Below are 50,050 nucleotides of genomic sequence, written 5' to 3' on the forward strand. Positions count from 1 at the left end.
CTATAGCTAAAACTTCATTAAAATTAAAAGGCTTAGTAATATATTTATCACATGAAACATCAAACCCTCTACTTTTATCCTCCGCTTGACCCTTTGCAGTTAACAAGACTATATACGTATCTGTAAGCTTTAATTCCTTTTTCACTATATTACACACCTCATACCCATTTATCGCAGGCATCATAATATCTAAGAAAACTAAATTAGGGCTCTCAATAGTAATTATCTCCAGCGCTTGCTTTCCATTTTCAGCAATAAGTATTTCTACCCCTTGTTCCATAAACTCTTCAAGTATTTCCATAAGTAATAGTCGATTATTAACTTCATCATCTACTATTAGTATTTTTTTCATTTAACAATCACTACCTTTATCTTTAATATTCAATTAAACAATTTAAAAAAACCATGACTTACATATCAATTATTCTTTTAAATTCCTTAACATAATGCCTACTTACAGGTACTTCCTCTTTCCACCCCTCTATTTTTAGCACAAAAGTACTATTAAACCAAGGTACTATTTTATGAATTTTATCTAAATTAACCAAATAACTTTTATGGCATCTAAAAAAATTATGATTCATTAATTTATTTCCCAATTGATTTAAAGTGCACTGTGTAGTAAATTTATCATCCATGGTTAACACAAACACCTCTTTATCCATAACCGTACAATATAATATATCTTGTGGGTGCACAAGATATATGCATTCATTCTTCCAAAGTGGTAACTTTTTCATACCTATAATTTCTTGTTTTTCTGGAATTATATTATTATAGCTACAAGAGGTTATCTTTTCATTACAATTATATCTTTCATTTATTTTATCCATAGTAATTTGTAGTCTTTTTTCCGAAAATGGTTTCAACACATAATCAATAGCATTAATTTCAAAAGCTTTTACTGCATACTTATCAAATACCGTTGCAAATACAATATTCACTGGGAAACCCATCTTACTTATCTCATCAGCTAAAGTAACCCCATCAATCTCTGGCATTTCAATATCTAGAAAAACAATTTCCGGTTTAAATTTTCTTATGAATTCTAATGCTATTAAGGGATCATAATACTTACCTATAATTTCTATTTCACTGTTTTTACTCAAAATAAAACTTAGTTCATCCAAAGACAATTTTTCATCATCAACTAAAACTGCTCTTAACATATAACCCCCACCTATATTAAAATTTTACAATCTACTCGCATTTTATATTTTCTATCGGTATATATAAATTTATGTATGTTCCAATATCTAATTTACTAATCACCTCTAACTTAGCATCATATAAATCAGTATATTGAGAATTAAAGTTTGAAATAGACCCACATTTTTCATTACTAAATATCTGCCTTATTTGCTCTTTCTCCATACCAACACCATCATCTTTTACTCTTATTACTATATTTTCACTATCTCGTTTAACGACAAGAGTTATAGTTCCTCCAAGATTTTTTTTTAAAATTCCATGGGTAATGGCATTATCTATTAAATTGTACAATGAATTTTTAGGAATCAAAAAATTTACATCTTCTTGAATATCATACACAATATTTAACCTATCACCAAATCTAACCTTTTGAATATACAAATAAGATTTTATACACTCTATTTCCTCATACAAAAGAACCGTCCCATCTGTTACATCAAAGTTAAACCTTAAATAACTACTAAGTTCTAAAACAACTTTCCTAGCCTCTTCAGAATTTTCCCTACAGAGTGATAGTATGCTATTTAAAGTATTAAAAAGAAAATGTTGATTTATATAAGATACCACTTGCTTACTTTGTTCCCTACCTTTAATATTATTTAACGTCATTAACTTATTTTTTTTAATTTCTGTCAAAGTTTTTTCTCCTTCTAACCATCTATGCTACATATTATTATTCATCATAAGTTATATTTATTTTATGTCTAGTAAGTATATCGTTACATTTTCTATATACCTTAGTAAAAAAAACAATGTTGTAAACTATAGATAAATAACATGAGATATTTATGAATTTTTTGTAAATAGTAGGTTATATCAGTATATTATTATGTGAATTTTAATCTTTACCCATTAACTACTGGACATTTCCAGGTTATTAACCTACTATTAATTAAGAGAATTCAATTAGTAACAGGAAAATATAGAGGAGGTTTTTAATTATGGCAGCTGCACATTCGTTTGACATAGTATCAGATGTAGATATGCAAGAAGTAGACAATGCAATAAATCAAGCATTAAAGGAAATCAAACAAAGGTATGATTTTAAAAATACTATTACTGAAATCAATCTAGGAAAAGAAGATATTAAAATAATATCTGATGATAACTATAAATTGAAATCAGTTATAGAAGTTCTCGTAAGTAAATTAATTAAAAGAGGTATATCCGGAAAGGCATTAGACCTTGGAAAGCAAGATGAAGCTACTTTAGGCTCTGCAAGACAAACTGCTAAAATTATAAAAGGTATTTCTACGGAAAAGGCTAAAAAAATAATTGCAGAAATTAAAGCTACTAAAATTAAAGTTCAAGCACAAATTATGGATAACCAATTAAGAATTACTGGCAAAGACCTAGATGATCTGCAACAAGTAATGGCACTTGTAAAATCAAAAGATTTTGGCATTGCACTTCAGTTTACTAATTATAGATAGTTACAATTTTAAAGGTTAGTGCCATTGGTACTAACCTTTTTTTATTTTCTACCTTTTTATTTCCAAATTATTTTATATATCTAATATTTTACACTAATTACAATGCATTATAATTATTGTATTTTTATAAAAAATTATGTATAATGTAGAAGGCATTATAAAACTGTTTAAAATGACAGGCTATTATAGTTTTTTTGCATAATACGTAAAAGTTTATTAATTTTAATTATTATTATTAAATATTTTCATAAATCTATTGACGTTTTATGTTAGTTTTGCTATAATTTAAATATAAATAAGTCGAAAGATGTTTGAGGAGGAAATTATATGAAATCAACAGGTATTGTAAGAAAAGTGGACGAACTTGGAAGAATTGTTATTCCTATAGAATTGAGAAGAACTTTGGATATAGATATCAAAGATGCTTTAGAAATTTATGTGGATGGTGAGCAAATTATTCTTAAAAAATACGAACCAGCTTGTATTTTCTGTCAAAATGCAAGAGACGTTGTAAACTACAAAGGCAAAAATATTTGTAAAGACTGTCTTGCTGAATTAGGTTCAGGTAAATAATTCAAGAAATTTTTCATTAAATATTTCATAGCTTATTTATAAACTATGAAATATCTATAATTTATTGAATAAACAAAAAAGCCAAAAGAAATATCCTATTTTAGGAATATCTCTTTCGGCTTTTTTTATGTTTTTATCCTAAACACACTAGAACATTTTGAGCAAGTTACAATGATCTTACCCTTTCCCTTTGGTAATCTTAATTTTTGTTGGCATTTAGGGCAACTAGTTATTATATACTTTCTTCTTTGTTTTAATGATTCCATAGGTTTGTATCTCTTAACTTTATTACTAATTAATTCCATATCATTTTTAATTTTTTTGTTGATTAATTTAATGTTTTTTTTAAAATTATCCATGTTATGATGGACCCCTCTTTTCGTATTTTCAAAAACAATTTTTTTATTATTTCTACCCCATACCGTATATAATTTAATTGTTATAACCCTTATTATTCTTATAATACAATTCTAGCACTATAACTCCTAAATCATTATTAATTTTCTGTAAAAATTATCCCAAAATAGTTCATAACATTGTACTAATACATAATTTTTCCTTTTGTTCTTTTGAAAATAAATAATTTACCAGTAAATAAATTGTTGAAATATATTGCATTTTTTTGATTTTCGCAGTCTAATTTCCAATTTTTATACTTTTTGTCGAATCTATTTAGTATTTTTCATTTTTATTCTTCGTCATATTAAATTTTAAGAAATTCTATTGACTATTTGTGTTAATCGTGTTATTATTTAAATAAGAAATAAGTCGAAATACAACAATAGTGTATCCACATAAGATAAATCTTATTTTGACATAAATCTACAAAGATTAGAATTCCCCAAAACAAAAGATAAAAAGGAAACTGTTTACTTTATAAATATTTAACAATGATGCTGATTATTTGTACTAATATTAGTGCTAACAAACAGAGAACAATTATCGTATTCATAGATGTAAATATCTTATTTTAATGTAGATATATTTGTAGCAATTATGAGTAAGTAGTTTCCTTTTCTTTATCCCCCCTAAATATATAATTTTAATTATTTATATAAAAAAACTTGAGCAGATGCTCAAGTTTTTTCTTTATTCCCAAAATTCACAAATCTCTTTTCTTGCAACAGTGTTATTAGTTATTTTAAGATAATACTCCCACTGCTTTGGAAATAGCTTTCTATATCTTTGATGAAGAAATCTATCATCTATTAAAAGTACAATTCCTCTATCTTCCTCTGTTCTAATAACTCGTCCCGCTGCTTGAAGCACTTTATTCATACCTGGATACATGTAGGCATACTCATAACCACAATCACTTTTATTATCAAAATACTCCGCAATAATTTCTCTTTCAAAGCAAATCATTGGAAGTCCAACACCGATTATTATTACACCGATTAATCTATCACCTTTCAAATCAATACCTTCAGAAAAAATACCACCTAAAACTCCAAATCCTAAAACATTTTCAGAATCAATATCAGTAAAATTTTGGAGAAAAGTTTCTCTGGCATCTTCATTCATAAAACTACTTTGAACCCTTATATTAATATCAGGATATTTTTCAGCAAACAAATTACTCACAGCATTCATATACTTATATGATGGAAAAAACACCATATAATTTCCACTTTTAGCACTCACCACAGCATATATGTATTCTACTATTTTAGAGTAACTATTTTCTCTGTTTTTATATTTAGTAGAAATATCCTTAGCTATCATTAATTTAAGTTTATTTTTATTGAAGGGAGAATCTAAAGTTAGATGATAATCTTCACTTTCTCCGCCCAAAATTTCTTTAAAATATAATAGTGGTAGCAGTGTTGCAGAGAAATAAACCACAGATTTGCCTCTTTTAGATGCTTCTCTTAAAAGTTTAGAAGGATCCAAACAAAACATCTTTAATACCACATCATCCCCACTACACTCCACATATGTTATATATTTATCATCATAAAGTTCAGCTATTCGAATAAAACTCAAAGAATTAAAGTATAATTCTAAAAAATTGTCATACATCTTAGATTTTTCATTTTTTGTAAGCCATACTTCTAATATTTTGGTAAGATTGTTAAGGAGGTTGTATATACCTGCTGGTTCCGCATTTTGCTTATAATATCCCTCGTCATTACACATCTTCTTCATACCTCGCATAAATGCATTTAACTTATTTAAAGCTTTATACAAACTGCCATCTACACCTTTTACTTCTCTTTTTAATACTAAAAGTGGTTTTTTATGAAACTGCGCCGAAAACATTTCACGTGCTCTATCCACTAAATTATGAGCCTCATCAACCAAAATAGTGTAATCTCCATTGTTATCCATAAAAAATCTCTTTAGGTAAACTCTAGGATCAAAAAAATAATTATAATCACATATAATACAATCAGACCATAGGGTTAAATCCAATGAAAATTCAAAGGGACAAATGTTATACTTGTTTGAATAGTTCTCAATTATCTCTCGGCTATATGTACTTTCATTTTTTAGAATATCTAGTAGAGCCTCATTAACCCTATCGAAATGTCCCTTTGCAAATTTACATTGCTCAGGATTACAAGCGCTACCCTTGCTAAAGCATATTTTATCCTTGGCAGTTATTATAATGGTTTTAAATTTAAGTCCATGCTCTTTCATTTTATCGAAAGCAATTTCCGCTACCTGCCTTGTTATGGTTTTAGCAGTCAAGTAAAAAATTTTAGAAGTATGCCCTTCTCCCATGGCTTTCACTGCTGGAAACAATGTAGATATTGTTTTGCCTACCCCAGTTGGGGCTTGAAGAAACATTTTTTTGCCCTCTACCACTGTTTTGTATACCGAAACGGCTAATTCTCTTTGGCCATCCCTATAACTATCAAAAGGAAATTTCAAATCTTTTATTGTATTATCTCTTGTTTCATTCCAATCACTGGTTATGTTTGCCCATTTAAAATAGCTAGAAATAATTTCATTAAAAAACTCCTGTAGTTCTTCAATAGAAAGGATTTTTAAAAATCTTCTAATCTTTTCATTATCAATTTGGTAATAAGTTAATTGAACGTTAACAAATTGAAGATTATTTTGCATTCCATATATATATGCATAACACTTTGCTTGAGCCCAGTGAAGGCTATTATAATCTTCCTTAAGCGATTCTAAATCTTTAGTAACTGTTTTAATCTCATCTATGGTAACAACCTTATCTTTTATTAGAATACCATCAGCACGACCATCAATTATGATTTTACCACCATCATACGATACAATGTGCTTTAAACTAACCTCCGACAAATATTCTTCTCCAAGAAGAACAGAATATTTTTCTCTGTTTTCCTTTTGTATTTTCTGATGTGCTTTGATACCCTCAACAGCTCTACTACTCCCCATAAACCTGGTATCTAAATCTCCTGCCCTTAGTACAAATTCCACTAAATTACGCACAGATATTTTTATATCTTTATTTTTACCCATAATTTTACCTTCTTAGCGATTAAAGTTGTTGATATTTTAAACCTTTGATGATTTAATTATCCTTTTGCGCCTCTATTTTCTCATCTAATTCATTTAAATATGTCCATCTTGTAATGTAGTGTTCAAGTTCTCTTGCTACATCCTTTTGCTGCTTAACTAATTTCTGTAAATATTCAAAATCACTACTACCACCATTGATTTTTTTATTAATCTCTTCTAGTTCAGTTTCTTTCTCCTCAATTTCACCATCAATTTCATCAAATTCCTTTTGCTCTTTAAATGTAAACTTTAATGGCTTATCTTTTTTAGCTTCGCAGCTTTTATTTTCTTCATTTTCACCTTGCTTATCCTTTTTAATTACCACGTCATTACCTTCAAGTAAATTTGAGTTTTTTTCTATATACTCTTGATATTCCGAATAATTTCCTACAAATTGAATTATTTTTTCATTTCCTTCAAAACTGAATATTTTTTCTGCAACTCTATCTAAAAAATATCTATCGTGGGATACAGTTATAACCACTCCAGCAAATCCATCTAAATAATCTTCTAATACTGCTAGGGTCTGAATATCGAAGTCATTAGTAGGCTCATCTAAAAACAATACATTTGGAGCTTCCATGAGAATTCTTGACAAGTATAATCTTCTTTTTTCCCCGCCGGATAAATTAGAAATAAAAGAATACTGGGTAGTTCCATCAAATAAAAATCTCTCAAGCATTTGTGAAGCTGTAATCTTTTCTCCATCCGCTGTAGATATATATTCTGCTGCTTGGCGAATATAATCAATTGCCCTCATATTTTCATCCATAGCACCATTTTCTTGATGAAAATAACCAATTTTAACAGTTTCACCCCATTCTATTAGGCCACTATCTTGTTTTATCATTCCACTTAAAATATTCATAAGTGTAGACTTCCCTATACCATTAGGTCCTATAATTCCCACTTTATCTCTCTTTGTAAATATATGACTAAAATCTGCAATTAATTTATTTTCACCGTAAGCTTTATAAATGCTCTCTACATTAATAATCTTTTTACCAAGCCTAGTTGATGCTGAAGATAATTCTAACTTATCATTTGAAATGTCGATTTTAGCATCTTGAAGATCCTCAAAACGTTCTATTCTAGCCTTTTGCTTTGTAGTTCTAGCTTTTGCTCCACGCCTTATCCAAGCTAGTTCCTTTTTAAATAAACCTTGTCTTTTTCTCTCCTGCGCATCCATTAAAGCCATTCTTTCAACTTTTTTTTCTAGAAAAACACTATAATTACCCTGATAACTATATAAAACGCCTCTATCAAGTTCCAAAATCTTATTTGTTATCCTATCTAAAAAGTATCTATCATGTGTAATCATGAGTAGCGCGCCTTTTTTATTGTTCAAATAATTCTCTAACCAATCTATTATAATATTGTCCATATGGTTTGTAGGCTCATCTAAGATCAATAAATCAGATGGAGTAATTAGTGCACTACACAGGGCAACTCGCTTTCTTTGTCCACCTGAAAGGTTTCCTATATGCTCCTTAAAATTAGTTATGCCAAGCTTTGTTAAGATAATCTTAGCTTCGTTTTGGACTTGCCATCCATTGCAGGCATCCATTTTATTGTTGTAGCTCATCAATGACTTTTGAAGTATTTCATCTTCTGGATTCATTTGTAATTTTTCTATAGCAGTTTCATACTCTCTTATAACCTTCATTACATCGGTATCGCTTTTAAAAATCTGTTCTAGCACCGTAGCTTCTGAATCAAATTCAAGATCCTGTGGTAAATATTCTATATTGACCATACTGCCCTTTAAAATTCTTCCGGTATCCGGAACTTCAAGTCCAGCTATTATTTTTAAAAAAGTAGATTTCCCCGTACCATTAACTCCGATTAATCCAATTTTATCGCCATCACTTATACCAAGAGATGCTTTATTAATGAGTATTCTCTCACTATAACTTTTACTCACTTCTTCTATTGTTAATAAATTCATATAAGTACCACCCTTTTCATGTTATAACATTATACTTTAATTATAACCAAATAAACACCCCAGTGATAGTGTAAATTTGCAGAAGGCAAATTCTTCACTATCACTGGGGTCTATTGTTTAAGTTTAAACTCCACTTTTACTGGGTTATGAGCTTTTAATCCGTACTTACAATAAGATGAATAAAATCAGGCTCATTATTAATGCAACCCCAATCATTACAGGTATCAACATTTGAAATTGGGCTATAACAATAGCTACAATATCCTTTAAGCCTACACCATCATCATATTTCACTTTTTTACATAGCAAATCGCCAGCTATTATCCCTTTAAGTTCTCTTTCCAATTTCATAGCAATCTCCTTCCTTTATTTTTGCACCTGAAATAAATTGCAAAGTATAATAAGCCTTATAGGCTTAAAAATAATTTAATATCATGCTCTACCATTTTATGTAAATTATAATATATTTTCTATATATTGGCAATATATTTCTTTCGACTTCTGTTTCCCATTATTATCTACATGCTTTTGGATAATAGTAAATGTTTATACAAAATTCAACCTAATAAAAGGTTTTCCTACTTATAACAACATAAAAAGGCCCACATTTTTTATATATTGTGAACCTTTTAAGCTGTATGCAAGTTTTTAAAAAAATACTACTTTAAGGTACTATATATCTAATTACAGTAGCTTGTTTTATATTTTTCCCAAATACATCTAATACACTATCATTGACTATCAAATAATATGTTTGTCCTTTTTCTAATTGTTTAAGTGGTGTTGCTAATACAGTATTCTTATTAGCCTCTAATTTTATTGGAATCCTTTTTCCAGTAGTCTCAGCCATTAGTTCAATCCCATTTGACTTTATACTGTCAAAATCTATAGGCATATTAAAATTAACGGTAAAATATTTATCTACATTTATATCTTTTTTTAAATCACTTAATATTTTATAATTAGAAAATCCCTGAAGAATATTATTACCTAACTCATCACTGGTTATTTTTTTCCAACCTACATTAGTTCCGCGGTAAGTATTATTTAGTGAACACTTGCTTAGTATGTAAGTAAATGTGGTCCAACATTCCTCGCTTCTAGCCATTTTAAGGTCGATGTAAAACTCTTTGCCATCTAGATCAATTCTCATATATCCACTTTTATTTTCTGGCACACTTGTACCACTAAGAAGTAAATTTGCTACCTTCAATGAATCACCTACATCACTCACTACTTCAAAATCTGGAGATATTCCAATCTTATGAATTATATTACCCTTTGGAGAATAAAATTTTTCCACAGTAAGCTTAAGGTAACTACCGTCAGACAAGGGAAACATCTGTTGAGCAACTCCTTTTCCATAAGTCGTTGTACCTACAAACAAAGCCTTGTCATAATCCTTAACAGCTGCTGCTAATATCTCCGATGCACTAGCAGAATATTCATTTATCAAAAATATTATTGGCTTGTCTATAAGTTTATCATGGGCTACTGCTTTAAATTTATGCTGTACTGAATTTTTATCCTCTATAGTAATCGCCGGTTCATTCCCAATAAAATGACCTGCTATATCTAGTGCCGTGCCCATGTATCCCCCACCATTATATCTGAGGTCTATAATGTAACTGTTAGCTCCCAAACCATCCATTTTAGTTAAGGCTGCTGAAAACAAATCACCAGTATCCTCACCAAAAGACACAATAGTTATATGCGCTACCTTTCCTGCTAGCATTTCACTTTCTACTGTTGGCGACTTTATTTCTCTACGCTCAACATTAAAATTAAGTATCTCTGTGCCTCTGTGCACTACTATCTTCACATAAGTACCCGCTTCACCCTTTATATATTTTATTGCTTCCTCAGCAGATGTAATTCCAACTAAACTCTTGTCATCTGCTCCTACAATAATATCTCCCGCCACAAGTCCTACATCTATTGCTGGAGAATTTTCAATAACCCTAGACACCCTAATTCCTTCTGGAACCAGCTCAATCCCAATACCTATTCCACTAAATGTATTGTTTATGCTGCCTGTAAATTCTAAATACTCCTGTTTTGTAAAATAATCAGAATATGGATCATCAAGTCTCTTAACCATTTCAGTTAAATCTGGTGCATTTAATACGTAATCTGATACTGTATTTACATAATTGCTTTTTATAATATTTTTTCCTTCTTGGAGTACAGTACTCTGAGCTAATACTTTTGCATAAATGGGATTTAAAAATAATAGTATCAATAATATGCTTAATACCCTTTGAAACTTATTAATATTTATAAACGATTGCTTTTTCATAACCTATCCCCCATCAAATAATAATTTTACTTTGTTTTGTTGCAACTACATTAATTATGGTGTTGTAATATTAATTATAATCCAATAAACATTTATAAATCTATAATACTACAATTAATTACAGGTCGTAAACATAAAAAAACAAAAAAAGAACTATTTCTAGTTCTTTTTTTATTAAGCTGTTCCTATAAAATTTTTGCTAAAAACTCTTTCGTTCGCTGATTGGTAGGGTTGTTAAAAACTTCCTCAGGAGTTCCATCTTCAACAATATATCCATCGTCCATAAATAGCACTCTACTTCCTACTTCTTTGGCAAATCCCATTTCATGTGTTACAACTACCATAGTCATTCCATCCATGGCTAGTCCCTTCATAACTTCAAGCACTTCCCCCACCATTTCTGGATCTAAAGAAGAGGTCGGCTCATCAAACAGCATTACATCTGGTTTCATAGCAAGTGCTCTAACAATTGCTATTCTTTGTTTTTGCCCACCCGATAATTGGGATGGGTAACTACTAGCCTTATCTTGAAGCCCTACTTTTAAAAGCAAATCCAAAGCTAATTTTTCCGCGCTTTCTTTTGAAAGTTTCTTAACCTTAATTGGTGAAAAGGCTATATTGTCTAGTATTGTCATGTGAGGAAACAAATTGAACTCTTGAAAAACCATACCCATCTTTTGTCTTTGAAGATCAATATTATTATGTTTACTTATTATTGAAACCTCTTTAAAATATATTTCACCAGAAGTTGGCTGTTCAAGTAAATTTAAGCATCTTAAAAAAGTGCTTTTTCCCGAACCACTGGGCCCAATAACTACCACAACTTCTCCTTTTTCCACATGAATGTCAATGCCCTTAAGCACTTGCAGTTTCCCGAAATTTTTCTTTAAGTTACAAACCTTAATCACTAATCTTCATCCTCTCTTCCACACGGTTCATGAATTTAGAAAGCGTAAACGTCATAACAAAATACATAAAAGCTGAAACTAGTAACGGTTCAAAAGGCTTGAATATATTTCCTCTTACCGTATCTGCATTATAAGACAACTCATGAATTCCTATTATCGAAACTATAGAAGATTCCTTAATAATTGTTATAAATTCATTCCCTAATATAGGTATAATAGTCTTAATTGCTTGCGGAATTATAATATAAAACATAGCCCTGCTATAGGACATCCCAAGTGACCTAGCTGCTTCCATTTGTCCTTTATTAATTGAATTTATTCCACCACGAATAATTTCCGCTACATATGCAGAACTATTTACAGAAAGTGCAATAATACCCGCTACCATATCTGGTAATTGAACTCCAGCATATGGCAAGCCATAAAAAACAAGATATAACTGTACTAAAACTGGTGTCCCTCTAATAACCTCAACATATGCTGTTGCTATCATATTTAAAATCCTGCTTTTAGATAATTTCATTAGTGCAAAAATAGTTCCACCAATAACTCCAAGTAGCACAGAAAAAAATGCAATTATTAACGTAAACTTAGCACCATTTAGAAAAAACATGTAATATTCACTCATAAATGAAAAATTCATAGAAACCTCTTCTCCAATAAATTATATGATTTTTTTAATATTCTGTATTTTATTTTAATATTCTGCATTTTTATTAGCATCTTCAACTAATTTATCAATAGTTTTATCCTTAATTAATTTTGTAATAGTAGTATTTATTGAATCTACTAAATCTTTATTACCCTTTTTTAATGCTACAGCCGAACCCTCTTCTTTGGTTTTAAGCTCTACTTTAGATAATGCTAGAGCTTTATTTTGCTTCACGTAAGCCTGTGCAACTGGTAATTCAACAATTACAGCATCCACTTTTTTAGTATTTAAGGACAATATTAGGTCTGATACTTTACCAAGTGGTTTTATTTCGGAAGTTGATAATTGCTGCTTTGCTAATTGCTCTTGTATAGCTCCCTTTTGAACTCCTATTTTTTTACTTTTTAAATCTTTTAAAGATTTAATTATACCTTCATCTTCGCTTCTTATAACAATACATTGAACCGCTGTATAATAAGTCTTAGAAAAATCAACATTCTTTTTTCTAGCTTCTGTAGGGGTCATACCTGCCGCAACAAAATCTATATTTCCAGTTTCTAATGCAGCCAATAGTCCATCAAACTTCATATCCTTTATTTCAAGCTTTACACCTAAATCATTTGCTACTTCTTTAGCTATTTCTATATCAAACCCCACAATTGTATCCTTACCATCAATTGATTTATGAAATTCATAAGGCGGATAATCCGCACTTGTACCAATCACTATTTTACCCTTTTGTTTAATTTCATCCGTCTTTGAAATCCCCGCTGACGCATTTCCCTTTGAGCACCCAGCTAAACTAAAGGCTATTAAAGTTGTTATTATCATACTGATTATTTTTTTACTATTATTGTTCTTCATATGTTACTCCCCCTTATATATATATTACATACATAAGTATACATTACATTGCATAAATATTCAATATTTTTTTTAATGTTTATAAATTATTAAAACCCATAGATTAACATTTTCTAAAGTTTGTAAACGTTTTAAACCGTTTATACACATGATTAATAACTTTTTATACTTTCAATAATATTTAGCATGTATATTAATACATAAAAAAAAATCGTCTCTCGACGATAATTTAATTACAATATATAATAAATTTATTTTTTATCTCTAGTTAAAAGTGGATTACTAATTTTTTTTTGTTTAGCTATACTAATTTGATATTCTATCAATTTGTTTTGTAAGTCAATTATTTTGTATTTATAAGATTGAAGTTTAAATCTCATTTCTTTATTTTCTACTTTTACTTTTCTGTTTTCTTCAATATAAATTTTAGGAGAGGATTGCATAGTTTCTAACTCTTGCCGCATCTTTATATTTTCTTGCTCTAAGGTTTTTACATACTCACCATTTTCTAAGTTTTTACATTTATTAAGCAGTTCTTGGTTATATGCTTCCATATTATTTAGCTGTTTTTTATAATCTTCTAATTGCTCAATTGATTCCTTATCGTGTTTTTCTAGAAGTTCACTCTTACTCGTAATTTCCTTGCAAAGTGAATGGCTTTTAAACATATCATCGCCTAAATTTAAGGCAGTCAAAATTGCTGCTGAGGAAGTGCTAAGTTTTTCATTGTTTTCTATTATATTCTTTATTTTCTTATCAACATAACTAGCTACCATATGTAAATATTCTTCTTTTTCATTGCCTTTTAAATTATATTCATTACCATTTATCTTTATTGTTACAATGTTCATCTAAAACACCCTCTTAGACAGATTAGTTGTATTCATTGTACCACAATATATGTTTTTATAAAACCAATATCTTCAAATTAAGTATGAAAATAAAACAATTTACATATTGATCATTATTTTATGCTTTAATGCAGGAATAGAACCCCCTTATTTCTAAGGAGGTTCTAAATTAAATGTGTCTTATCTAAGTTCAGCGCTCAATTTATGCTCTAATGATCTTAATATTTTTTCATGCACCTTGTTTACTTCTTCGTCTGTTAAGGTCTTATCTTCTCTTCTATATACTATAGCATATGCTATACTTTTCTTTCCATCTGCTATCTGTTTGCCTTTATACACATCAAACAATTTAGCACTTTCTAAAATGTTATTACCTTGTTTTACAATAATATCTTCAATATCTTGAACTAAAACTTCCTCATCAACTATAAGCGCAATATCCCTTGTTACAGCTGGAAACTTTGGAAGTGCACTATATTTTTTATTTGAATCAACATATTTATATAGTACATCTAGGTTTAATTCTGCTATATAGCATCTTTGTTCCACTTCATAATTCTCTGAAACACTAGGATGAATTTCTCCAACGGTGCCTACAAGTTCTCTCTTTACATATAAATTAGAAGTTTTTCCAGGATGATAAGTTGGATTTTCACTTTCTCTCTTAAATGAGGTGTTTTTTATTCCCAAACTATCTAATACATTTTCCACTACACCTTTTAAATCCAAATAATCAACATTCCCATACATTCCTATAGTTAATATATTTCTCTCTTCTGGAAGCATTGACGGATCTTGATTTGGTATATAGACTTTACCTATTTCGAATAATTTAGCTTCTTCATTATTTCTTGAATAATTTCGTCCTAAGCATTCCATCATAGAAGCTACCATTGTAGTTCTCATTATACTAAAATCTTCACCTAGTGGGTTTCTTATAGTAACAGCTTTTCTAAGTTCACTAGCACCAGGCACTAAAATTTTATTGAATATCTTAGGACTTACAAAGGAATAGCTTATGGATTGATTAAGTGCACTACTGGTCAAAGCCACCAATACTTTCTCTTCAAATTTTTGCTTTTCACTTTTCCCACTTTTCGAAGCTGTACAATTAGGTATAGTAGATGGTATGTTATCATAACCATATATCCTAGCTATTTCTTCTGCTACATCTTCTCTGATGTTTATATCAGATCTATTTGTAGGTACCAATATAACTAGTGCATCACCCTGTATTTCTGTACAAAGTTCCAATCTATCAAGATACATTTTCATATTACCCTTAGATATATCAGTTCCTAAAAAAGTATTAATCCAATTTGAATCAACTTCTAAAGTATGAGGAGCAAGAAGTTTTGGATATACATCTATACATCCTTCCATTATTTCACCTGCACCCAGTTCTTGTATTAAATGACAAGCTCTATCTATTGCCATCTTAGCCATATTAGGATCTAAATCTTTTTCATATCTTGAAGATGCATCAGTTCTTAAGGATAATTTTTTAGAAGATAATCTTATATTAATACCCTCAAAGTTTGCACTCTCAAATATTATACTGCTGGTATCTTCTTTAATTTCAGAATTTAAGCCTCCCATTATGCCTGCGATAGCTATAGCTCTATCCCCATCTTTTATATTTAGAATGCACTCATCTAATTCTCTCTCTACTCCATCCAAGGTAATAAATTTTTCTAGCGGCTTAGATCTTTCAATAGTTATATTATTAGTCTTAATTTGCCTAGCATCAAAAGCATGCATTGGTTGACCAATCTCTATCATAACAAAGTTTGTAATATCAACTATGTTATTTATAGGTCTAATTTCTGCTTCTAAAAGTCTTTCCTGCATCCATTGTGGAGAAGGTTCTATTTTTATATTTTTTACACCCTTTAGCATGTATCTTCTGCAAAGTTCATCTTTAATATGAACCTTATAAATATCTTCCACATTTTCACCTGAGGTAGCTTTGTAATCTAGTGCTGGTTTTCTATACCTCGTACCTAGTGTTGCAGCTGTTTCTCTAGCTATTCCTAGGACACTTAAGCAATCTGGTCTATTGGAAGTTATCTCAAAGTCTATTACTGCGCTCTGAAGTTTTAGAACTTCTTTTATGTCTTTTCCAATGATGGTATCAGCAGGGAGTATCATTAGTCCGTGAACAGGTTTATCCCCCGCGATTCCAAGTTCTTCCTCAGAACAAAACATACCATTTGAAAGTATTCCACGAAGCTTGCCTTTTTTTATTTTTAATCCTCCATGTAAACTTGATCCATGAAGTGCTACTGGTATTATATCCTGCTCTTTCATGTTAGTAGCTGCTGTAACAATTTGTATTGGAACACCAGTCCCTATATCAACTTGACATACAACTAATTTATCAGCATCTGGATGTTTTACTATTTCTATTATCTTACCTGTAACAACATTCTCAATTTCAGCACCTGATATAATAACCTCTTCTACGTTTGAACCAGACATCGTTAATTTGTCCCCAAGCTCCTTTGGTGAAATATCTATATCTACATAATCTTTAAGCCATTTAACTGGAATTTTCATTTTATATCCTCCTAGCATACACGAAGTACAAAACAATTATCCATTGTTTGTCTCCTGTACTTCTTATAACAATCAATTGTTAATATTCATTTTAAAATTGTTTTAAAAATCTCATATCACTTTCATAAAGTGCTCTAATATCATCTATTCCGTATTTTAACATTGTGATTCTATCAAGGCCAAATCCAAAAGCAAACCCACTATACACCTCTGGGTCTATTCCACAATTTTCAAGAACTTTAGGATGAACCATTCCACAACCCAAAATTTCTATCCATCCACTACCTTTACAAACCTTACAGCCCTCTCCATTACACACAAAACAAGTAGCATCCATCTCAGCGGATGGTTCTGTAAATGGAAAATGATGTGGTCTAAATTTAGTTTTGATTTTATCTCCAAACATTTTTTGAGTAAATAACTCTAAGGTTCCTTTTAAATCAGCAAAAGTAATGCCTTTATCAACTATCAGTCCCTCAATTTGATAAAAAATTGGTGAATGAGTAGCATCCGCCGCGTCAGATCTATATACTTTACCAGGCGCAATCATTTTTATTGGAGGTTTCTGAATTTCCATAGTTCTTATTTGTATTCCTGAGGTTTGGGTTCTTAAAACTATACTATCATTTATATAAAAAGTATCTTGTTCCCCTCTTGCAGGATGATTTTTAGGTATGTTTAGTGCCTCAAAATTATAATAATCAGTCTCTACCTCAGGTCCTTCTTCAATAGCGAATCCCATAGATAAAAATATATCATTAATTTTTTCAAGTGTTAAGTCTAATGGATGTCTTTTTCCTACTGTTTGTTTTTTACCTGGCATAGATATATCTATAACCTCACTTTTTAGCTTTTGTTCACTTTCTTTGTTTTTTATTAAATCTGAGGCTTTAGTTATAAGTATTTCTATTTCCTCGCGAACTTCATTTGCTAACTTACCAACAATTGGCCTTTCTTCATTGGATAGCTGTCCCATCCCCCTTAATATTTGTGTAAGTTCTCCTTTTTTTCCTAAATACTTAACTCTTATATTTTCTATTTCTGTTTTAGTGGCAGACTCTTTTAATTCTTGTAGCGCTGCAGCTTTTATAGCTTCTAACTTTTCCTTCATAATTCATTCTCCCTTCATATTTATGTAATTTTAATATTTCTTTATAAAACAAAAAAAACCGTCCCCAACGAAGGGACGGAAAATCCGCGGTACCACCCTAATTGACTAAAATAACAGTCCTCTTAGATAAATTTATCGATTCTACCCGCTAACAGCTACTTTATTTCACTGTTAGAACTCTGGAGTGAACTTCGATATAAAAATTTCTTGTGAAGCTCTCAGTCTAAGGCTTCTTATCCCTGTAAGTATTTTTATATTTACTCTCTCCGTCATAGTTAATTGCTATTCATTAATTTATGAAAGTATAAGTATTAGTATAACCAAAATCACAAAAAAATTCAACTATAAGTTTTTAACGCCTATATTATTTTTTTGTCTTACTACTTCATACATCATAATTGATGCAGCAACTGCTGCATTTAAAGACTCTGCACCACCAGGCATAGGAATCTTAATTTTCAAATCACATAGTGCATAAACCTCTTCACTTATTCCATTGCCTTCATTTCCAACTGATATAATAACTTTTTCTTTTAAATCTACATCGTAGAAATTGTTTTCAGTATCCAGAGAGCTAGCAACTAGTTTGAATCCAGTATTCCTAAGTTTTTGCACTAAAGATAAATCACTATCACATATAACTGGTATTTTAAAAATAGAACCCATAGTGGCTCTTAAAGTTTTTTCATTATAAATATCCACAGTTCCTTTTGTAATTAAAACCCCTAATGCTCCTGCCGCATGAGCAGTTCTGATTATCGTTCCCATATTGCCCGGATCTTGAATCTTATCAACTAGTACATAGAACCCATAGTCATATTTAATCTCTACGAGTTTGCTTCTAACAACAGCCATAATACCTTGTGGACTTTCCGTATCACAAATACTTTTAAATAAACTATCACTAATACTATAAACCTTGGTACTTTTCTGAAGCTTGTCTTTCAAAGAGGAATTTTCATATTTTAATTCTCCTCTAGCACTTATTAATATATGTAGCACTTCAAAATCTGAATCTAAGGCTTCTTCTACAAACCTAAAACCCTCAACCAAAAACATATTACTACTTATTCTATATCTTTTTTCTTTCAACTTTCTAACATCTTTAATCAATAAATTATCTTTACTTAGAATATGTTCCAAATTAAATGCTCCTTATTTAACTAAACTTTCTAATTTATTTAATTCATCAATGCTGCCAATAGCAACAATAATATCACCAGATTCAATAATATTATCCGCTGATGGAGAAACATCAATATCGTTATTTCTTTTTATAGCCATTACATTTATGCCATATTGAGCTCTTATGTTTAATTCTCTCAGTGTCTTGTTATGCCATTCTTCTGGACTAACAACTTCCGCTATACTATAATCAGGTGATAATTCTATGTAATCTAATATATTTGATGATACTAAATTATGAGCAACACGCACACCCATATCTCTTTCCGGAAAAACTACTCTATTTGCACCTATTTTATATAACACTTTAGCATGTAACGCATTGGTAGCTTTTGTAATTACATATTTTACTCCCAGTTCCTTAACTAAGAGTGTTGCCAAAATACTAGATTGAATATTAGTTCCTATACTAATAACCGCACAATCAAAATTACGAATACCAAGGGCTCTTAAACTATTTTCATCATTAGCATCAACTTGAACCGCATGAGTAACTTTATCCGAAATGTTTTGAACTACTTCTTCATCGAAATCAACTGCTAATACATCATTTCCTAGCGAATATAATGTTTCTGCAACTGAAGTTCCAAATCTTCCAAGGCCTATAACAATAAACTGTCTTTTACTCATTAATCTCACCCCTATCCAATTAAAATTTTACCCTCTGGATATTTTATAGTTCCAGATCTAGAGTTCCTTCTTTTAGCTAATGCCAATATTATAGTAAATGGGCCTACTCTCCCGGCATACATTGTAATGCTTATTATTATCTTTCCTAAAAATGTTAATTTTGCAGTTAGCCCAAGTGTTAACCCAACTGTAGCAAATGCTGATGTGGCTTCATATAAAAAGTATTCAAAAGGAACACCCCCCTGCTCTGTAATTGATAATATCATTGTAACTGCTATAACAAGCGCTAATCCAAGGATAAATATTACTAAAGATTTATATACCGTTTCCTTGTTAATGCGCATTTGAAATATTTCAGTATCATCCCGTCCGCGAACCATAGACACTACAGTCATAAAAATTACTACCACAGTAGCTGTCTTTATTCCACCTGCCGTTGAACCAGGAGACCCACCAATAAACATTAAAATTATTGTAAGAAAATTCCCAGCAGGAGTCATTTTATCTACTGGAATAGAATTAAAACCAGCCGTTCTGGGAGTAACAGATGCAAAAATTGAAGACAAAACTTTACCCTTAATGGACATTCCTTTCATAGTATAAGGATTATTCATTTCAAAAAGGAACATAAGTATTGCACCACCAAAAATCAACACTATTGTTGTATAAATAATCACTCTAGAATGTACTGACAATCTTTTATTCCCTTTAGAATTATAGATTTCTACCCAAACATAAAAACCCAACCCACCTATTGCAACTAATGATGCAATAGTCAATATTACTACAGAATTATTAGCATAAGCAGTAATACTTTTAAAATCCCCCATTAAATCAAACCCAGCATTGCAAAAAGCAGAAACTGCATGGAATACACTATAATAGATTCCTTTGGCGATTCCAAATTGAGGAATAAATTGTGTTGATAATAAAACTGCACCTACTGCCTCCACAGAAAATGTAAATATCAATACATATTTGACCATTTTAACTAACCCCTGCAGTGAATTCACATTCATAGCTTCCTGCATTACCAGTCTTTCCTTTAATGTTATTCTCTTGCCTAAGAAGAAAAAAACAAGTGTGGCCACAGACATAAATCCAAGTCCGCCCGTTTCTATAAGTAACATAATTACTGTTTTACCAAAATATGTCCAATATGTTCCAGTATCCACAGTTACAAGTCCTGTAACGCACACAGCAGAAGTGGAAGTAAATATACAATCTATAAAAGGAGTAATTTTACCACTTTGAGAAGCTATAGGTAAACTTAGCAATATTGCTCCTATTATTATCAATATAGCAAACCCTAATGCAAGTACCTGAACAGGTGTATATATATATTTCCTTTTAATAGCTTTAATAGCTTTAATACCTGATTCCAAATTAATCACCTCAATATGTTACCAATAATGTTATATTACATTGCTATATTATACCACTTAAAATGTTATTTACTATATGTTTTCCAAAAATGCAATAAAAAATGTAGCCTAAAGGCTACATCCATAAATAATTTTAAGCTTTTAATTGTTTTTTTGCAACTTCTACTAAATCAGCAAAAGCTTTTGGATCATGTATAGCTATTTCTGAAAGCATTTTTCTGTTAATATCTATGCCTGCAAGTTTCATTCCATTCATAAATCTTGAATATGAAAGGTCACTCAATCTTGAAGCAGCATTGATTCTAGCAATCCAAAGTTTTCTAAAATCTCTCTTCTTTAATCTTCTGCCTATGTAACCATTTCTAAGGGCTCTTATTACTGATTCATTAGCTGTCTTAAATAACTTACTTTTTCCACCATAATAGCCTTTTGCAAGCTTTAATATCTTTTTATGTTTTTTACGTGAGTTAATTGCTCTCTTAATCCTTGCCATTTAATATACCTCCTAAGCACCATTCAATTATAAGTATGGTAACAATTTCTTCATTGATTTTATTTGAGATGCTGCACAATATGCAGTTTTTCTAAGATTTCTTTTTCTTTTTGGGCTTTTCTTTGTTAAAATATGGCTTGTGAAAGCTTTCGCTCTTTTTAACTTGCCTGTACCTGTTTTCTTAAATCTTTTTGCTGCGCCTCTATGTGTTTTCATTTTAGGCATAATAAAATTCCTCCTCTCGGTTATGCTCTTTTAGGAGCTAATATCATTATCATGTTTCTTCCCTCTTGCCTCGCTGGTTTTTCAATAATATAAACATCACCGATTTTTTCTACAAAAGACTTTAATATCTTATGTCCTACTTTAGAGTTTTCAATTTCTCTTCCTCTAAATCTTACAGTTATTTTAACCTTATCTTCATCTAACAAAAACTTTTTAGCATTACTTGCCTTAATTGCAATATCATGATCTTCTATAGTTGCACTTAATCGTATTTCTTTAAGATTTACAACTTTTTGTTTCTTTTTAGCTTCTTTTACTTTTTTCTGTTGTTCATAGATAAACTTACCGAAATCCATTATTCTACATACTGGTGGTTTTGCAGTAGGCGACATCATAACTAAATCCATGTCTTTTTCTTCTGCAAGCTTTAACGCATCTTTAGTATTCAAAATTCCTAATGGAGAACCATCAAATCCTATAACTCTTATTTCTGAATGTCTTATTTCTTCATTCATCATGAAATCTTTGTTTTTACTAATAACTTTCACCTCCTGGGCATATTTAGAAAAATATATTTTATTCAAATAATAAAAAGGACGGCAAATGCCGTCCTTAATAGTAACAAATTTAAATTACTAATTAACCTAACTAGCATAGCTGTAAGGTGAGAAACGGCTGTTTCTTCTTGTAAAACATACTTATATTATATTAAAACATATTAAATTAATACATTTTTTTATATTTTCATTCACAACAATTAAAAGTATACTATTTAAATCAATATTTGTCAATACTTTTTTGTTTTGTTTTTTAATGTTGTATTTTAATGTTTCTTTAATATTACAACTACAATACCTCTATCCCTTTTTTGATTTTTTCACAAGCTGAACACTCGTCACAATAATGAACCTTATTTTCAAATACTTTGCTTATAGTTTGTATCAATTCTTTATTTTTACAATTCTCCACGCAGTGTATAATTACTTTTTTAGGAGCGGTAGTTATCATGGTACTAATTATAAGTTCTTCTCTATTTTCTTTTAAGTCAAATTGAATTTCTGGTAACTCCATTTGCATATTTCCTACTAAATCATTTCCTTCTTCATCTTTCAAATAATAATCTCCATTTTTTTCAATGATAATATTAACCTCATCTAACTTACTCTCCTGAATTTCAACAAAATATTTCAATAATTTTATAAACTCATTATATTCTTTGTCTACCATATACTCTTCTATAACTTTATCAACTATACATTCTAAATCTGACTTTAGCTCTTTTGTCCTAAAAGTTAAAAATCCACTTATATTAATTTCATTATTTTCTTCGATACATTTAGTTATCTTATCCATAATAATATTTTTCCTATTTATACAATATACCATACTAGGACTCGATATTGCGCCTTCGCTAAGCAAGGATTCTTGTATCTTAGGTATAATTCGTTTTATTTCCTCATATGGGAGAAAAAAATAAGTTTCAGCTAAAAAACCATTCATTTCTTTTTTACAAAATTCCATTGTTACTATTTTATATAACATATTGGCAACATTCAAATTAAATGTTTTTATACTACTATAGCTTAAGTTATCATCATCGCAAAAAAATTTTATGAAGTGAGTATTATCTATTATACTCTCCGATATACCTAAAATCATTTTTTTATGTTCAAAACACTTTTTTATGTCTTTGATTTCATCAATAATGCATTCCATACTGCTATTATATACAACAGTTAATAAAAGCATTTAGCACACTCCCTTCTCATATAGTAGTATGTGTGTAAAATTAATGGATATGCAAAATACATTAAACAATTATCGACATATTGCAAAGTGTAATGGTTTTGTGTTATAAAATAGGCAATACGAATAAAAAAAAATATATATTAAATAGGAGTATTTAATGAAAAATCTTATTGTTGATTTTAGAATTCATAATGAAGAAAGTGAATATTTGGTCTCTCTAGGGTATAACTTGCTTATTTGCCCACATAGCAATGACTTATATGAGGTTGAATCCGGTCATCCTGATATGATGATGCATATTGCTGGCAATAGTATTATAGTCCATAAGGATATGAATAGCGAATTCATAAGCACCTTAGCTTCACTAAATTACAAAGTTTATAAATCAAGTTCCGCTTTGCAACCAAAATACCCAAATAATATATGTCTCAATGCATTGAGCCTAGGACGTCTCTTTGTTCACTCAATTAATTTCACTGACACTAATCTTTTGTCACTTACAAAAGACAAAAAATTAATTAATGTGAGACAGGGTTATACAAAGTGTTCTACTTGCATAGTAAATGATCATGCAATCATTACTAGTGATACTTCTATTGCCAAATCTTTAACTCTTGAAAAAATTGACGTTTTATTAATTCCTCCTGGGGATATTCTTCTTCCCGGCCTTGACTACGGTTTTATTGGTGGTACAACGGGCCTTATTGAAGATGGTGTCTTAGCTTTTTATGGTAGCTTAGATCATTATTTATATAGAAATGAAATATTGAAATTTTTAAATAAGCATAAGGTAGAGCCAGTGTTTTTACGAGATGGGAAACTAATTGATAGGGGTAGCATATTTAGAATTTAGGAATATTTTTTCTTATAAGATGCTATAACTAAAAGTATATGTTGCTGGAATGCTTTCACTGCGCCAAATAATTCTAAAATTTATTTTATTTATATCTGCTAAAAAATGCAAACTCGCTATCGCTCAAACATGAATTTTTCTTTACGCATATGCAAATATAATAAATTAAGAATTACTAAGGCTTGTTCAAATGCATTCTACGCAACATATACTTTTGTTAGCATCTTATAAGAAAAATTGTTAGTTTGAAAATAATTATTATTTTATAATGTTAATTAACCTTTAGATTTTAGTTTCTTAGTTTCTTAGTTTCTTAGTTTCTTAGTTTCTAGAGATAATAGGCTAAATGCAATTAAGTATTGTTTTTTATAACTCGTGTAGAGTTATATATATTGTCCTGAATTATTTGCTTTATATAATCCAGATCTTAACAGTATTGATTTCGAACTCAACAAAAGATTTCACAATTAAATACAATTTTACTTATCATAATTATTTTATTTAATGTGATAATTTTCTTTCTTTGCTACTTGTTATTAATTCACTATATACAAATATGGTAGTAAAAACAAAACTTAGTGCAACAAAACCAAAAGACAAAATTTTGTTTTCTATAAAGTCCGCTATAATAGGCAGTGCTAAGAGAAAATAAATTATAAGTAATGGGTATGCTAATTTTATCAATTTTCGAGTTTTCATGAATTCAGACATACTAGTAATAATTAAAAGTGTTGTACATATTGGAAACATCATTGTTGGTAATTCAATTTTCATAAATATCATTATACATCCAGTCAAACCAACAATAAATGAAAGCATTTCTAATATCCTTGTTATTGATTTCAATTTCATAGTAATCATCTCCATCCTAATTCATTATTAAATTCATATGATGGAATAACAAATTTTATGATTATGAAATAAAAAAGGAAAAACATTTGCTGTTTCCTATATAATAAAAAAGCAGCCTAAATACTGAAATATCAGCATTTAGACTGCTTTTTTTTGCTTTGGAGGCGCCACCCGGATTTGAACCGGGGAATAAAGGTTTTGCAGACCTTGACCTTACCGCTTGGCTATAGCGCCATTAGTTGTAACTGTAATTGGAGCGGAAGACGAGATTCGAACTCGCGACGTTCACCTTGGCAAGGTGACGCTCTACCACTGAGCCACTCCCGCAACATTGGTGGCTAGACCAGGAATCGAACCAGGGACACGAGGATTTTCAGTCCTCTGCTCTACCGACTGAGCTATCCAGCCTTACAAATTTTTTTAAATTTAATTTTTTTAAAAATCACCAAATTTAAATGGCGACCCAGAAGGGACTCGGACCCTCGACCTCCGCCGTGACAGGGCGGCACTCTAACCAACTGAGCCACTGGGCCATATGTGGTGGGAACAACAGGGTTCGAACCTGTGACCCTCTGCTTGTAAGGCAGATGCTCTCCCAGCTGAGCTATGCTCCCACATGTCTTCATCAACTATTATAGTCTACATCATTTCATAAAACTTGTCAACAACTTTATATATTAACTATTTTTTTACTTTAGTGTCTACTTTTTCGCCTCATAAGTACATTCCTATAATATATAATTTTGATGCAGTTGTCAACATAAATTATTGGGAGTATTCATAGTTATTTAACTTATGCTCAATAATTATCAAATTAACTCTATTTCCCTCCGTTTTTAAAAATATGGTATTTTCCTCTAATATTTCATTTATGAGTTAATACTTTTTATAAGCTCTCCAATATCTTCATGATTGAAATCATAATTCTTATTGCAAAAATGACATTTAAGTTCTTCTGTTTTACCATCATTATATATTTCTTCTAAATCTTTTTTACCTATACTTATTAATGCTCTCTCAACTCTTTCTCTAGAACAATCACATTTATATGTTGGTAGAATCTCTTCAAGTATTTTAAGATTCATATCTTCAAATATAAATTCTAAAATTTCTTCAATAGTCATACCCTTTGCTATAAATTCAGTTATAGATGGAATTTCTTCAAGCCTATATGTTATCATATCAGCCAAAAATTCATCTGCATCCGGCATCATTTGAATTATAAACCCTCCAGAAGCTTTTATAGTCATATCCGTGTCCACTAGAACTCCCAGGCCAACAGCTGAAGGTGTCTGCTCTGAAACTGTAAAGTAATAAGCTAAATCATCTCCAATTTCTCCAGTGCTAATTGGTACTTGGCCAACGTATGGTTCTTTTAGCCCTAAGTCTCTTATAATTCTTAAATAACCATCAATACCTATTACACCACTTACATCAAGCTTACCCTTACTATTAGCAGGTAAATCAGCATTAGGGTTGCCTATATATCCTTTAACACTCGAATCAGCATGTGCAGTCACCACTACACCTTTAGCCACTCCGCCTCCATCAATTTGCATAGTTAAACTATCTTCATTAGACTTTAGCATAGTACCCATAAGTGTACCAGCTGTTAGCATTCTACCTAGTGCTGCCGCTGCAGTAGGAGCACATAAATGCATAGCAACTCCCTCATTTACTAAATCCGTAGTTATTGCTGCAATTATTCTAACCTGACCATCCTTTGCAGTAGCTCTAACTAATTTATCCATATACTAAAACCCCCTATAAACTTTTATTTTCTTTTGCTTTTTTTAGCACATAACATATTCTTTCTGTATTTTCCCATACTATTTTATCTTCGTAGTTATCCATTTTTTTAATTATTTGAAATCCAACTTCCTTTATAACATTTTCTATATACTCTTCCTTATAAGCTCTTTCTGAATGCTGCTCGTCAAATCGCCTGTATACTTGTCCTTCTTTTGCAAAAAATGTTAAACTCATTTCTACTATATCATTTTCAAAATAGTTCTCCCAAATATAGACTAGATTATCAGAATCAAAATTATAAGTGTTATTGCCTAGTACCTTGGTAAGTTTATAATAAGAATTAACATCAAAAATAAACAAACCATCTTCTTTTAATAAATTACAAACACCCAATAAATACTTTTTAAAATTTTTCTCTTCTAATATATAGTTACTAGAATCTAAGCAACAAGTTATCAAATTAAACGTATTATTCAAATTCAATTCACAAATATTTTGACATAAAAATCTTGCTTTTATCCCTGCATCTCTTAATTTTTTTTCTGCTATGCATAGCATATCACAGGATAAATCAACTCCCCATGTATGCTTAAATCCACTTGCAATTTCTATAGTAAGATTTCCTGTACCACAGGCTAAATCTAAATAACTTTCCCTATTAATGTTATGCTGGTTACAAATGCTTAATATTTTCGAAGCCCATGTACTATAATCAATATCCGAGTTGATTAATTCATCATATATATGAGCAAACTCCTTATAACAATCCATTTTTAAATTTCTCCTTTTCAAAGATTTCTTATTTTGAAATTATAATGATATATAGTATTTTACCCTATACACCAAATATTGTCCAAAATAATTTGCATTTCATTTAAAAATCTTTGTTTTTAGGGAGATTAATATTCTTTTTCTTTTTAGTCATCAGTCCTCCAACTCTGCCAGTTTCTTCTGCTGTTAGCCCACTCCAGCCACAAGCTTCTATTTTTTCTGTTAGTCCTAATTCATCTGCTATTTCATATTTTAATGATTCTCTGAGCATTTCATTTTTAGTTAACACTTTGTTTGCTCTTAATTTAGCTTTAATAACTTTTTTCAAAGGTGTTTTTCCCATGATAACCTCCAAATTGTAATATCTAATATTTCTTAACATATTATATTTTTCACAATTTAGAGTTGTTTTATTCATAATAAAAAAAGAAAAAATAGTGCAGTAAAGTTTCTTACTGCACTATCCTTTTATTTATATACCATTTACTATTTTCTTCCGCTAGTAAATGTATATTTATAATCACTAGCACCAAATAGTGGCGCCATTACTCTGTTTACATATTTATATCTAAAAATATTTTTCATTCTATAAACAGTTGGAGCAATAACTGTCTCATCCACTAATAATATTTGCTCTGCTTGTTTAAAGAATTCTGTTCTCTTTACTGGATCAGTTGTATTAGATGCTTCTTTAATTAAATTATCATACTTTGCACTTGACCAACCTGTTCCAACTATATTAGCTCCCGTCATAAACATATCAAAGAAGGTATTTGGATCATTATAATCTCCTGACCATGTCATACCAGCCATTTGATAATCAAGAGCATCTGTTCTCTTTTGGAATATTGCCCACTCCATATATTCAGCTTTTATGTTTACACCCAAAATATTCTTGTACATAGCTTGATTGTACTCAGCAAATTCTTTAATTGTAGCATCAGTTCCAGATTGCACTGCAGTAACATCCATTTTTGCTGGATCTGGATCAGCTCCAATTTCTTTCAACCCTTCAATTAACAATTTTTTAGGATCAGGATTTGCTGCCTTAAATGCTTTTATTGGTTCTACACCAACTGTTTCCCTGAAGTCTTTTCCACCTATTTGAAGTGTTGGTGGGCACCAACCATATGCTGGTTGAGCTAATCCTTTATATAAAACTTTAACTATATCTTCTCTATTTGTAGCTAAACTAAATGCTTGACGTATTTTAAGGTTTTTAAAATATTTATCCTTTAAATTAAAGAACTCATAACTTGTTGAAGGATCATTCTTTTTTGTTACATTAAACTTATTTGTTGCAGTAAATTTATCAACCCATTCCGTTTTAGCAACTTCAGCAGCATCAATTTGACCACTTAAAAGTGAATTCATTCTTGCTGTTTCATCTTTTATAATATTAAGTGTTAACTTGTCAAGTTTAACTGAATCCTTATCCCAATAATTTGGATTCTTTTCAAGTTCTAGCTTACTTTGGTGTGCCCAACTCTTCAGTATAAATGGACCATCAAATACCAATGTACTTGCTTCTGTACCATATTTATCTCCATTCTTTTTAACTATATCTTCTCTTTGAGGATACATAACTTTAAAGTAAGTTAAATCCAAAAAGTATGGACATGGTTTATCTAATGTGAACTGTACTGTTTTTGCATCTATTGCTTTTACCCCTACATCTTCTGCTTTTGCTTTTTTAGTATTATATTGAAGAGCATTTTTTATAGGATATAAAATAAATGCATATGTTGAACCAACATTTGGATCAAGAGACCTTTTAATTGCATATTCAAAATCTTGAGCTGTTACCGCTTTTCCATCTGACCATTTAAAATCTCTTAAATGGAATGTCCATACAGTTTTGTCTGCATTAGTTTCCCATTTTTCTGCTCCAGCAGCTTTTATAACATCTTTACCATCTTCTGTTTGCTCTATTCTAGTTAAACCTTCCATACAGTTAACTAAAACTTCTGATGAATATAAATCAGTTGCAAGTGAAGCATCTAGTGATTTTGGCTCCGACTTTAGAATTCCATTTAGATATTGAGTAGCATCTGCTTTAGTTGCAGTTGCTGTGTCAGTTTTTGTTTCTGGTGTTTTAGTTTTATTTCCACAACCCACCAATGCTAATGAAGCTGTTAATGAAAGTGTTAATAATGTTGCCATTAATCTTTTTGTTTTCACGAAAAAATACCCCCTTTAATATGTTTAGACTATTAATAAGAATTTATAAAATCTCATTATTAAGTTTAAATAATAAGTATATATTTATTATCAATATAATTTATATTAAAATATATTGATAATACAACCTATTTAAATTTATTAGCACTAAATACAGCATTTTGATTATATTCTGCATATTCTATATATTCTATATACTGCCATTTTGCATACTACTTAAATTCATATCCTCATAATATACTATACTTTTTATAAAATCAAGTATAATTTTCTAAATAAAGAATTTATAACTTATTACTCTGTTATTCGATGAAATATTTCAAATTTTCGCTATATTTCGTACAACTACTTTTAATCAAATAAGTGACAAGCAACATAATGCTCTTTTTCTATCTCTTTAATAATCGGTGTTTCAATACTACAAATTGGTTTTGCATATCTACATCTAGGTGCAAATCTACAACCCGGTTTTGGATTTATTGGACTTGGCACTTCACCCTCTAGTTTAATTCTAGTCTTTTTCCTCTCAATTTCTGGATCCGGTACTGGTATTGCTGATAATAATGCTTGCGTATATGGATGAAGCGGTTTTTCATATAAATCATGGCTACTTGCAAGCTCAACCATCATTCCAAGATACATTACACCTACTCTATCAGATATATGTTTAACCATTGATAGGTCATGAGCTATAAACAAATAAGTTAGCCCTAACTCCTGTTGGAGTTGTATTAATAAGTTAACAATTTGTGCTTGAATTGAAACGTCAAGAGCTGAAATAGGCTCATCACATACTATAAATTCTGGTTCTATAGCAAGCGCTCTCGCTATTCCTATTCTTTGTCTTTGTCCACCTGAGAATTCATGTGGAAATCTTGAGCCATGCTCTTTATTAAGTCCCACTAATTGTAAGAGTTCATATACTCTATTAGTTCTCTCTTGACCAGTGTAAAGATTATGAATATCGATACCCTCACCAATTATATCTCCAACAGTCATTCTTGGATTTAATGAAGCATAAGGATCTTGAAAGATTATTTGTGCTCTTCTTGTAAACTTTTTTTTACCTTTCTTATCTAATTTATGAACATCAACCCCATCAAATAATACTTCACCACCAGTTGCACTATACATACCCATTACTGTTCTTCCACAAGTAGTCTTTCCACAACCTGATTCCCCAACAAGTCCTAGTGTTTCACCTTTTCTTATGAAAAAGCTAACATCATCCACGGCTTTTAAGGTGGCATCTTTACCCACTTGAAAGTATTTTTTAAGATTTTTTACTTCTATTAAAATTTCATTATTATTAGACATTATTTATCACCTCTTAATGCTTCAGGAATACCAACCTTTGGTGCCATAGAATGTTTTAACCAACAGCAAACTTCATGGTTTTCACTTAAAGTTGTAACTTCTGGCATTTCTTCTCTACATATTTGCATACAATACTCACATCTTGCTGCAAAAGGACATCCTATCGGTGGTTTAATTAAATCCGGTGGTGTTCCTTGCAGAGAATAAAGTTTACCTTTATTCTTTGTGTCAAGTCTTGGAACTGATTGAAGCAATGCCCATGTATATGGGTGTTGTGGATTTTTAAATATTTCATCTGTTGTTCCATGTTCTATTATTTGCCCTGCATACATTACTTGTATTCTGTCTGCAACATCTGCAACAATTCCTAAATCATGGGTTACAAGAATAACAGCTGTTCCAAGCTTTTCTTGAAGATCTGCAATAAGATCCATTATTTGAGCTTGTATTGTAACATCTAGGGCCGTGGTTGGTTCATCTGCTATAAGTATTTTAGGGTTACAAGCTAGTGCTATGGCTATCATTGCCCTTTGCCTCATACCACCTGAAAATTCATGTGGATATTGATGAGCACGTTTATCTGCATCAGGAATATTAACTAAATCCAACATTTTTATTGCTTCATTCATACCTTCATTTTTACTCATACCTCTGTGTATAATTAAGCTTTCTGCTATTTGTTTTCCAATAGTCATTGTTGGATTTAAAGATGTCATAGGGTCTTGAAATATCATAGAAATATCTGAACCTCTGAGCTCCCTAAGTTCTTTTTCTGACATAAGATTAACATCTCTGCCATCAAATAGTATCTCTGAACCTTTTTTTATTTCGCCTGGTGGCTCTGGAATTAATCTCATAAGGGATTTTGAAGTAACAGTTTTACCACATCCAGATTCCCCAACTACAGCTAAAGTCTCTCCTTTTTTTAAGTAAAAAGAAATGTCTCTTACCGCTTGTACCTCACCAGCATAAGTATGAAATGAAACTCTTAAATTATTTACTTCTAATATTTTTTCCATATTTTTCCTCCCTATTGGCGTAATCTTGGATCCAATGCATCTCTTAAACCATCACCCAGTAATGTAAATGATAACATAGTTAAACTGATAAATAGTGATGGGAAGAATAACTGTTCAGGATAAAACATTAAATTCCCTTGTGCTCCAGCTGCAAGAGCCCCCCAACTTGTTTTTGGTGATTGAATTCCTTTTCCTAAATAACTTAAGAAAGCTTCTCCAAATATAAAACCCGGAACATCGAAAGTAATAGCTACAATCATTATTCCCAAAGTATTAGGAAGTAAGTGTTTTGCAATAATTCTTGAAGGGTTAGCACCTAGTGCTGTAGCTGCTAGTACATATTCCTGTTCTTTTATTTGTAATAGCTGTCCACGTACAAGTCTTGCCATTGAAACCCATCCCGTTATAGTCATAGCAATAATAAGAGCCATTATACCTGGTTTTAATATTAATGAAACTAGTATAACAACTACCAGATAAGGAATACTTGAAAGTATCTCAACTATTCTCATCATAATATCATCTATAAATCCACCATAAAATCCAGATATTCCACCATAAATTCCACCTGCTACAGTATCAATAAAGGCTCCAACAATTCCTATAATTATAGAAACTCTACCGCCAGCCCAGACTCTTGAAAACGTATCGCGTCCAAGATTATCCGTTCCAAACCAATGTGTAAAATTAGGACCTTTATTTATTAAAGCACTATTTGTAAGATTAAATTTAAATCCATTAATATATTGTCCAAAAATAGTCATTAACGTTATAAGAATCAACATTATTAACGAGGCAGTAGCCACTTTATTTTGTTTTAATCTTCTCCATGCATCTTGCCAATAAGTTATACTAGGTCTTAATATTTCCTCAGCATTAACATTTTCACATCCAATTATTTCAAACTTTTCTTTTGATAACTGTGCCATACTTACCCCTCCTATCTCTTTTCTCCAGTTAATCTTATTCTTGGGTCAATCAATCCATATAATATATCCACTAAAACATATGCTACTATTACTAATGAACATAAGAAAACTGTTTGTCCCATAATCATAGTATAATCTCTATCCCCTATTGAAGTTATAAAGTTAAAACCAAATCCCGGTATTGAAAATATACTTTCTACAACAAAAGAACCTACGAATATACCTGCCATTTGTGGTCCAAGTATTGTTATAGCTGGAAGTATGGCATTTCTAATAACATGTTTCCATACTAAGCTAAGATTTGTAACACCTTTAGATTTTGCAGTTAATATATAATCTTGACCTATTATATCAAGAGTATTTGCTCTCATATATCTGGCATAAGTGGCTATAGATGCAAAACTTAAAGCTATACTTGGTAATACGGTGTACTCAAATCCGCCCCATCCCGTTGTTGGAAACCACATGAATTTAACAGTAAAGAAATATTGCAGTAAAGAAGCCATAACAAAACTTGGCACAGATACACCTAATATTGCTATAAACATAACCAGAAAATCTGGCCATTTCCCCCTATTGAAAGCTGCAACTACACCAAGGCTTACCCCTATAAAAAAGCCCATTGCAAGTGCTTGCATACCTAGCCTACCAGATACTGGAGCATGTAGTTTTATTACATCAGTAACTTTTCTTCCTTGATAAGCAAGTGATTCTCCTAAATCTCCATGAAGCACAATATTTTTCATAAACCTGCCATATTGAACTATAACTGGTTTATCCAAACCATATTTCGCATAGAAATTCATTCTTATTTGTTCTGGCAATTTTCTTGCCATACCTGCTAATGGATCTCCTGGAATAGCATGTATTAACATAAATGTTATGGTAGCTACTATCCAAAGAGTAACAACCATATATCCTAATCTCTTAAGTATAAATTTAAGCATTTTTTAAAATCCCCCCATCCTTAATTTTTAAAAAGTTGATTTTTGATTCATCACCAAATTATGTTATAAGTTCTAGTAAAATTTTACATTTCTACAGCTTTATTTAAAAATAAAATAAACCGCACACTTTTATATATTGCATTGATAAAATAAAGTCGTATAATCATTTGAATTTACTTGATTGCAAAAGTATTTACATTTTAAATATTCCAACAATTCGGAATTTTAACTTTAATTTGATTCTGAACTAGTAACCATTTAGTTATGATTAGTTTGAATCATCATCTTTAATATTTCTAAAAACTACTTTATGCTCGCGTTTGTATTTAATTTACATCATATAACATTTCATTTTGGAAATCAAGATAATTTACTTTTTAATAGTGGTGTTTAGTGGTTTTATAAGGCTTTTTACAATTTTCACAGTTTTAAAAAATTTTCTATAGCATAATTAAACATAAGCTGAAATTTTAACTTGTTCTACGACATTTTCCTACTTTATAAAGATGCACTTAAACAAATCATACTTTTGATATTTTTTTCATATTTTCTTTAAAATCCCCCCTGTTAAATTTAAAAAATGTATTTATATAGCAATAAGTAAGTTACTTATTAAACCCAAATTAAGATTTTTCAGAATAAAACAGTTTTCTTTTATAAATGCCTTTTCAAAATTCTTTTCTTAGTTAATTTTGAATTCTATATGCATAAAAACTTTCACTAAATATAACCAGTGGATAATTTTGTGACAGTTCAAACTATTTCTTAAAAAATTATTATTTGCTTTAGAAACTATTAAAATTATTTTTTCCGTCTTTAATATTCAGATAATTTTAAAATTAATTAAGGTGTGAATATACTGAACATACTGAACAATGTGAAATTTGAACTATTTTTTATGATTATTATCATTTTTCTGTTATCATACTAGCACGGCTTTTGTAAGTTGTCAAACTTACTTATATATTAGTTTTATTTTTTGTTATTTCTATTATAAAATGATGTTGCTTAAAATATCCATGTTATTATTTCATAATTATAATATTATGAATACTTTCTTGCAAGCTATATATTTCTAATTCTCATTTTTTTTTATAAAAGTATATATATTTTCACATATGGGCTATATAATATAATAAAGAGGTCTATATAATATAGTAAATGAAAATATTTTAGTGATAGTATAAGTATTATTGGAATTATTATTAATTAGCATAAAAAATACATCACTAAAAGCAATTTAAATTAATAAATATATAGTAATACAAATAATATAGCCATTGGAGAATAAATGCAAATAAATATTATTCTTAAATGAACTACGAGGAGGTAATCATATGAATATTTTTAAAGGTTCTGGTGTTGCAATAGTTACTCCATTTAATGAAAGAGGAGTAGATTTCAAAAAACTAGAAGACTTGATAGAATGGCAGATTAGCAGTAAGACAGATGCTATTATAGTATGTGGTACTACAGGTGAAGCTTCTACTATGACGCAGCAAGAAAGAAAAGAGACAATTAAGTTTGTAGTTGATGTAGTTAACAAGAGGATTCCAGTAATCGCTGGTACAGGAAGTAACGACACTGCTTCTGCCATAAGTATGAGTAAATGGGCAGAGAAAATAGGAATAGATGGTTTACTTGTAATTACACCTTACTATAATAAAACTACACAGAAAGGTTTATTTGAACATTTTAGCGCAATTGCAAATAGTGTAACTTCACCAATTATAATATACAACGTCCCTTCAAGAACAGGTCTTAATATTACCCCAGCAACTCTTCTAAAATTGTGTGTAATACCAAATATTGTAGCAATTAAAGAAGCAAGTGGTAATATAAGCCAAATAGCACAAATTAAATGTCTATGTGGAGATAACTTGGATATTTATTCAGGTAATGATGACCAAGTTATACCCATTCTTTCCCTAGGTGGTATTGGAGTTATATCTGTACTTGCAAATATAATTCCTACAGATGTCCATAACATGTGTGAATTATATTTAAATGGTGATCATGCAGAAGCACTAAAAATTCAATTAGGATTTCTTCCTCTTAATAATGCCGTATTTATAGAAACTAATCCTATACCTGTAAAAACAGCTATGAATCTTATGGGACTGAAAGTAGGTCATTTAAGATTACCCTTATGTGAAATGGAACAAAATACGTTGCTGCTTTTAAAAAAAGAATTGAAAGCATATAATATCCCTTTAAAGGAGGAAATTTAATGATTAGAATGCTTCTAAATGGTTGCAATGGAAAAATGGGCAAAGTAATTTCTGAAATGGCTAAAGCATCTAAAACTATTTCAATTGCCTCTGGTGTTGACAGAAATCCATCAAATATAGATTATCCATGTTATAACAGCATAAATGAATGTAAAGAGGAAATAGATGTAATTTTAGATTTTTCAAGACCGGATGCTTTAGATTCACTATGCACGTATGCCAAAGATAAGAATATTCCTATTGTGTTCTGTACTACTGGTTATTCCCAAGAACAATTAGGTAAAATTAATTCTCTTAGCACCGAAATAGCAGTATTTCACTCTGCAAATATGTCTATAGGCATAAATATTATTAATAATATTCTTAAAAGTATCAGTAATATGCTTTATAAGGATTTTGACATTGAGATAATTGAAAAGCATCACAATCAAAAGGTAGATGCTCCTAGTGGTACTGCACTGCTTCTTGCAAACACAATTAAGAATTCTATTAAAGAAGAAACCATCTTCGTCAAAGGTCGAGATGGCCTAAGTAAAAGACAGCCTAACGAAATAGGGATTCATTCTATAAGAGGTGGAAATATTGTAGGTGATCACGAAATCATATTTGCTGGAAAGGGAGAATGTATTGAAATTAAGCACACTGCAATCTCAAGAGAAGTTTTCGCAATAGGTGCATTAAAAGCCTGTGAATATATATACAAAAAAGAGAATGGTCTATACAGCATGGATGATGTAGTTAATATGTCAATATAGTTTTTTAAAGATGAATTATTGCCTTAGAATAACTAAAGCAGTGTGATAGTATGTTTTATACTTTATCACACTGCTTTAATGTTTCTAAGTTTTTTTAAACCGACTCAGTTTTGTTTAAATCATTAATCCATTTTTCCATTCTGTCTAAACCCTCTTTTAGTACTTCCAAACTATAGGAATAGGAAATCCGTACAAACCCTTCGCCACCCGTTCCAAAAGCCGACCCAGGAACAACAGCAACCTTCCCTTCATACAATAGTCTGTTACAAAATTCTTCGCTACTCATAGAGAATTTTATTATAGAAGGGAATATATAAAAAGCTCCCTTGGGAAGAGTTACATCCATTCCCATTTCACTCAATCTTTTATATACATATTCTTTTCTTTTTTCAAACTCAACTTTCATATTATTAACATCATTCTTACAAGAAAGTAATCCCTCGTAGGCACCCCATTGAGATATAGAAGCTGCGCAAGAAACATTATATTGATGAACTTTCATTATATTCTCCATAATATATTTGCTAGCACAAAGATACCCGATTCTAAGTCCAGTCATGGAAAACATTTTAGAAAACCCACTGACCAAAATTACCCTATCACTTAATTCATTGATTTGAGTTATTGAATAATATTTTTCATAACATAATGAGCTATAAATCTCATCACTTATTATGTAAATATCTTTTTCTTTTAAAAGTTGAAACAGTTTATCTCTTTCCTCCTTAGATAATACTGCCCCAGTAGGATTAGAAGGATATGACACCACTAAAAGCTTTGGATTTTCCTCATTAATAAGTTTACTTAAAGTCTCAAAATTAATAGTGAAATCCCTATTTAAATTATAATTAACTACTTCTCCTCCAAAAATTTTTACACAACTCTCATAAGCTGGGTAAGCTGTTGATGCCACAAGAACTTTATCTCCAGGGTTTAAAAATGCGGCAAATGCACACATTAGTGCCTCACTTCCGCCAACAGTAACAATTATTTCATCTGATAAATAATCAATGTCCATTCCACCTAAAAAATTAGAAATTTCCTGTCGTAGTTCCAAAATTCCAGCATTTGCTGTGTATTCAGTTTTATTTTCGTTTATAGCAGAAATCATAGCATTTTTAATGTTTTTAGGTACTGGAAAATCAGGTTGCCCAAGAGTAAGTGAAATTGCTCCTTGAACCTTTGTAACCTTATTAAAAAACTTCCTAATTCCAGATATCTCCACATTTTTTACATTATTTGAAAATACGTTATCCATAATATCATCCTTTACAAGTGTTTTTACTTTTCAAGTATTTGAATTATAAACATTTTACTATATATTCGCATAAAAAACAGGAGTTTTTGAATTTTTAAAGAATATTATTAATATTTTCCTTTAAATTATGTAAGATTTACTATATGCTTTATATGATACATAGTTTTATTTTAAAATATTGTTTTTGATTTAACTATATTTTCATTGTAATTATCCAAATAAGGTATAATTAAATGAAAATATATGCATAAGAACAACCAAATGGATTAATACTTATAATACGGAAGGAGAATTACTATGAACTATGATTTAACAGACCCTTATGAAATAGCTAGATACATAAAAGAAGCTAAAAAGGCTACGCCAATTAAACTCTATATAGATGGTGATTTATCACAATGCCAATTTGGAAATATAGAAAATTTCGGTAGCGGTAATTTTTATATGCTTTTTGGTGAAAGTGATGAGATATCTGATTTTCTAATAAAGTATAAAGACAAGATTAAAAAGTCTAAACTTGAAATAGACAGACGAAACTCTGCTATTCCTTTAATAGACCTAAAAAATATTGATGCAAGAATTGAACCAGGTGCAATTATAAGAGATAAGGTTAGCATAGGTAAAAATGCCGTTATAATGATGGGTGCTGTAATTAATATAGGCGCCGAAATTGGCGATGAAACTATGGTGGATATGAATGCTGTGGTTGGTGCAAGAGGAAAACTAGGTAAAAGAGTACATTTAGGTGCAGGTGCCGTAGTAGCTGGTGTTCTAGAACCACCAAGCAAAAGCCCTTGTGAAATTGGAGATAATGTTCTAATTGGGGCAAACGCTGTAATACTCGAGGGAGTAAAAATTGGTAAAAACTCTGTAGTAGCAGCTGGATCAGTAGTTGTAAATGATGTCCCTGAAAATGTTGTAGTTGCTGGAACACCAGCAAAAATAATAAAAAACGTGGATGAGAGCACTAAAGAAAAAACCAAACTACTTGATGATCTAAGAAAGTAAAAAGAAAAAGGGCATATATTACTACAGATGTATTTCACGTAATATATGCCCTTTTTTACCATAGAAAACTTGTTCAATTGAATTTTACTTAATATATGATTTTCAACTGATTAAAGTCCACAGTTGAAAGTTAAAAATTTATTCTATATATGCTAGATAACGTCTAGAGCTCCAAAATCTTGCTCTTCATCAATCATCGTATCTGCTTCTACTATGTTCTCACCATCTTTATTGACCTTTTCCATTTTAGATATGGAAACTTCATATGCTACTTTTTTTATAACTTCATCCTCTGATAATTTTTTTTGGTATTCTCTGCTCTGAAGCCTTCCCCAAATCCTTATATTATCTCCTACTTCAAGACTTTTGCAAAATCTTGAATTTCTTCCCCAGGCAATTGTAGGTATATAATCAGATTTATTATACAATCTGTTAACTGCTAAAAGCATATCCGCAATCTCTCTCCCAAAAGGTGTTGTCCTGTATACTGGACTTTTGCAAATATATCCATCTAAAAATATTTGGTTTGGATTTTTACTTCGTTCTTCACAAATTTTAATATCTCTAGCGAATACTGTTAAGATCAATCTATTAGATCCATCAACAAATTTATTGTAAGATCTAAGTTGTCCTTCAACTATAAACTCATTTCCTACGTGAATACTCATACCTGCAATTAATCTTTCAGAAATTGTTATAGTTAAAATATCTGTTGTTTCACTGAGTCTCCAAACCTCAAAATCAAATACATAAAATCCTTCCCCATACATTTCATGACTAAATTTTAATTCAGATACTACCTTTCCTTCTAAATAAATCTTGTTATTTAACATAACATTATCCATCATAACCCCTCTTTCCCTTAGTTTTTTTAATAAAATTTCCTTAGAATATAAGTATTCAGTTTTTTAATTTAATATACCTAATAATGATATAATTTTGTTTAGAACATTCAAATAAATGCCCCCTTATTTATTTGAACCAGCCTAATATATATTTTGTCAAAATTATAACTATTTGGTGTTTCCATTATAATACAAATGTTTACTAAAATTCAACACATTTTATTTTTATTTTTTTATTTGTTTTCCTTGTCCATTTATATAATAATTGCTTTTATATATAAGGTCTGATATTTTCACAAATTTGTACCCCTCAGCCTTTAGATATTTCAAAATTTTAGGCAAATTCTCAGGTGTATATTTTGCCTCATTGTGAAATAATAGAATTGACCCAGGCTTAGTTTTTTTTATTATTCTATCTAGTTCAATTTGTGCCCCTTGTGCTTTCCAATCAATACTATCAGCATCCCATTGAATACAGTAATGGTTTGTGGCTTCTACAGTTTCAATTACTAAATTGTTATACTCTCCAGATGGGCATCTAAAAAGTGTTGTTGCTTGCCTAGTTATAGACATTATTTTAGCATCGGTAATAGCTATTTCATTTATCATTCTATCTTTGGATATCGTAGTCATTATAGGATGCTTATTAGAATGATTTCCTATTTCATGACCTTTTTCGTAAATGGTCTTTAATTTGTCAGGATACTGGTCTATCCATGCTCCCACTACAAAAAATGTTGCTTTAACGTTGTACTCATCTAATATTTTCAATATATCATCTGTTTTGTCATCCCCCCAGCTTGCATCGAAAGATAGTGCAATCTTTTTCTCACTAGTATCTACAGAATATATTGGTAATTTACGTTGTTCCCTCAAAAACACACCCTTAGTTTTTAAGTTATACCCAGCTAGTATTGTTAGAGTCCCAAGAAAAATAGAACAAACTATTATCAACTTCTTTTTTATGTAACCCACCCTATCCCCTCCTTATATAACGCATAAGGGAATATTAATATTAATTGTTTATTCCCTTACATGCTTATTCTTTAAATTTATATTCTAAAAGCCAAAATATATGTATAAAATCACCAAAAATTAAAAGCACCGATTCATTCCGATGCTTTTTTATGTTATAATGTTTATAGTTAATTTTATATAAAATAAAACAATTCATAGTTGTTTTAATAAGCGGACTACAAGGAGGATGCGATATGTTTGAAGATGCTTTAGACTTAGCTGAAAATAAGCTTCTTTTACTTTATATATTTTATAAAATAAAGCTCCCTATTTCCAATATTCAAATAACACAAATTATTTTAGAAAATAATTTTATAAATTATTTTACTTTGCAACAATATATGTCAGAACTTATAGCATCTAACCTCCTTAAGCCTACTAAGCAAAAGGATAAACATAGATTGGTCATAACAAAAAAGGGTGACAATGTTCTATCTTTATTTAAAGGAAGAATTTCCGAAACTAAGATACAGCTTATAGATGATTACTTGAAAATCCATCTAGAAAACATCAAAAAAGAGCTCAGAATTAGTGCTGATTACACTATAGAAAACAATAACAACTATTTAGTAAATCTTACTGCTTCTGAAGATACATTTACACTTATAGATATAAAGCTTAGTGTTGCTTCTAACAAACAAGCACGCGATTTATGCAGCAAGTGGAAAGAAAATCCTTCTGAATATTATACTAAAATAATTAACCTTCTTATGAAGGATTAGCCTTCTAATAAATCATTGAACACTATAAAAATGTCATTCCTGTAGGCTCTCTGCCGATAGAAATGGCTTTTTTATTTTCAGTGATTTTATCAATTCTTAAAAGCAAATTGTTATAATTGTCACCTACATACAAATATCTTTCATCTTCTATTATTCCTCTAGGCATACCGCCAACTTTAATTTTTTTTATTTCTTTATAATTGTTTATGTCTAATATACTCACTGTACCTTCTCCAAAATTTGATACATAGCAATATCTTTCATTACAATACATATCCACAGGTGAATTGCCAACAGGTATTTTATACAATACATTGTAGTTTTTTAACGAAATGATGCTTATACTTCCCTTGCTATCCATACCTATATTGCTTTCACAAACTAAAATATAATTCCCATCCGATGTAATTACTGCTTTAGTAGGATATGCCCCCACCCTAAGATTTTTAACAATTCCATTCGGAGCACAATCTATTATTGATATACTATCACTATTCATATTTGCTACTATAATAAGGCTCTTTTTTTTGCAAATATAAATACTATGTGGTAAATTACCACAAGGAATTGCCTCCACAATGTGATTTTTCTGCAAATCAAAAACTATTATATCATCACAATCTCCACAAATAACATAAGCTTTATTTTCATAAACTGACAGATCATTACAGTGCATGCCTATAAAATGGCTTTCAGTTTCATTATTATCAATATTAACCATAGAAATACTATTGTCATAACTATTAGCTGTTAGAATTTTATTTTCATAAGCATATATACCATGAGGACCAATTCTTTTGAGATTTTTTTTATCCAAATATATTTTTTCTTCTTCTACAAACAAATCCAAATTAACTTTTGATATACTATCCGATGATGTACTGCAAACATATAACTTTCTCAAATGCCCCACCTCCTCATAACCATAATATGAAAATAGCAATAATATGCTAACACTGTTTTCACCAAAATAATTTATTTGATTTTGCTTCATATCTTGAAATAGTACCCCAAATTAGCATATGATAATTTTTGCTTTTAATATAATTACAGAATATGAAAGGCTACATAATGTATGCTTATGCAGTAAATCGCCTTTCAATATTTCCCAAAAAAGAATTTGTCCCAAAATAGAAATTAATTTCTACTTTGGGACAAATTCCTTCTTTATCTAATTAAAAAGTATTAATGACTGTCCATATTTCGTATTATTCTTCTCATATCTCCAACCATGTATAGTGACCCACACACTAATAGTAAATCATCTTGCTGGCAGTAACTCAACGCCTTTTTATATGCTTCTCCATAATTTTCAATTGACTCACAGTTAGTAGTATATTTTTCCACTTGAATTTTTAGCTTTTCTGAAAGCTCTGCTCTATCACTATGTGGAGTAACCGTAATAACTCTACTTGCCTTTGGAACTATAGTTTTTATCATATCCTCAACCTGTTTATCTGCTAGTATACCTAAAATTAATACGATTTTACTGTAGTTAAAATACATATCAATACTTTCAGTAAGGTTTCGTATGCCATCTATATTATGTGCTCCATCTATAACAACTAGTGGCTTTTCATTCATTACCTCAAGCCGAGCTGGCCACTTTACAGTTCGTAAACCCATTAAAATATTTTCCTTGCTAATTGTAATACCTTGCTCTATAAGCTGCTCTATAGCATGAACCGCGACGGAACAGTTTAGCAATTGATGTTTTCCCAGGAGTGACAAATCAATAATATAAGCATTATTCAAAGTTTTAACTTTCATTTTTTGAGTTATAGTAGTCATATTATTATATGTTGCCTCTTCCAATAAAGTTGTTGCAACTTGATTTAAATTTTCTTTTCCTAAGTATAGAGCTGAATTTTTTGCTACTTTTATTAATTTACATCTTTTTCCTCTGCATGTACTTTCTATTACTTCCTCGCTTTGTTTTTGCTGCGGGAACATAACTACAGGAATCCCTTCCTTAATAATGCCTGCTTTTTCATAAGCAATTTTTGGGATTGTGTCTCCAAGTATTAGTGTATGATCCAAACTAATAGATGTAATAACACTTAAAATAGGTGTAATCACATTTGTTGAATCAAGCCTGCCTCCTAGTCCTACTTCCACCACTGCAAAATCTATATTGTTTTCATAAAAATATAAAAACCCTGCACAAGTAATTATTTCAAATTCTGTTGGATTGCTATACCCTAGTTCCACCACTTTATCTACGGCTTTGGAAACCTCTGTTATAATATTACTTAAATCGCCTTTAGAAATATTTTTGTTGTTTATTTGAATTCGTTCCTCAAACTCTTCAATAAATGGTGATATATATGACCCCACCTTATATCCAGCCTGCACCAGTACATTTGTTATCATAGCTGTTGTAGAACCTTTCCCATTTGTTCCTGCAATATGTATACATTTTAACTTTTTATGTGGATTTCCTAAGATTTCCAATATTTTTTCGGTTCTCTCAAGACCAAGTTTGCTACCAAACTTTGCTGTGTCTTTTATATATGCTATAGCCTCATCATAATTCATATTTATCACTCCTTTCAAACTAGGTAGGGACATTTCATTCATCCTCATTTTCTACACTTCAGCCTTTTGGCTTTCTCTTAAATTCTATACCATCTTATGGACAGTTAACAACCCTTTATTTAATTTTAATTAAAAATCCTCCTATGTTATTTAAACATAGGAGGATTTCCATTAAAGCTTACTTTAAATTTTCTATGCTTTCAAGTACTGATTTATACATTTCTTTGTACTTTTCACCCTTGGCTTTTTCTTCTTCAACTACCTCGAGTGGTGCCTTAGCTGTAAACTTTTCATTGCTAAGCTTTTTATCTACTCTATCTATTTCACTTTTTAGCTTTTCTTTTTCTTTGTTTAATCTTTCTAATTCTTTCTCTAAGTCTACAAGATCAAGTAGTGGCATATAAACCTCTGCACCCTTAGTTACTACTGTAACTACATTTTCTGGAGCTTCAGCTTTAGAATCTAAAAACACTACTTCACTTGCCGATGCTAGTTTCTGGAAATACACCATTCCTTCTTCAAATGCAGCCTTTCCTTCTGTAGCATATATAAATACTTTCGCTTTTCTTGAAGGTGGTACATCCATATCCCCTCTAGCATTTCTTACATCCTTTATGGCTTCTATAATATAGTTCATACATTCTTCAGCTTTTTCATCTTTAAGGGACTCTTCATACTCTGGCCATTTAGCAATGGTTATAGATTCGTACTCATTATCTAAATGAGTATAAATTTCTTCTGTTATAAATGGCATAACAGGATGAAGCAATTTAAGCCCAGTTTTCAGAACAGTGTTTAATACATTTAATACTATACCCTTTGCCTGACCATCTTCTGCATATAATACTGGCTTAACAAGCTCAATATACCAATCACAAAATTCTGTCCACATGAAATCATGAGTCTTTTGAAGAGCTATGCCTATTTCAAACTTCTCGATGTTTTCTGTAACTTCATACGCTACAGTGTTCATTCTTGATAATATCCACTTGTCCGCAACACTGTAGTTTTTGTTATCTTTGTACAGCGTCATTAGCTCCTCATTTACGTTCATCATAACAAATCTAGAAGCATTCCAAATTTTATTTGCAAAATTTCTAGCTGCTTCTACTCTTGATTCATAGAATCTCATATCGCTACCTGGTGCATTTCCTGTAGCAAGTGAGAATCTTAGTGCATCTGCACCGTATTTTTCTATTACCTCAAGTGGATCTGTACCATTTCCTAATGACTTAGACATTTTCCTTCCCTGATCATCTCTAACCATTCCATGCATTAATACAGTTTCAAATGGTACTTCATCTAAATTATATATTCCTGAAAAAATCATTCTTGCAACCCAGAAGAAAATAATGTCATATCCTGTTATTAAAACACTTGTTGGATAAAAATATTTTAAATCCTCCGTATTATTTGGCCAACCAAGTGTTGAGAAAGGCCATAACGCTGAGCTAAACCAAGTATCAAGAACATCTTTATCCTGCTGCAGATTTATACTATTACATTTAGTACAATTTGTTGGATCAGTTGATGAAACAATTATTTCTCCACAATCCTTGCAGTACCATACTGGGATTCTATGTCCCCACCATAATTGTCTTGATATACACCAATCTTGAATGTTTTCCATCCAATTAAAGTAGGTCTTTTCAAATCTTTCAGGAACAAACTTAGTTTTCTTTTCCCGTACAGCATCTATAGCTGGCTTTGCAAGTGATTCCATCTTAACATACCATTGTTTGGATAACAGTGGTTCTACAGTAGTAGAGCATCTATCGTGAGTACCTACATTGTGAGCATGGTCTTTTATTTTAACTAGTAGTCCTTGTTTATCTAAATCTTCTACAATAAGCTTTCTTGCCTCATATCTGTCAAGACCTGAATATTTTCCATAACCTTCACATATAGTTGCATTTTCATTCAAAACCACTATTTCAGGTAGATTATGTCTCTTTCCTATTTGGAAGTCATTAGGATCATGTGCTGGAGTAATTTTAACTGCACCTGTTCCAAACTCTAAATCAACATAATCATCTGCAACAATTGGAATTTCTCTATTTACTAGTGGCAAAATCAATGTTTTTCCTACTAAATGTGAATAACGTGAATCTTTAGGATTTACAGCAACTGCTGTATCTCCAAGCATAGTTTCCGGCCTTGTGGTAGCTATCTCTAAGAATTCATCGCTGCCTGCTACTGGATATTTTATATGCCAAAAATGACCTGCTTGTTCTTCAAATACTATTTCTGCATCGGAAATTGCCGTCATACATTTAGGACACCAATTTGTTATCCTATTCCCTTGATAAATAAGTCCATCCTTATATAATTTAACGAAAACCTCTCTTACTGCATGATTTAAGTTTTCATCCATAGTGAAACTTTCCCTTGTAAAGTCAGCAGAGCAACCCATTTTCTTTAATTGTCCTCTTATTTTCTCTCTATATTCACCCGTCCACTCCCAAACCTTTTCAAGAAAGGCTTCTCTTCCCATCTCTTTCTTCTTTATCCCCTTCTTTAAAAGTTCATTTTCAACCTTTACTTCTGTTGCAATACTAGCATGGTCTTCTCCTGGAAGCCACAAAGTACTGTACCCTTGCATTCTCTTAGTTCTTATTAAAATATCTTGAAGAGTATTATCAAGTGCGTGACCTAAATGTAATTTTCCTGTAATATTTGGGGGTGGCATCATAATTGTAAATGGTTTTTTATTTTTATCCACCTCTGGGGTAAAGTATCCTTTTTCTTCCCACCAAGCATAAAGTCTTTCTTCAAAATCTTTTGGATCATAATTCTTTGCAATATTATTATTTTCTTCCATAATTAATTCCTCCTTATTTATATCATATCTAATGCTTTTTAATTTTCAAAAAAACAAAAAGAGCCTTCGTCTATAAAAGGACGAAGAACTCGCGGTACCACCTTTTTTCCTGCAAATCTACAGGCTCTTGATAATTTAACGATTAAGATAACCGTCTTTGTCTACTAATTATTATATAACTAATTCTTATAATTAAGTTCAATTATATAATTAAGTTCAACAAAGAAGCTCCGAAGCTACCTTCAAGGTTTTTCATATAGAAGACCTTACAACCTATGGATCTTCCTCTCTTAATATTATTTACCTTTACTCCTCTTCATCTAAGCTTTTTAATGTTTATAAAATTTACATTTATTTTTAATTATACCTTTTATTATTTATTTGTCAATATATTTGATTTTTTATTTTATGATTTTATAATATTTAAATTTGCAATTTAAATTTACAATGTCACAACTCAATAATCTTTCATATTATATAGACATAACAACTTTATAATATGGAGGTATCTATGAAAATTAAAAAAAGTTCGATTTTCGCCCTAACTTTATCTCTTGTCTTAATAACCACTTTATTTTCTGGTTGTAAAAAAGCCAATAATAACAGTTTAGTAAAAATAAAATTAAATGAAGTAGTTCGATCTATTTTCTATGCACCTATGTATGCAGCTATTTCTGAAGGTTTCTTTAAAGAAGAAGGTATTGAAATTGACCTTTCAACAGGACAAGGCGCAGATAAAACTATGCAACAAGTTTTAAGCAAGGCTGTAGATATAGGTTTCTGTGGACCAGAGCAAGTTATTTACATCTACAATCAGAAACGGGAAGACTATCCTGTTATTTTCGCACAACTAACACAAAAAGATGGGGCTTTTTTAGTAGCTAGAAATGCTGAAACAAATTTCAACTGGGAATCCTTAAAGGGTAAAACTATAATAGGTGGCAGACCTGGCGGAGTACCTGAAATGGCTTTAGAGTACGTTTTAAGAAATCATGGCATTAACCCTAATACTGAAAAACTTATTACTAACCTTGCTTTTACAGCTACTGCTGGCGCTTTCAAAGGTGGCACTGGTGATTATGTTTCACTTTTTGAACCCACTGCTAGTATGATGAAAAAAGATAATTCCGGACATATTGTAGCTTCCATCGGTGCATCCGCTGGAACTATGCCTTATACCTGCTTTTTCGCTACAAAATCCTATATAGAGAAAAATCCAGTAATAATAGAAAAGTTGACTAGAGCAATTTATAAAGGTCAAAAATGGGTAAACAGTCATTCTGATGAACAAGTAATTACTTCAATTAAGTCTTTCTTCCCTGGTGCAGATGAGACGGCGCTTATTGGATCAATTAAAAACTATAGAAATATAAATGCTTTTTCACCAGACCCAATTCTAAAATCAGATGATTTAACTAGACTTATGGATATAATACAATCCTATAAAGCAGATTTAATCCCACAAAGACCTGCCTTTGATAAAATTGTCAACAATACCTTTGCTGAAAAAGTAGTAAAAGATCTAAAATAAAGTATGAACATTATCCTGCGTGCCTTGCAATATGAGCTCGAAACGATAAATTCCATTTGATAATTCTAATCTTTTGCGAATATAAAATCCTCTGTCACTCTCCTCTGGGTAGTTCTCTGGGGGACATAACAATTATTAATTGTTATGCATTCGCCTTCCTGGCTCAGGTTCGCTAGCCTGTCGTCCTGACAGGCTCACGAGAATTTTATATTCGCAAAAGAAGAATTACTAAATGGATTTTCAATGTTTATTCGCTTCTTATTGCAATTCACTACGGATATTTTTCATACTTTTTAATCTTAACTCATATTGTACGGAGTAAATAATTCGTTAACATAATCTAAGTTTATTCCATCTTTCACGATCCTAAATCCCGAACCTTTATAATTATATCTTACTTATACACATTTACCTTCATTTCTCCGGTAATGATAACTTCCGTAAACATCCTAGTAAGCATAACAATTTATACTTATTATAGTGTCCTCTCCCTTCCCCCTAAATGCCCGGAGGGCTGCTTTAAATTACTAAATATAAATTTCTCGAATCCTACCAAAACTGCCCATAGGGCTACTTAGAATAAAGCATGAAATTTCCACCCAGTTACTTACAATAATACGTCAATAAACATTAAAACTAGGTATTTTTTATCTTAACCCCTATTGTACGGAGTCGATAATTCACGATCCTAAATCCCGAACCTTTATAATTATATCTTACTTATACACATTTACCTTCATTTCCCCTGTAATGATAACTTCCGTAAACATCCTAGGAAGCATAACAATTTATACTTATTATACCGCTCTCTCCCTCCACAAATGCCCTGAGGGATGCTTTTAATTAATAAGTATAAAATTCTCGTGACCCTACTATTACATTCCCGCAGAGCTGCTTTAAATTGCTAAGTATAAATCCCTCGTGACCCTACCAGGATATGCCCACAGGGCTACTTAGAATAAGTTATGAAATTTCAACCCAGTAACTTGCACTAATACGTCAATAACTCATACTTCGCAGGACAGAATCGCCTTAAACCCCTTATGTATAAGTGCTTGTGTAGCTTAAAATAGTATTAACATTTGCTTTTAAGCTACTTTTTTAACACTAAATTTCTCAGCAAAATGTTTA

Annotated in this window: 44 protein-coding genes, 5 tRNA genes and 3 other annotated features (1 of these 52 running past the window's edge); of the genes, 8 read left to right on the forward strand and 41 right to left on the reverse strand. The window is 30.7% G+C overall.

Annotation, left to right across the window (positions count from 1 at the left end; translation table 11 throughout):
- The 3 genes in view from ACREVU_RS12085 to ACREVU_RS12095 are tightly spaced (at most 58 nt apart) and all read right to left on the reverse strand, a layout consistent with a single transcriptional unit that may run on beyond the window.
- Window positions 1-352, reverse strand: the 5' portion of a protein-coding gene (locus ACREVU_RS12085; RefSeq protein ID WP_431551852.1) for a response regulator. 29 nt of this gene lie to the left of the window's left edge; 352 of the gene's 381 nt are visible here — the first part of the coding sequence; it begins with the start codon at window positions 350-352; the stop codon falls past the left edge of the window.
- A gap of 58 nt (window positions 353-410) precedes the next feature.
- Window positions 411-1,169 carry a LytR/AlgR family response regulator transcription factor gene (locus ACREVU_RS12090; protein ID WP_431551853.1) on the reverse strand — a complete coding sequence of 253 codons (759 nt, stop codon included), beginning with the start codon at window positions 1,167-1,169 and terminating at the stop codon, window positions 411-413.
- Window positions 1,170-1,200: 31 nt separating this feature from the next.
- Entirely contained in the window at window positions 1,201-1,848 is a 648-nt protein-coding gene (locus tag ACREVU_RS12095; protein WP_431551854.1) for a sensor histidine kinase, read from the reverse strand.
- Window positions 1,849-2,153: 305 nt separating this feature from the next.
- On the opposite strand from ACREVU_RS12095, the gene ACREVU_RS12100 reads away from it, so the two are divergent.
- The gene (locus tag ACREVU_RS12100; RefSeq protein ID WP_431551855.1) at window positions 2,154-2,645 is read left to right on the forward strand and encodes a YajQ family cyclic di-GMP-binding protein; all 492 of its coding nucleotides are present in this window, start codon (window positions 2,154-2,156) and stop codon (window positions 2,643-2,645) included.
- Window positions 2,646-2,972: 327 nt separating this feature from the next.
- On the forward strand, window positions 2,973-3,218 hold the full coding sequence (locus tag ACREVU_RS12105) for an AbrB/MazE/SpoVT family DNA-binding domain-containing protein (protein WP_125004371.1): 246 nt from the start codon (window positions 2,973-2,975) through the stop codon (window positions 3,216-3,218).
- Between the two features lie 125 nt (window positions 3,219-3,343).
- Here the strand turns inward: ACREVU_RS12105 and ACREVU_RS12110 are convergent, their stop codons facing one another.
- The 18 genes from ACREVU_RS12110 to ytxC all read right to left on the reverse strand — a co-directional run bounded on the left by ACREVU_RS12110 (window position 3,344) and on the right by ytxC (window position 23,572).
- Complete coding sequence (locus ACREVU_RS12110; RefSeq protein ID WP_431551856.1) at window positions 3,344-3,577, reverse strand: hypothetical protein; 234 nt, start codon at window positions 3,575-3,577, stop codon at window positions 3,344-3,346.
- 730 nt (window positions 3,578-4,307) lie between these two features.
- On the reverse strand, window positions 4,308-6,674 hold the full coding sequence (locus ACREVU_RS12115; RefSeq protein WP_431551857.1) for an ATP-dependent DNA helicase: 2,367 nt from the start codon (window positions 6,672-6,674) through the stop codon (window positions 4,308-4,310).
- A 52-nt stretch (window positions 6,675-6,726) separates the two neighbouring features.
- Window positions 6,727-8,661 (reverse strand): ABC-F family ATP-binding cassette domain-containing protein, encoded by a 1,935-nt coding sequence (locus ACREVU_RS12120; protein ID WP_431551858.1) that lies wholly within the window; start codon window positions 8,659-8,661, stop codon window positions 6,727-6,729.
- A 165-nt stretch (window positions 8,662-8,826) separates the two neighbouring features.
- Complete coding sequence (locus tag ACREVU_RS12125; protein ID WP_431551859.1) at window positions 8,827-9,012, reverse strand: hypothetical protein; 186 nt, start codon at window positions 9,010-9,012, stop codon at window positions 8,827-8,829.
- 313 nt (window positions 9,013-9,325) lie between these two features.
- The gene (locus ACREVU_RS12130; protein ID WP_431551860.1) at window positions 9,326-10,960 is read right to left on the reverse strand and encodes a S41 family peptidase; all 1,635 of its coding nucleotides are present in this window, start codon (window positions 10,958-10,960) and stop codon (window positions 9,326-9,328) included.
- 185 nt (window positions 10,961-11,145) lie between these two features.
- The gene (locus ACREVU_RS12135; protein ID WP_431551861.1) at window positions 11,146-11,868 is read right to left on the reverse strand and encodes an amino acid ABC transporter ATP-binding protein; all 723 of its coding nucleotides are present in this window, start codon (window positions 11,866-11,868) and stop codon (window positions 11,146-11,148) included.
- On the reverse strand, window positions 11,861-12,511 hold the full coding sequence (locus ACREVU_RS12140) for an amino acid ABC transporter permease (RefSeq protein ID WP_431551862.1): 651 nt from the start codon (window positions 12,509-12,511) through the stop codon (window positions 11,861-11,863). The genes ACREVU_RS12135 and ACREVU_RS12140 overlap by 8 nt, the downstream gene beginning before the upstream one ends.
- 54 nt (window positions 12,512-12,565) lie before the next feature.
- Window positions 12,566-13,384: a transporter substrate-binding domain-containing protein gene (locus ACREVU_RS12145; protein WP_431551863.1), complete on the reverse strand. Its 819-nt coding sequence runs from the start codon at window positions 13,382-13,384 to the stop codon at window positions 12,566-12,568.
- Window positions 13,385-13,635: 251 nt separating this feature from the next.
- On the reverse strand, window positions 13,636-14,235 hold the full coding sequence (locus tag ACREVU_RS12150) for a cell division protein ZapA (protein WP_431551864.1): 600 nt from the start codon (window positions 14,233-14,235) through the stop codon (window positions 13,636-13,638).
- A 180-nt stretch (window positions 14,236-14,415) separates the two neighbouring features.
- On the reverse strand, window positions 14,416-16,794 hold the full coding sequence (pheT, locus tag ACREVU_RS12155; RefSeq protein WP_431551865.1) for a phenylalanine--tRNA ligase subunit beta: 2,379 nt from the start codon (window positions 16,792-16,794) through the stop codon (window positions 14,416-14,418).
- A gap of 91 nt (window positions 16,795-16,885) precedes the next feature.
- Window positions 16,886-17,905 (reverse strand): phenylalanine--tRNA ligase subunit alpha, encoded by a 1,020-nt coding sequence (pheS, locus tag ACREVU_RS12160; protein WP_431551866.1) that lies wholly within the window; start codon window positions 17,903-17,905, stop codon window positions 16,886-16,888.
- A 68-nt stretch (window positions 17,906-17,973) separates the two neighbouring features.
- Window positions 17,974-18,187, reverse strand: a binding site (T-box leader).
- A 60-nt stretch (window positions 18,188-18,247) separates the two neighbouring features.
- Window positions 18,248-19,048: a TrmH family RNA methyltransferase gene (locus tag ACREVU_RS12165; RefSeq protein ID WP_431551867.1), complete on the reverse strand. Its 801-nt coding sequence runs from the start codon at window positions 19,046-19,048 to the stop codon at window positions 18,248-18,250.
- A 12-nt stretch (window positions 19,049-19,060) separates the two neighbouring features.
- On the reverse strand, window positions 19,061-19,720 hold the full coding sequence (locus tag ACREVU_RS12170; protein ID WP_431551868.1) for a potassium channel family protein: 660 nt from the start codon (window positions 19,718-19,720) through the stop codon (window positions 19,061-19,063).
- Between the two features lie 11 nt (window positions 19,721-19,731).
- Window positions 19,732-21,084 (reverse strand): TrkH family potassium uptake protein, encoded by a 1,353-nt coding sequence (locus ACREVU_RS12175; protein WP_431551893.1) that lies wholly within the window; start codon window positions 21,082-21,084, stop codon window positions 19,732-19,734.
- Between the two features lie 154 nt (window positions 21,085-21,238).
- Window positions 21,239-21,598, reverse strand: a complete 360-nt coding sequence (gene rplT, locus ACREVU_RS12180) for a 50S ribosomal protein L20 (protein WP_431551869.1) — start codon at window positions 21,596-21,598, stop codon at window positions 21,239-21,241.
- 27 nt (window positions 21,599-21,625) lie between these two features.
- Complete coding sequence (gene rpmI / locus ACREVU_RS12185; protein WP_431551870.1) at window positions 21,626-21,823, reverse strand: 50S ribosomal protein L35; 198 nt, start codon at window positions 21,821-21,823, stop codon at window positions 21,626-21,628.
- 20 nt (window positions 21,824-21,843) lie between these two features.
- Complete coding sequence (gene infC / locus ACREVU_RS12190) at window positions 21,844-22,371, reverse strand: translation initiation factor IF-3 (RefSeq protein WP_431551894.1); 528 nt, start codon at window positions 22,369-22,371, stop codon at window positions 21,844-21,846.
- 34 nt (window positions 22,372-22,405) lie between these two features.
- Window positions 22,406-22,516: a sequence feature (ribosomal protein L20 leader region), on the reverse strand.
- A gap of 153 nt (window positions 22,517-22,669) precedes the next feature.
- Entirely contained in the window at window positions 22,670-23,572 is a 903-nt protein-coding gene (gene ytxC / locus ACREVU_RS12195; protein ID WP_431551871.1) for a putative sporulation protein YtxC, read from the reverse strand.
- A 157-nt stretch (window positions 23,573-23,729) separates the two neighbouring features.
- On the opposite strand from ytxC, the gene ACREVU_RS12200 reads away from it, so the two are divergent.
- Window positions 23,730-24,425, forward strand: a complete 696-nt coding sequence (locus tag ACREVU_RS12200; RefSeq protein WP_431551872.1) for a DUF6873 family GME fold protein — start codon at window positions 23,730-23,732, stop codon at window positions 24,423-24,425.
- A 501-nt stretch (window positions 24,426-24,926) separates the two neighbouring features.
- Here the strand turns inward: ACREVU_RS12200 and ACREVU_RS12205 are convergent.
- The 14 genes from ACREVU_RS12205 to ACREVU_RS12270 form a co-directional block, all read right to left on the reverse strand.
- Entirely contained in the window at window positions 24,927-25,277 is a 351-nt protein-coding gene (locus ACREVU_RS12205; protein WP_431551873.1) for a hypothetical protein, read from the reverse strand.
- 159 nt (window positions 25,278-25,436) lie between these two features.
- A tRNA-Cys gene (locus ACREVU_RS12210) sits at window positions 25,437-25,511 on the reverse strand.
- Between the two features lie 18 nt (window positions 25,512-25,529).
- Window positions 25,530-25,604 (reverse strand) — tRNA-Gly (locus ACREVU_RS12215).
- 5 nt (window positions 25,605-25,609) lie between these two features.
- A tRNA-Phe gene (locus tag ACREVU_RS12220) sits at window positions 25,610-25,685 on the reverse strand.
- 48 nt (window positions 25,686-25,733) lie between these two features.
- Window positions 25,734-25,810 (reverse strand) — tRNA-Asp (locus ACREVU_RS12225).
- A 5-nt stretch (window positions 25,811-25,815) separates the two neighbouring features.
- A tRNA-Val gene (locus ACREVU_RS12230) sits at window positions 25,816-25,891 on the reverse strand.
- 255 nt (window positions 25,892-26,146) lie between these two features.
- Window positions 26,147-27,028, reverse strand: coding sequence for an Hsp33 family molecular chaperone HslO (hslO, locus tag ACREVU_RS12235; protein WP_431551874.1), 882 nt, complete (start codon window positions 27,026-27,028; stop codon window positions 26,147-26,149).
- 13 nt (window positions 27,029-27,041) lie between these two features.
- Entirely contained in the window at window positions 27,042-27,800 is a 759-nt protein-coding gene (locus ACREVU_RS12240; RefSeq protein WP_431551875.1) for a class I SAM-dependent DNA methyltransferase, read from the reverse strand.
- 103 nt (window positions 27,801-27,903) lie between these two features.
- The gene (locus tag ACREVU_RS12245) at window positions 27,904-28,143 is read right to left on the reverse strand and encodes an alpha/beta-type small acid-soluble spore protein (RefSeq protein WP_431551876.1); all 240 of its coding nucleotides are present in this window, start codon (window positions 28,141-28,143) and stop codon (window positions 27,904-27,906) included.
- Window positions 28,144-28,286: 143 nt separating this feature from the next.
- Window positions 28,287-29,981: a peptide ABC transporter substrate-binding protein gene (locus tag ACREVU_RS12250; protein ID WP_431551877.1), complete on the reverse strand. Its 1,695-nt coding sequence runs from the start codon at window positions 29,979-29,981 to the stop codon at window positions 28,287-28,289.
- Window positions 29,982-30,332: 351 nt separating this feature from the next.
- Window positions 30,333-31,298, reverse strand: a complete 966-nt coding sequence (locus tag ACREVU_RS12255) for an ABC transporter ATP-binding protein (protein ID WP_431551878.1) — start codon at window positions 31,296-31,298, stop codon at window positions 30,333-30,335.
- On the reverse strand, window positions 31,298-32,317 hold the full coding sequence (locus ACREVU_RS12260; RefSeq protein WP_431551879.1) for an ABC transporter ATP-binding protein: 1,020 nt from the start codon (window positions 32,315-32,317) through the stop codon (window positions 31,298-31,300). Before ACREVU_RS12260 ends, ACREVU_RS12255 begins: the two co-directional genes overlap by 1 nt.
- An 11-nt stretch (window positions 32,318-32,328) precedes the next feature.
- Window positions 32,329-33,246, reverse strand: a complete 918-nt coding sequence (locus tag ACREVU_RS12265; protein WP_431551880.1) for an ABC transporter permease — start codon at window positions 33,244-33,246, stop codon at window positions 32,329-32,331.
- Between the two features lie 11 nt (window positions 33,247-33,257).
- Window positions 33,258-34,193, reverse strand: coding sequence for an ABC transporter permease (locus ACREVU_RS12270; RefSeq protein ID WP_431551881.1), 936 nt, complete (start codon window positions 34,191-34,193; stop codon window positions 33,258-33,260).
- Window positions 34,194-35,530: 1,337 nt separating this feature from the next.
- Here ACREVU_RS12270 and dapA point away from each other — a divergent pair.
- Together dapA and dapB are read left to right on the forward strand one after the other, a co-directional pair.
- The gene (dapA, locus tag ACREVU_RS12275) at window positions 35,531-36,424 is read left to right on the forward strand and encodes a 4-hydroxy-tetrahydrodipicolinate synthase (RefSeq protein ID WP_431551882.1); all 894 of its coding nucleotides are present in this window, start codon (window positions 35,531-35,533) and stop codon (window positions 36,422-36,424) included.
- Window positions 36,424-37,179, forward strand: coding sequence for a 4-hydroxy-tetrahydrodipicolinate reductase (gene dapB, locus ACREVU_RS12280; protein ID WP_431551883.1), 756 nt, complete (start codon window positions 36,424-36,426; stop codon window positions 37,177-37,179). The genes dapA and dapB overlap by 1 nt, the downstream gene beginning before the upstream one ends.
- Window positions 37,180-37,273: 94 nt before the next feature.
- Here dapB and ACREVU_RS12285 read toward each other — a convergent pair whose 3' ends face one another.
- Window positions 37,274-38,437, reverse strand: a complete 1,164-nt coding sequence (locus ACREVU_RS12285; protein WP_431551884.1) for a pyridoxal phosphate-dependent aminotransferase — start codon at window positions 38,435-38,437, stop codon at window positions 37,274-37,276.
- A 297-nt stretch (window positions 38,438-38,734) separates the two neighbouring features.
- Here ACREVU_RS12285 and dapD point away from each other — a divergent pair, with 297 nt between their 5' ends.
- A complete protein-coding gene (gene dapD, locus ACREVU_RS12290; RefSeq protein ID WP_431551885.1) occupies window positions 38,735-39,445 on the forward strand; it encodes a 2,3,4,5-tetrahydropyridine-2,6-dicarboxylate N-acetyltransferase in 711 nt (236 codons plus the stop codon).
- A 152-nt stretch (window positions 39,446-39,597) separates the two neighbouring features.
- Here the strand turns inward: dapD and ACREVU_RS12295 are convergent, their stop codons facing one another.
- On the reverse strand, window positions 39,598-40,290 hold the full coding sequence (locus ACREVU_RS12295; protein ID WP_431551895.1) for a single-stranded DNA-binding protein: 693 nt from the start codon (window positions 40,288-40,290) through the stop codon (window positions 39,598-39,600).
- A gap of 225 nt (window positions 40,291-40,515) precedes the next feature.
- Window positions 40,516-41,265, reverse strand: a complete 750-nt coding sequence (gene pdaB / locus ACREVU_RS12300; protein ID WP_431551886.1) for a polysaccharide deacetylase family sporulation protein PdaB — start codon at window positions 41,263-41,265, stop codon at window positions 40,516-40,518.
- Window positions 41,266-41,501: 236 nt separating this feature from the next.
- Between pdaB and ACREVU_RS12305 the strand changes: the two genes are divergently transcribed.
- The gene (locus ACREVU_RS12305) at window positions 41,502-42,029 is read left to right on the forward strand and encodes a DUF4364 family protein (RefSeq protein ID WP_431551887.1); all 528 of its coding nucleotides are present in this window, start codon (window positions 41,502-41,504) and stop codon (window positions 42,027-42,029) included.
- A gap of 22 nt (window positions 42,030-42,051) precedes the next feature.
- On the opposite strand, the gene ACREVU_RS12310 is transcribed toward ACREVU_RS12305, so the two are convergent.
- From ACREVU_RS12310 to ACREVU_RS12320, 3 genes are all read right to left on the reverse strand, one after another.
- Window positions 42,052-42,933, reverse strand: a complete 882-nt coding sequence (locus ACREVU_RS12310) for a YncE family protein (protein ID WP_431551888.1) — start codon at window positions 42,931-42,933, stop codon at window positions 42,052-42,054.
- 281 nt (window positions 42,934-43,214) lie between these two features.
- Window positions 43,215-44,567: a bifunctional folylpolyglutamate synthase/dihydrofolate synthase gene (locus ACREVU_RS12315; protein ID WP_431551889.1), complete on the reverse strand. Its 1,353-nt coding sequence runs from the start codon at window positions 44,565-44,567 to the stop codon at window positions 43,215-43,217.
- Window positions 44,568-44,745: 178 nt separating this feature from the next.
- A complete protein-coding gene (locus ACREVU_RS12320) occupies window positions 44,746-47,388 on the reverse strand; it encodes a valine--tRNA ligase (protein WP_431551890.1) in 2,643 nt (880 codons plus the stop codon).
- A gap of 73 nt (window positions 47,389-47,461) precedes the next feature.
- Window positions 47,462-47,720, reverse strand: a binding site (T-box leader).
- A gap of 179 nt (window positions 47,721-47,899) precedes the next feature.
- Here ACREVU_RS12320 and ACREVU_RS12325 point away from each other — a divergent pair.
- On the forward strand, window positions 47,900-48,919 hold the full coding sequence (locus tag ACREVU_RS12325) for an ABC transporter substrate-binding protein (protein ID WP_431551891.1): 1,020 nt from the start codon (window positions 47,900-47,902) through the stop codon (window positions 48,917-48,919).
- Window positions 48,920-50,050: the final 1,131 nt, after the last annotated feature.

The sequence above is a fragment of the Clostridium sp. genome (assembly GCF_050717535.1).
GTDB lineage: Bacteria > Bacillota > Clostridia > Clostridiales > Clostridiaceae > Clostridium_AD.

Bases quoted from the DNA above. Each gene is read 5' to 3' on its own strand.
- ACREVU_RS12090 (WP_431551853.1), bottom strand. From the start codon at position 1,169: ATGTTAAGAGCAGTTTTAGTTGATGATGAAAAATTGTCTTTGGATGAA.
- ACREVU_RS12100 (WP_431551855.1), top strand. From the start codon at position 2,154: ATGGCAGCTGCACATTCGTTTGACATAGTATCAGATGTAGATATGCAA.
- ACREVU_RS12105 (WP_125004371.1), top strand. From the start codon at position 2,973: ATGAAATCAACAGGTATTGTAAGAAAAGTGGACGAACTTGGAAGAATT.
- ACREVU_RS12110 (WP_431551856.1), bottom strand. From the start codon at position 3,577: ATGGATAATTTTAAAAAAAACATTAAATTAATCAACAAAAAAATTAAA.
- ACREVU_RS12115 (WP_431551857.1), bottom strand. From the start codon at position 6,674: ATGGGTAAAAATAAAGATATAAAAATATCTGTGCGTAATTTAGTGGAA.
- ACREVU_RS12120 (WP_431551858.1), bottom strand. From the start codon at position 8,661: ATGAATTTATTAACAATAGAAGAAGTGAGTAAAAGTTATAGTGAGAGA.
- ACREVU_RS12125 (WP_431551859.1), bottom strand. From the start codon at position 9,012: ATGAAATTGGAAAGAGAACTTAAAGGGATAATAGCTGGCGATTTGCTA.
- ACREVU_RS12130 (WP_431551860.1), bottom strand. From the start codon at position 10,960: ATGAAAAAGCAATCGTTTATAAATATTAATAAGTTTCAAAGGGTATTA.
- ACREVU_RS12140 (WP_431551862.1), bottom strand. From the start codon at position 12,511: ATGAATTTTTCATTTATGAGTGAATATTACATGTTTTTTCTAAATGGT.
- ACREVU_RS12145 (WP_431551863.1), bottom strand. From the start codon at position 13,384: ATGAAGAACAATAATAGTAAAAAAATAATCAGTATGATAATAACAACT.
- ACREVU_RS12150 (WP_431551864.1), bottom strand. From the start codon at position 14,235: ATGAACATTGTAACAATAAAGATAAATGGTAATGAATATAATTTAAAA.
- pheT (WP_431551865.1), bottom strand. From the start codon at position 16,794: ATGAAAATTCCAGTTAAATGGCTTAAAGATTATGTAGATATAGATATT.
- pheS (WP_431551866.1), bottom strand. From the start codon at position 17,905: ATGAAGGAAAAGTTAGAAGCTATAAAAGCTGCAGCGCTACAAGAATTA.
- ACREVU_RS12170 (WP_431551868.1), bottom strand. From the start codon at position 19,720: ATGAGTAAAAGACAGTTTATTGTTATAGGCCTTGGAAGATTTGGAACT.
- rplT (WP_431551869.1), bottom strand. From the start codon at position 21,598: ATGGCAAGGATTAAGAGAGCAATTAACTCACGTAAAAAACATAAAAAG.
- rpmI (WP_431551870.1), bottom strand. From the start codon at position 21,823: ATGCCTAAAATGAAAACACATAGAGGCGCAGCAAAAAGATTTAAGAAA.
- ytxC (WP_431551871.1), bottom strand. From the start codon at position 23,572: ATGCTTTTATTAACTGTTGTATATAATAGCAGTATGGAATGCATTATT.
- ACREVU_RS12200 (WP_431551872.1), top strand. From the start codon at position 23,730: ATGAAAAATCTTATTGTTGATTTTAGAATTCATAATGAAGAAAGTGAA.
- ACREVU_RS12205 (WP_431551873.1), bottom strand. From the start codon at position 25,277: ATGAAATTGAAATCAATAACAAGGATATTAGAAATGCTTTCATTTATT.
- hslO (WP_431551874.1), bottom strand. From the start codon at position 27,028: ATGGATAAATTAGTTAGAGCTACTGCAAAGGATGGTCAGGTTAGAATA.
- ACREVU_RS12240 (WP_431551875.1), bottom strand. From the start codon at position 27,800: ATGGATTGTTATAAGGAGTTTGCTCATATATATGATGAATTAATCAAC.
- ACREVU_RS12245 (WP_431551876.1), bottom strand. From the start codon at position 28,143: ATGGGAAAAACACCTTTGAAAAAAGTTATTAAAGCTAAATTAAGAGCA.
- ACREVU_RS12255 (WP_431551878.1), bottom strand. From the start codon at position 31,298: ATGTCTAATAATAATGAAATTTTAATAGAAGTAAAAAATCTTAAAAAA.
- ACREVU_RS12260 (WP_431551879.1), bottom strand. From the start codon at position 32,317: ATGGAAAAAATATTAGAAGTAAATAATTTAAGAGTTTCATTTCATACT.
- ACREVU_RS12265 (WP_431551880.1), bottom strand. From the start codon at position 33,246: ATGGCACAGTTATCAAAAGAAAAGTTTGAAATAATTGGATGTGAAAAT.
- ACREVU_RS12270 (WP_431551881.1), bottom strand. From the start codon at position 34,193: ATGCTTAAATTTATACTTAAGAGATTAGGATATATGGTTGTTACTCTT.
- dapA (WP_431551882.1), top strand. From the start codon at position 35,531: ATGAATATTTTTAAAGGTTCTGGTGTTGCAATAGTTACTCCATTTAAT.
- dapB (WP_431551883.1), top strand. From the start codon at position 36,424: ATGATTAGAATGCTTCTAAATGGTTGCAATGGAAAAATGGGCAAAGTA.
- ACREVU_RS12285 (WP_431551884.1), bottom strand. From the start codon at position 38,437: ATGGATAACGTATTTTCAAATAATGTAAAAAATGTGGAGATATCTGGA.
- dapD (WP_431551885.1), top strand. From the start codon at position 38,735: ATGAACTATGATTTAACAGACCCTTATGAAATAGCTAGATACATAAAA.
- ACREVU_RS12295 (WP_431551895.1), bottom strand. From the start codon at position 40,290: ATGGATAATGTTATGTTAAATAACAAGATTTATTTAGAAGGAAAGGTA.
- ACREVU_RS12305 (WP_431551887.1), top strand. From the start codon at position 41,502: ATGTTTGAAGATGCTTTAGACTTAGCTGAAAATAAGCTTCTTTTACTT.
- ACREVU_RS12315 (WP_431551889.1), bottom strand. From the start codon at position 44,567: ATGAATTATGATGAGGCTATAGCATATATAAAAGACACAGCAAAGTTT.
- ACREVU_RS12320 (WP_431551890.1), bottom strand. From the start codon at position 47,388: ATGGAAGAAAATAATAATATTGCAAAGAATTATGATCCAAAAGATTTT.
- ACREVU_RS12325 (WP_431551891.1), top strand. From the start codon at position 47,900: ATGAAAATTAAAAAAAGTTCGATTTTCGCCCTAACTTTATCTCTTGTC.